Source organism: Baekduia sp. Peel2402 (assembly GCF_052567285.1).
The window spans coordinates 1,455,960-1,511,594 of the sequence record NZ_CP199582.1; the positions used below are offsets into that span (position 1 = coordinate 1,455,960).

Genomic DNA, 55,635 nt, shown 5'->3' on the forward strand with positions numbered 1-55,635 from the left:
GACGACGTTGAGCACCGACGTGCCGCCGGTCACCGCGACGTCGACGCTGAACGCGCCGTCGTCACCCGCCACCCCAGACGCCTGCGTCGTCTTGTTGTCGTCGTCGACATTCGACGCGCTGATGGCAATGGCATTGCCCGGCGCGGTCGTGCCGGTCACGGTCACGACGCCACCGCTCACCGGCGAGCGGTCGTCAGGCGAGGTCACCGTCAACGGCGTCTCGCCTTGGGTCCGCGCGACGTAGCGCGACGCCACGTAGGACGGCGTGTCGAGCTGCCGCCCGGCCGCAAGGTCGAGCGTGAGCCGCACGAACTGCCCGGCCGACCACGTCAGCGCGCTCGCGCTGCCCGCCGCCTTGCCGTTCTCAAAGCCGATCGACGCCTGCGTCGGGTCCGTCCCGAACGGCGAGGCCGCGAGGTCCGGGAGCTCCCACGCCTGCTCGGGGATGAGGCCGACGCCGCTCGCCGTCCCCATCATCGCGCCCAATCGCGAGACCGCGCCCGTGACGTCGCCGCGCGCGAGCTCCCACTGCCCGCGCTCGCCGGCCAGGACCGGCCAGAGATGGCCATTGCCTTGGTTGCTCGGCGGCCATGGCCGCCCGTTGGAGGAGCGGTCGCCGTAGCCGTCGCCGTTGTAGCGGTAGAAGCCCTCGCCGGTCGCGGTGCTCACGCGGATCGCGTCGTCGACCACCGCGAGCGACCGCACGACGTCGGCGTCGTCCGCGGGCAGGAGCCCGAGCCGCACGTACTCCAGGAAGCCGGCGTCGATCACGTCGCGCTGGTCGAGCGTCGGCCCGCCGTTGCCCACGTTGTAGGAGATCGCCGCGTTCGGGTCCCCGGTCTTCGACAGCCGGATGAAGTACGGATCGGATGACCGCGGCCCGTTGGTCGTCAGCGTCCAGGCCTTCACATTGCGTTGGAGCTCGTCGGCGTAGCCGCGGTAGATCCGCGCGCCCGTCACGTCACCGTTCTTCGCAGCGATCTCGCCCGCCGCGACCAGCCCGACGACCTCCGCCGCGATCGTCGACGGCGAGTAGCCGCCTTGCTCCTCCCAGCGCTCGTTGCCGTACGCCGGACCGTGGGCGATCACGAAGTCCGCCGCCGGCTTGATGTGGTCGCGGTAGTACGCCCCGTCGGTCAGCCCGACCGCCAGCGCCATCACGATCGGGTAGGCGCACTCGTCTAGCTGCGTGCCGAACGAGTCCGGCGCGAGCTTGCCGTTGGTCAGCGAGTTGCGCGGCATCGAGCCGTCGGGCAGCTGCTGGCGCTCGAACAAAAAGCGCGTCATGTCGCGCGCGGTCGCTCGGTCTCCCGCCAGCCACAGCGCGGTCCACGCCTGGTACAGGTCGCGCGCGAAGACCTCGCGGTAAGACCCGAAGTAGGTCTGGTTGGGATCACCCGCCGAGACCGCCTGGCCCCACGGCGACGCCATCGCCGCGCCGACCGCGCCCGGGAACGTCTTGTCCTCGGCGATCTTCACGTAGTTGGCCGAGATGTAGTACTCGTCGAGGATCGCGCCCCACTCACGGCGCGAGACGCCGCGCGGGCGGTCCGGCCGTCGCAGCCCGGCGTCGTAGCGCAGCCATCCCAGCGCGTACTTGGCGGCCATGGCATAGGGGTTGGTCCGCAGCGAGCCGCGCGTCGTCCGCGCCGCGGCGTCCGCCGAGGTCCCGAAGCCGAGCGCGAGGGTGAACGCGCCGTCGCGGCCGAGGTCGACCTGCGCGGTCTGGACGAGGTTGCCGGGCGCGCTCGTGGATGCGTGCGGATCGGTCAGCCGGTGAGCGGCATCCAGCTGCGTCAGCCCGTCCGACGCCGCGCCCGCGAACCCGTTGGAGACCGCGCGGAACGGCCGGTCGGCGTCCAGCGCGGCGTACACCGGCACCGCGTAGTCGCGGTTGGGCGCGTTGGTCTGCGTGACCGGGTCCGAGCCGATCAGCAGGTCGTGACCGTCGCGACGCAGCACGGCGCCGCCGTCCGGTCCGCCGTTGCCGTCGCCTCCGCCGCCGTTGCCGTTCAACGTCGGGTCAAAACGCACGTACAGCTTCAGGTCGCGCACCTTGACGCCCCGCTTCAGCGGCTCCAGCCGCGCCCGCGTGACGACCGCGTCACGCGACAGGTCGGTCAGGTAGTCGGTCACGATCCGGTAGCGCCCGGACTTCGCCGTCGCGGTCACCCGGCAGGACGGGACGCGCGCGTCGCGCGAGCGCACCGTGTAGGTCATGTCCCGCGTCTGTAGGTCGGTGAACGTGCGCCCGTCGGTCACCACGTACTGCATGGTCTCGACGTTGGTGGTGTCGTTGGTCGGGAAGTGGACGTCGCTCAGGACGCCGTTGGCGACCGTGAACCAGACCTTGGACTCGCGGTTGCGCGCCGTCCCGACGCAGTCCTTGCGCGCGAGCCCGAAGTGCGACAGCGCGCCCGGCCCGTCGGCGGCTGGCGGCCCGACGGCCCCCTGCGCCCCTTGCGCGCCCAGCAGCGCGCCCACGACGCCAACGACCACGACCCAACGACCGCGCATACGACACCCCGAACCCCGACGGCGTCCGTGCCGGTTGACCCTCCTGACCGGCGCGAACGTACCACCGCCCCGTCAGGCCGCCGACGGCCCCGGCGTTCTGCCTGACATCCGCCAAGTTGGCGGAACCTGCCCGGGGGTCAGTTGATCTTCAACAGGATGATCGTGTTCAGCGCGAACAGCAGCGCGAACAGGACCGTCCAGCGGTTCAGGTTGCGCTCGACCAGCGAGCCGCCGCCCAGCGAGCCCTGTCCCGTGCCGACGCCGAACGCGCCGGAAAGGCCTGCGTCCTTGCCGGAGTGCATCAGGATCAAGAAGATCAGGACGATGCAGATGGCGACCTGCACGACGGAGAGAAGCGTCTCGAGCATTGCGCGCTGAAGGCTAGTCGGTCACGCCGCCGAGCGCATCCAGGCGGCGCAGGATCTCCATTGCCTCTTGGCGTAGCTGGCGGTCGATCGCCTTGTAGTCGGCCTCCGACAGCTTGCCGGTCCGGAAGTCCATCTCGGCCTCGCGGATCTCGCGGTAGCGCGACTCCTTGGCGGCCTCCAGGTCCTCCAGCCGCGCGGCCAGCGCCGCGTCCTCGGCCTCGGCGTTGCTGCCGCGCAGCGGGCCGGCGATCACCCAGCCCGCGGCGATCGCCGCGGCCAGCACGAGAACGACTGCCACCACGTCCATCCGCTCCGCCCCGTCGCGCCTACGCGCGCCCGAGGTCCCGCGCGACCTTCGCCGCGTAGCCGGCCGTCGCCCGGCGGTGCGCCAGGTCCGCGGTCGGCCAGATGCAGATGATCCCGCCGAGGAACGCCAGCAGCGAGCCGAGCCAGATCCACGTGACCATCGGCGAGACGATCAGGCGGAACGTCGCCGGCGGCGCGCTCGCCGCGTAGCGGTCGGTGAGACCGCGGACCGCTTGGCCCACCCCGGTCGCGTACTGGGTCGGGTCCATCTTGCCCTGCGCCGCGACGAAGAGCTTGTCGCCGCGTGCGACCTCTTTCAGCGTCGGGTCGAGGTTCGGCGTCACCGCGGTCCAGATGTCGAGGCCCAGGCCGGCCTTCATCGCGATCTCGGACGTCGACTCGCCCTCGAAGTAGGTGCCGATCGGGTTGGCGGCCGCCCCGCCCGAGATCGGGTAGTAGCCGCGCTCCGGCGCGAGGCGCGCGACGACCTTCTTGTCCTTGATCACCGTCAGCTTGGCGCCGAAGACGAGCCGCTCGACGCCGTCGTCCTTGACGTCGATCCGCGACGCCGGGCCGTCGTAGCGCACGGTGTAGCCGCGACCGATGTCGGTCGCCTGGCCCTTCTTCAACTCCACCGTGTGGACGTGCTGGAACGCGCTGGACGCCGCGACGCCGATGAACAGCACCGCCATCCCGAGGTGGATGACGTAGCCGCCGTAGCGGCGCCGGTTGCGACGGATCAGCGTGACGAACGCGACCGGCACGGCCTCGCCGGTCATCGCGCGCCGGGCGCGCACGCCGCGGACGAACTCTTGGGCGATCGTGCCGATCGCGAACGCCGCGAACACGAACATCGCCAGCGCCAAAGGCCGACCGGCGACGCCGAACGGGATCAGCACCAGCCCGGTGACCACGCCGGTGACGATCGGCCACGTGAAGTTCCGGCGCGCGTTGCGCGGGGTCGCGCGGCGCCAGGCGATCACCGGGCCGATGCCGCTCAGCAGCACCAGCGCGAGCGCCAGCGGCACCACGTACTTGTCATACCAAGGCGGGCCGAGCGACTGCTTGTTACCCGTCAGCGCCTCGGAGATCAGCGGGAAGAACGTGCCCCAGAAGACGACGAACGCCAGGCCGACCAAGACCAGGTTGTTGGCCAGGAACATCGCCTCGCGCGAGAGCAGCGAGTCGAGCTTGTGCTCGGAGCGCAGGACGTCGCGTCGCGACACCACCAGCACGACCGAACCGAGGATCATCAGCCCGATCAGGATCACGAACGGGATCCCGAGCGTGGATGCGCCGAAGGCGTGGATCGAGTCGAGGATCCCGGAGCGCACCAGGAACGTGCCGAGGATCGCCAGCGTGCCGGTCGCGAGGATCAGCGACGCGTTCCACGTCTTCAACATCCCGCGCTTCTCCTGCACCATGATCGAGTGCAGGAACGCGGTGCCCGTCAGCCACGGCAGCAGCGACGCGTTCTCGACCGGGTCCCAGGCCCAGTAGCCGCCCCAGCCGAGCTCGGCGTAGGACCAGCGCGCGCCGAGCAGGATGCCGACGCCGAGGAAGAACCAGGCGCCGAGCGCGAAGCGGCGCGTCGCGCCGATCCACTCCGCGTCGACCCGCCGCACGACCAGCGCACCGACCGCGAATGCGAACGGCACCGCCCACAGCGTGTAGCCGCTGTAGAGCATCGGCGGGTGGATCATCATCGACGGGTGGCGCAGCAGCGGGTTCAGGCCCGTGCCGTCCTGCGGCGCGACCGCCAGCGTGTCGAACGGCGAGACCGCGAAGACCAGCAGGCCGCCGAAGAACGCGGCGAAGCCCATCAGCGTCGCGATTGCGTACGGCTGCACATCGCGCATGCGGTGGCGCGTGAGGAAGATGACCAGCGAGGACCAGATCGCCAGCAGCCACAGCCACAGCAGCAGCGAGCCCTCCTGCGAGGACCACGCGGCGGCCGCCTTGTAGAAGAACGGCGTGGTGATCGAGCTGTGCGACTGGACGACGGCGAAGGAGAAGTCGTTGCGCAGGAACGCGATCTCGAGGACGACGAACGCGGCGGTCGTCAGGCCGCCGAGCGCGTAGACCGAGCGGCGCGCGCTGGTGACCCACTCGCGGCGTCCGCCGATCCCGCCGTACAGCGCGGCGCCGATGCCGTAGAGCGCGACGGCGAACGCCAGGAACGTCAGACCACGACCCAGATCAGCCATGGGTCAGGCCTAGGTGCTCTGGGTCTTGGACTGCTGCTCTTGGAACTTCGACGGGCACTTCGTGATCAGCGAGTCCTTCTCGCCCACGAACTGGCCGTCGCCGCCGGGCTTGACCGTCACGATGACCTCGCGACCGGCGCGGAACGTGTCGGCGACCGAGCCGGTGTAGGTGATCGGGACCGACGCGGTGCCGTCGCGGTCGCGGATCCGGAACTTGTAGGTCGTCCCGGACTTCTCGATCGAGCCGTCGACGACCTTGCCGGTGAGCTGGTAGCTCTTGCCGGCATCGGCGCTCGCGAGCAGCTGGCTCGGCGAGCGCGCTTCTGACGAGGCGCTGAAGCTGGTGTAGACGAGCGCGACCGCGAGGATCACGGCCGCGCTGAGCGCCACGACGAGTCGAGCGCGGCGCTTGCGTGCGGGGTCCATCGCGTCGCAGTATCGCACCCTCGCAGGTAGAACGACGCGCCAAGGACGCCCCAAAGCTGGGTAGAGCGGGTGTCCAACGGCGTTCAAGCCGTGTTTAAGTGACGACGATCACCCGGGCATCCCATGCGCGTCCGACCTCTGACCGTCAACCGGCCCCGCTCCGACCGCCGCCCGTTCGCGATCGTGGAGCGGCCTGCGACCGTGCCGGCCCCGGCGCCCGCCTCGGCCGCTGAGGCTGCCGACCACCCCGCCGAGCGCCGCCACCGCGCGTGCGTCTCGCCGCAGGACTCCGCGCTCTACACGTGCGGGTGCGGCGTCGCGTTCCAGGCCGCCGTCAGCACCTCGGTCGCCTGCCCGAGCTGCGGCGCCGACCAGGCTTGGTAGTGCCGGCGGCGCGCTAACGCGCCAGCTCGCGCAGCTGGCGCAACGCCGCCTGGCGCGACGGCTTGTCGGTGCGGTCGAGCATCAGGACCCCGTCAAGGTGGTCGAGCTCGTGCTGGAGCACCGTCGCGTTCGGGCCTTCGGCGACGACCGTCACCGGATGGCCGTCGAGGTCGACGCCACGGACCTCGACCAGCGCCGGCCGCTCAACCGGCACGTGGATGCCGTCGATCGACAGGCAGCCCTCCTCGAGCGTCTGCGTCTCCTCGCCGGACCGCACGACCTCCGGGTTGGCGAGCACGCCGAGCGCCTCCTCGTCGGCGAAGCGGTAGACGAACAGCCGCTTGAGCACGCCGACCTGCGGCCCGGCCAACCCAACGCCGATGGCCTCATCCATCAGCACGCCCATCCGCCCAGCGAGATCGGCCAGCTCGCCGTCAAAGCGCGTCACCGGCGACGCGACGCTGCGCAGGACCGGATCGCCCCACTGCCGCAACTGCGAGACCGCGGCCCGCCGCCGCGCCAAGCGCTCCGGGCTGTAGCGCTCCGCGCCTTCGTCGACCTGATGATCCTCGGACATGCGGCCCGGACAGTAGCGAGCCCGTGCGGGCGGGCTCTAGCGGCGGGGCACGGTGAACGCCACGCTCTTGCCCGGCACGTAGCCGGCGCTGTTCTCGGGCGTGACCCGGACCTCGTACTTGCCCGGTCGCAGCGCGCGCGCCGGGAAGCGGAAGGCGCCGTTCGTGCTCGACCGCGAGTCGCCGACACGGCCGGCGCCGCGGCGGTAGAGCGTCACCCGGCCCTCGACGCCGGGCTGGTAGCGCCCGGAGACCGAGAAGCGGTGGTGCCGCGCGCGCTGGAGCTTGACGGTCACCACCGCGCCCACGCGCACGCGCGTGAGGTTGCGGATGGTGAGCGGCAGCGCACCGTCGGCCACGACCCCATACGCGCCCGGCCGCTCGACGCGGAGGTCGAACACGTAGGCGCCGCTCGCGTCGGTCGTCGCCGTCACCCCGTCCAGGGGCGCGATCGGCCCGGTGAACGGGAAGGCCTGCTCGGCCAGCGTCACAACCTGGTTGGGCTTGGGGATCGTGCCGGTGATCGTGACGTGGCTGCCGTACGGGACGGCCGCCGGCGTGATCCGCGGCTTGGGCGTGGTGAACAGCGCCGCCGAGCGGAACGTCCCGCCGTTGCGGCCGCTGCCCGCGACGCTCGTGGCCTCGGCGGCCCAGCCGTAGTTGGCGTTCGCCTCCAGCCCGGTCAGCGGGATCGCGACGTCGCCGTCGGCGACGGCGATCGGTCCGAACGGCGTCCCCCCTCCGCCGGGGATCGGGATCGTCACGCGCGTCAGGCCCACCAGACGTAAGCCCTTGCCGAACATGCCGCTGATCGTCGTCGCCTGGCCGTGCGTCGCGACGGTGAGGTGCAGCGTCGCCGACTTGTGGGTGACGTCCGTGATGCTGCTGGCGAGGATCTCGGGGGCCTGGAGCGTCTGGAGCTCCACCCCGCCGCCGGTGACGACCCAGTCGTCGTTCTCGGCGACCGCGACCACGTAGTACTTGGTGGCGGGCGTGAGCCTGGTCAGGGTGGCGTTGAGCGGGATCTCGCCCGGGCCGGCGCCGAGCGACACCGCAGGCGTCTTGAACGTGAGCTGGTCAGGCGACGTGCCGTAGACGAAGTACGCGGTCGTGGCGGTGTTGTTGGTGGTGACCTTGGCGTGGAGGTTCGCCGACGTCGCGGTGACATCGGTCGCCGCGAGCGTGACGACGTCCGGCGCGGGCGGGTCGTCGGCCTGCGCCACGGCGGGCAGGCCAAACGCGAAGACGGTGAGTGTCGCGAGGATCCCCAACACAGAGCAGCGCACAGCGAACATGCGCGCGACCATACATCACCGCGTTTTCTCAACGACTAACCGCAAGTTCAGGGGAACTTCCGCGTTCCCGGAACCATGGGTCGATCTTGGCGGAAGGCGGCCGCGCTGGCGGTCACGGCGATGGCGATGGTCCCGACCGGCGCGCAGGCGGCGGCGCCTGGCGGTGGCGACGGCGGCACGTGGACGCCGTACACGCGCGAGGCGCAGTACGCGACGGTGACCGAGACCGACGTGCCGATCACGGTGCGTGACGGCACCGTGCTGAAGGCCAACATCACGCGGCCTGACGCGCCCGGGCGCTTCCCGGTCCTGCTGACGCAGACGCCATACGGCAAGGACACCGCAGGCGCGGCGCTCAACGGCGGCGGCAGCGATCCGCTCGTCGAGCGCGGGTACGTGCAGATCACCGTCGACATCCGCGGCACCGGGCACTCGGCCGGGTCGTGGGACTCGTTCGGGCCCAACGAGCAACGCGATGGCTATGACGTGGTCGAGTGGGCGGCCCAGCAGAGCTGGAGCGACGGCAAGGTGGGGTTGAACGGACCGTCGTACATGGGGTTGACCCAGCTCTACACCGCTGCTCAGCGCCCGCCGCACCTGAAGGCGATCTTCCCGGTCGTCCCGCTGGCCGACGGCTACCGCGACATCGTGTTCTCGGGCGGCGACATCAACCTGTCGTTCATCCCTTTGTGGTTGGGGTTGGTCACCGGCGGCGGGTTGGTCACCGACCCCATCACCCTGCTCCAGCACGTCGGCGGCGCGCTGAACTTCACGGTCCCGACGCTCGCCGGAGCGCTCACCGGCAGCGGTTCGGTCGCCTATGACGGACCGTTCTGGAAGACGCGCTCGCCGATCGAGGTGATCGACGACATCAACGTGCCGACGTTCGTCGTCGGCGGCCTCCACGACATCTTCCAGCGCGGCGAGCCGCTGATCTACGAGCGCCTGAAGAGCCGCGTCCCCGCGCGGCTGCTGATCGGCCCGTGGACGCACGTCGGCGGCTCGAGCGGCCAAGGCCTGCCGGCCGACGGCGTGCCGTCGTTGACCGACCTGCAGCTGCGCTGGTTCGACCACTGGCTGAAGGGCATCGACACCAACATCGCCGCGATCCCCAAGGTCACCCAGTACACCTACGGCGACGAGCAGTACGAGACCCAAGCCGATTGGCCGAACCCCAAGCTCGACCCGCAGACCTGGTACCTGCGCGGCGGCCAGACGCTGACGCGCGAGGCGCCCGGCACCAGCGAGCCCGCGCAGTCGTTCGTCCAGCACCCGGTCAGCGGGTTGTGCACCATGAGCACCGGCCAATGGACGGCGGGCCTGGCCGAGCCGCTGCCGTGCTTTACCGACGACCGGCCGAACACGCTCTCGGGCGGCGCCTCGTACCTGACCGCGCCGCTGGCGCAGGACCTCCGCGTCTCCGGCCCGATGGCCGCGCGGCTCTGGGTCACGACGACGGCGTCCGACGCCGCCGTGACCGTCCGGGTCGACGACGTCGCGCCCGACGGCACCTCGACGGGCATGACGACCGGCTGGCAGACGGCGTCGTTCCGGGCGGTGGACAGCAAGCGCACGCGCGTCGTCAAGGGCCACGTGCTCCAGCCGTGGCACCCGTTCACGGCAGCTTCGGTGCTGCCGGTCAAGCGCGGCGAGCCGACCGCGTTGGACGTCGAGATCTTCCCGACCAACTGGGTCCTGAAGGCCGGGCACCGGTTGAAGGTCGTGGTCGACCCGGCGGACTTTCCCCACCAGCTCCCGCCGCTCCCCGCGCTGCTGGCGCGGCTCGGCGGCCAGGTGAGCGTGCTGACCGAGCCCGGGCACGCGTCGGCGATCGAGCTGCCTACGATCGGGACGAGCTGCGTCCGAACGGGCTGCGCGTCGCTGCCGGTGCCGGACCTCACGCGCGCCGATTAGCCAACAACTAGGCACCCCCCTGATGTACCCCAGGCCCTCCTTCGGGAGGGTCTGGGCATGCTCCCCCGTCGTCTCCTCCCCCTCTTGGCGTGCGCCGCCCTTGCCCTCGCGTTCTGCGCCGCGTCCGCCACCGCCACCTCGTGGCCGGTCAACCCCGTCGTCGTCGGTGGCAAGGTCACCTACTCCGGCGGCGTCTCGGGCACGCTGAAGTCCAACAACCCCGAGACCAACGAGTTCTACAACGAGACCGCCGGCCTGGACTTCTCGATGACGTCCTACGCGGGCGACCTCTACGGCGGCCTGTCGGTCGTCGACGACGGCGGCGCGTCGATGGAGGTCAAGGACTACACGTCGAACCCCGGTAGCGGCACGGTCAGCGCCAGCTTCCGCCATTGGGACTCCACCAAGGGCTACTACTGGGAGTCCTTGTCGTGCAAGAACGGCGGCAAGGCGATCACCGCGCCGGCGCCCGCGCGCGGCCTGAACGGCAAGTTCGGCCCGGGCGGCGGCGTCGGCTGGGTCGACTTCACGACCGGCAGCACCTGCTCCAACTCTAAGAACAACGACAAGACCGGCAACGCGATCGGCTCTACGCTGGTCGGCGTCGTCGGCGACGTGTCGATCCCGGTCAGCGGCAACCCGCCCGCCGCCGCGAGCAAGACCTTCGACGTGCCGCTGAACTCCGGCGACGCGGTGTGCCCGCCCAACGGCCTGCCGAACTGCCGCTACAGCTACAGCGGCGAGGGCCACGCGAAGGTCGAGTGCGCGGTCTGCCTGACCAACGTCGAGCTGGAGCAGGTCCATGTGCGCACCGGCGAGCTGGTCGACGTGCCCTCGACGGGGACGATCGACGGCAACCGCGTGTTCGTCACCGCGACGTTCCATAACTCCTCGCCGTACACGATCAAGTCCATCGTCAAGTGGCGCGAGCGCGTCGGCAAGCGCGAGCTGATCGACGCCGGCTTCTCCAACGAGGATCCGTTCACGACGTTCCCGGCGGGCCAGACCAAGAAGGTCACGTTCGAGTGGGACACGTCGGGCTTCGCGTGGGAGAAGGGCAAGCCGATGATCGACCGCGAGCTCGAGATCCGCAACGGCTGGGGCGGCGGTTTCGTCAAGCTGAAGGTCCGGCCCAAGCCGATCATCGCGGTCCACGGCTGGAACGCCGACCAGGCGGGCTGGGACATCGCCAAGCAGGTCATCCCGTCGGCGATCGCCCCCGACTTCGCCGACCGCGTCTACGCCGTTGGCGACAACAAGGGCAAGGGCAGCATGGACACGCACCCGGCGGTCGGGAAGTCGATCGCCTACAACGCCGGCCAGGAGGCCGAGTACATCCAGTCGGTCCGCGAGACCGAGAACGCCCAGCACGTCGACGTCGTCGCCCACTCGATGGGCGGCCTGATCTCGCGGTACTACATCCAGAAGCTGATGCCGGAGCCGTTCTCCGACTACCGGCCGATGGTCTCGCACCTGGTGATGCTGGGCACGCCGAACATGGGCTCGCCGTGCGCGGACCTGATCGGGAAGGCCTTGTGGGGCATCCCGACCGATCAGCTCAAGCCGAGCTTCGTCGAGGGCGTCTTCAACAAGGAGATCACGCAGCGGCGGATGGTCCCGTTCTCGATCATGGCCGGCGACTGGGAGGAGCGCACGTGCAGCTCGCCCGAGCACGGCGACATGGTCGTCGCGCTGAGCAGCGCGTGGTGGACGATCGAGGACGTCGCCAAGACCTACGCCCAGCACTTGGAGCTGACCGACCTCGCGTCGATCTACTCGTCGTTCGTCAAGCCGCGGATCGGGCTGGATCCCGACCAGGCCGAGAACGTCTACCAGCAGGTGACGGGCGCCAAGCCGGCGTCGGCGGTGCCCGCTTCGGCGCGCCGCGCGGCGGCCACGCGTGAAGCCCCCGCGCCCGCCGCGATCGCGACGCCTGACCTCCAGGCCGGTGTGGCCAAGACCGTCACGATCCCGGCGGGCGGCACGGTCGACGTGGCGATCCCGGTCGGCACCGCCTCCGCGCTGGAGGTCGGCACGACCGCCGGCCCGGACGTGACGACGTCGCTGATCGCGCCGGGCGGCGCGGTGGTCGACACGGTCGTCGCGGGCTCGAAGGACGGGCGGACGCCGATGCGCTTCCACCGCGCCGAGTCCCCGGCTGCGGGCACCTGGACGCTGCGGCTCTCGCAGTCGGGCGGCAGCGCGAAGAGCGTGGCCGTGGTCGGCGCCTTCGAAGGCTCGCCGCTGGTGCTGAAGGCGACGCGCGACGGCGGCGTCGTGACGGCGACGCTCCGCGATGGCGGGGCGGGCGTCGCGGGCGCGACGGTGACGGCAGAGCTGCGCGCCGACGGCCAGACGACCCGGACGCTGACGTTGAAGGACGACGGCGCGGGGTCGTACTCGGCATCGGCGGGAGACCTGCCGGCCGGCGAGTGGTTCGGCTCCGTGCACGCGACGTCGAGCAAGGGCGAGCGGTTCGCGGACGTGCCGGTGGGCGGCGCGACGGGCGGCAACCCCGGCGACGGCGATCCCGCGCCGAGCGATGGCGGCTCGACCGGCGGCGATCCTTCGAACGGCGGCGGCTCGACGCCGGGAGGCGGCTCGAACGGCGGCGGCGGCTCGAACGGCGGCGGGACCCCTCCGCGCGGAGGCACCGCCGGCGGCGCGTCCGCGCCCGTCTCCCGCCCGGCGAGCGTCACGGTGTCGCTCAAGGCCACGCAGAACCGGATGCGCCGCGCGCCCTACCGCTTCACGCTGAGCGGCAAGTTGTCGCCGAAGTGCCCGGCGGGGACGAAGGTGCTGGTCGCGTTGACGACGGGCGGCAAGACGGTGGCCAAGGCGACGGTCAAGGTGAACGCCAAGTGCGCGTTCAGCACCAAGTTGAAGGTCGCCAAGCGGGCGAAGCTGCGCGCAACGGCCACGGTCGTCGGCTCGGACGCCGTCACCGCGGCGGTCTCGCGGCCGTTGAGCCTCCGAGCCGGGTAGGTTCCGGCGCCGCCGTCGCGGGTGGCGGGCAGGCCGGCGCGCGCCGCACCGCGCGCCGGCCTACCGGCCGTCTGCGACGGCGGTCCGCAGCGCGGCAACGAGCCGCGCGTCGTGCTCGCCGCCGCGCGGGGTCAGGCGCACGTGGTGCGCGCTGAGCCCCGGGAACGTCGAGGCCGGCCGGATCGCGATGCCGTGCGCGTCGCGCAGTCCTGCCGCGGTGGTGAGCGCGTCGGGCCCGTCCGGCGGCAACGCCACCAACAAGAAGTTCGCCGCGCCTGGGTACACGCGCGCGTCAGGGAGCTGCGCGGCGAGCATCGCGCCCAGCGCCGCCCGATCACGCGCCGCGCGCTCGGCGACCGGCACGAGGCGCTCCGGATGCAGCGCGGTGGCGCGCGCCACCGCGAGCGCGAGCCCGTTGACCGGCCACGCCGACCGCGCCGACCGCAGGCGCTCCGCCAGCGCGGCGTCGGCCATGAGGTAGCCGACGCGCAGCCCCGGCACCGCCAGGATCTTCGTGAGGCTGCGCAGGACGATCACGCCCGCACCGCCTTCCCCCGCCAGCGTCTCGGGTTCGCCGGGGATGAAGTCCATGAACGCCTCGTCGACCACGACCGTCCGCCCCTCCCTCACCAGCCCGCGGATCGCCCCGCGCGGGTGCAGGACGCCCGTCGGGTTGGTGGGGTTGCCGACGACGACCAAGTCGATGTCCTTGTCAACGGCCGCACGCTCCAACGTGTAGGGGTCGCGCAGCACGAGCTGCTCCACCCCACCGCCCAGCACGCGCTCTGGCTCGGTGAACTGCGGGTGGACGACCGCCGGCCGCCGCGGTGCGAGCACCTGCGCGACGAGCGCGAACCCGTGCGCCGCGCCGTTGAGCAGCACGACCTCCTCCGGCGCCCGGCCGTGACGGAACGCGATCGCCTCCGCCGCGGCGCGCTCGTCGGGGTAGGCGGTCAGCGCCTCGTCGTCCAACTCGCGTCGCAGCAGCGCGCGCAGCCAGTCCGGCGGCCCGCCGGTCGCGACGTTGACCGCGTGGTCGTAGCGCGCGCCGCGCGCCCAGACGTCGCCGTGGACGTCGGTCACGGCAGCTCCATCGCACGTCCGGCAACCACCAGCACAACGTGATCCGCCGCAGCGCTCAGCGCCTGTGCTGAATCGCCGAGCACGTCGAGCCACAGCCGGGTCGCGCCGCTCGGCGGCACCGGTCCCCAGCCGGCCTCCTCGGCGACGATCACGGTCAGCCCGTCGCGCGTTGCCGCTGCCTCCGCCAGCGCTCGCGCCTCCTCAGCCAACGCCGCCGCCGGCGCCTTCCCAGGATCCTCCAACGCCCCCGCGCGCCACAGCCGCTCGCTGACCCACGTGCCCAGCGAGTCGAGCAGCACCGTCGCCCCCGGCTCGGCCGCCCGCACCGCGCCAACCACATCAACATCCTCGACCGTCCGCCACCCCGCCGGCCGCGCCGCCCGATGCGCCACCACCCGCGCCGCCATCTCGTCGTCGGTGACCGTCAGCGGCGCGATCGCGACAACCGCCGCGCCCGCGTCCTGCGCCAAGGTCTCCGCGAACCGACTCTTGCCCGACCGCCGCGGGCCGAGGACGAGCGTCAGCGCCATGCCGCCCCCACGCCCACCGCGGCCGCTGCGAGGACCCGCGAGGTCATCGCGCTCAGCCGGATCGCGCGCCGCAGCGCCGCGGTGTCCGGCGGCGGACCGTCGCCAAGGCGCGGGCGCTCCTCGACGGTCCCGCCGTAGTCGTTGGCCCCGCCGAGCGTGACGCCCAGCGCGCCCGCGAACGCCGCCTCGACGCGGCCTGCGTTGGGGCTCGGATGGTGGGCGCCGTCACGGCGCCAAGCGCGGACCGCGCCCCGCGCGTCTTCGCCGCACAGCGCCGCCGCGACGACCGTGGCCGCCGCGCACGCCCGCGCCGCCGGCCAGCCGAGCACGTCGTCCAGCCGCGCCGCCGCCCACCCGAACTCCGCGTAGCGCGTGTTCTTGTAGCCGACCATCGCGTCAAGCGTGTTCGCCGCCCGATGCGCCACCACGCCCGGCGCGCCCGCGACCGCACCCCAGAACAGCGTCCCGGCCTCCGCATCCGCGGTGTTCTCGGCCAGCGACTCCAGCGCGGCCCGCGTCAGCTCAGCGCCGTCGAGCGCCTCCGTCCGCCGCGCGACCAGCGACCGCGCGAGCGCTCGTGCCGCCTCGATCTCGCCCGCGTCGACCAAGTCCGCCATCCGCTCCGCGGTCCGCCGCAACGACCGCCCACCGAGCGCCGCCCATCCGAACGCCGCGACGGCAACCGCGCCGCCACCGCCCAGCCGCCGCGCGCCGACCGCCGGCACCGCGACCAAGATGATGGTGTAGACCGCGCCAGCAGTTCGCGACGGCCGGTAGACCACTCGCTCGACCGCCGTCGCCGCCGTCCCGAAGCCCGCCACCGGATGCAACCGCGCCGGATCGCCGAGCAGCGCGTCGAGCGCCACCGCACCGGCCAGCCCGACGCCGCGCGCGAGCGACAACCTAGACGCCCTCCGCTGCGCGCCGGCGCGTGACGAAGTCCACCGCGCCTTCAAGCACCGCCGCGTGGACGCATCGCGCGATCGCCACCCCCGCGGAGGACATCGGGCCCGCGAAGGGCTCGGTGGCGCCGGGAAGGGCGGCGATGCAGACGCTGTCGGTCGCAGTGCCGGTGGCGAAGCCGTCGTGGTTCTCGGCCTGGATCCGCGCGTCGGCCAACGCCTGGGCCTTCGCCTCGGTCGCGGTCTGCACGGCGTAAACCAGCGCGGCGTCGGTCAACGGCACCTCGACCAGCACGAGCAGGTTGATGGTGTTGACCTTCGGGACCGAGCGCAGCAGGCGCCCCGCGGCGGCGAGCGGCACGCCGATGCCGACCGTCGCGACCGCTCGCCCCGCGCCGGGCTCCTCGCACGTCGTCGCACGCGACACGTCGGCGGCGGTCATCGCGCCGAGCGTCGTCGTCACGTCCAGGCCCCGCGCGCGCATCTCCTCGCGCAGGTGCTCCTCGGGGTCCATCCGCGCGTAGCCGTGCTCGACCTGGAGGTTCAGCCACGCGCGCGCGTCGCGCAGGCCGCCACCCACCACGCTGCTCGACAGGCAGCGTCGCGTGCCGCCGAAGTCGATGACGATGGCGTTGGTCATGCGTACAACAAGGCGTTGACCGCCGCGACCGCCACCGCGCTGCCGCCCCGCTCGCCGCGGTTGGCGACGCACGGCAGCCCGCTGGCCACCAACGCGTCCTTGGACTCCGCCGCGCCGACGAAGCCGACCGGGAGCCCGACGATCAGCGCCGGTGCCGCAGGCGACTCCATCAACAGCTGGAACAACGCCGTCGGCGCGTTGCCGACGACCCAGACCGCGCCCGCCGGCGCCTCGCGCGCGGCCAGCCGCATCGCTGCCGCGCTGCGCGTCGTCCCCGCCTCCTCGGCCAGCGCCGGCACGCGCGGATCCGCCAGCGGCACGATCACCTCGCGCGACGTGATCCCGGCCGCGACCATGCGCGCGTCCGCGTAGATCGGCGCGCCGTCGGCCAGCGCCGCGTGCCCCGCGCGCAGCGCCTCCTCGTCGAGCACCAGCGAATTCGCGAACGACAAGTCCGCCGACGCGTGACAGACCCGCTCGGCGACCGCGCGCGACAACGGCGCGAAACGCGTGAAGTCGTACCGCGACCGCAGGATCCCCATCGACTCGACTTCGATCGGGTGCGCTACACGACCACCGGCCACGGGGCCTCCTTCTCATCCATCTCTATGAACGCGTCCGCCGGGCAGATCTCCAGGCACTCGCCGCAGCCCGTGCACTTGTCCACCAACGTGAGCAGCGGCGGCCCGTCGAACCACGCGGGCGCCGGGCGCAGCGCGCGCTCCGGACACGTCTTGAGGCACGCGCCGCAGCCCTTGCAGTCGGTGGTCGCCGCGTAGATCATGACCTTGCCACCGCGCACGTCGCGTGCGTCGATCGACGCTTGTGCACCAACAACTCGGCGCCCGCGCCGCAGGCCAGCAGCGCCGCCGCTTCGGCGACGCTCGGCGTGCCGACGTGCGCCGCGACGACCGCCGACGGCGTCGGGACCGGCACACGCGCCAGCACGTCCGCGGCGAAGAAGGCTCGCCGTGGCGCCGGCAGCGCGAGCACCGCGGGCTCGCCGGCCTTCACGTCGGCCGAGGCAATCACATCGACATCCCCCCACGTCAGTCCCGCATCGTCCAGCGCCGCGGAGGCCAAGTCCTTCAACTCGCGCTCCGGGCAGCCGCGGCTGGCGCCGACGCCGACCGCGATCATGCCCGCCGCCCCACGGCCACGACCACCGGGTTGATCGCCGCCAGGCGATGCCCACCGGCCAGCGGCGCCAGCCGGGACGCCTGCACGAGCGTCGCCTCGGCCTCCATCCCGGCGGCGCGCAGCCGCTCCAAGACCGGGCCGACGCGCTCGATCAGCGCCAGCGTGACGACGACCGCGCGGGCGGTCTCACGTGCCGCTGCCGCGTCGACGATCGTCTCCAGGTCCTCGCCCCCGCCTCCGACGAAGACCGCGTCGGGATCGGGCAGCCCGCAGAGCTCGCGCGGCGCGCGGCCCTCCACGACCCGCACCGGCACGCCGAACGCCTCGGCGTTCCCGCGCGTGCGCGCGATCGCGTCCGGGTCGTCGTCGATCGCCACCACCGCCGCCCCCAACCGCGCGCACTCGATCGCCACCGATCCGCTGCCGCACCCGACGTCCCAGATCAGCTGGCCCGTCCGCGGGCCGAGCTGTGAGAGCGCGACGGCCCGGATCTCGCGCTTGGTGATCATCCCGGCGCGGTGGTCGAAGTCCTCCTCGGGCAGCGCCCAGGCGGGACCGAGCAGCTCGGTCGACGTGCCCGGCCCGAGCGACACCACCACGTTGGGTTGCTCGAAGGCCATCGCGGCGATCTCCTCGGGCGTGCCGGCGACCACCCGCTCTTGGGGATCGCCCAGGCGTTCAGCGACGGCGAGGGTCCGCGCTTCGCCCCACCCGCGCATCCGCTCCGCGAACCACACGGGCGTCGCCTCGCCATCCGTGAGGATCGCGACCTTCGGATGGCGCAGCGCCGCGGCCAGCGCCGGACGCGGGTCGCGTGCGTGGGCGCTGACGAGCAGCGCGTCGTCCCACGGCAGGCCGAGCCGCGCGAAGGCGACCGCCGCGCTGGCCGGCGCCGGGTGCACTGCCAGGCGCTCCGGCGGCAGCGAACGCCGCAGCGCCCGCACGATCCCGAAGAACCCCGGGTCGCCCGACGCCAGCACCGCAACCGGCCCTTCAAAGGACGACACCTCGCTCAGCGCGGCGTCGACCCCGGCGCCGAGCGTCAACGTCGAGACCCCCGCAGGCGCAAGCGCACGCAGCTGCCGCGCCCCGCCGACGACCAGCTCCGCGCGTTCGAGCAGCGGCTCGGTCCCGGGCGGGACGCGGTCGCCGTGGACGCCGAGGACCGCGACCGTCACGCGCCGTTCAACCCCATCACATCAAGTCGCTCGCGCGCGTCCGGCGAGGCCCCCGCCAACCGCGCGCCCTCGAAGTCGACGATCGCGCAGTCCACCACCAACGCGCCCTTGACGTGCGCGGCGAGGTTCTCGGCGACCTTCGCGCACAAGAGATCGGAGGCGGCGACCAGGCCCGCGCCCTCCCACAGCTCCCACGCGTGGCGGCCGGTGTTGGACTCCGCGACGGCCGCTGCCAGCGCCTCGTCGCCGCCGGCCTCGCGCGTGACGTCGGCCAAGAACAAGGGGTCGACCTTCGAGCGCGTCCAGTGGGTCATCATGATCCCGGCCGCGAGCTTGGCGAGCTTGCCCGCCATGCCGACGAACACGCAGCGCTCGAACTCCAGCTTGGCGGCGCGCTTGAGCGCGTAGCCGGTGAAGTCGCCGACCTCGACGAAGCAGACCTCGTGCAGCTCGGGCAGCAGCTTGCGCGCCGCCTTCTCGGTCCGTCCGCCGGTGGTCAACACCACCGTCTTGGCGCCCTGGGCGTCCATGACGTCGATCGCCTGGCCGACCGACGCGCGCCAGGCGGCGGTCGAGAACGGCCGGACGATCCCGGTCGTTCCGAGGATCGAGATCCCGCCGAGGATGCCCAGGCGCGGGTTCGACGTCCGGCGCCCCATCTTCTCGCCGCCCGGGACGGAGATCTCAACGTCCACGCCAACGGCATCGAGATCCAGCACTTCGCCGACCGCCGCCGTGATCTGCGCGCGCGGACCCTTGTTGATGGCCGGGCCTCCGACCTCCAGGCCCAGGCCGGGGCGCGTGACCGTCCCGACGCCCTCGCCGCCACGCAGCACGATCCCCGGCGTCTCGGTCAGCGTCACGCGCGCGGTGAGGTGGGCGCCGTGCGTGACGTCGGGATCGTCGCCGGCGTCCTTGATGACGACGGCAACCGCCCCATCACCATCGCGCTCGCAGCGCTCGACGGGAAACGACGGTCGCCGCTCGCCCTTGGGCAGCGGCACGATGACCTCGCTCGGCGGATCGCCGTCACGCAGCAGCAGCGCCGCGGCCTTCGCGGCGGCGGCCGAGCAGGTGCCGGTCGTCCACCCGTAGCGGAGCTTGCCGGTCGCGACGCGGCGCGCGGAGGCGGGGAGGTTGGGCTCCCGGAGATCAGCCATCCGTGACCCTCGTCTTCTTGTAGCGGTCGGGCCGGCCGAGCGGGCGGTAGCGGTGGCCGTAGCCGGGGTCGTAGACGTGTGAGCGCCCGGCACACGAGGTGTCGCCCAGCGCCGGCCCGACCAACACCAATGCCTGCGTCGTGATCTTGTTCGTCTTGATCGACGCCGCGAGGTCGCTCAGCGCACAGCGCACGACCAGCTCGTCCGGCCAGGACGCCCGGTAGACGACCGCGCACGGCGTCTCGGGCGCATAGCCGCCTTCGAGGAGGTCGGCCTGCAGCTCGCGCGGGCGACGGACGCTCAGGAACAGCACCAACGTGGTCCCGTGCCGTGCGAATTCAACGAGCTGCTCGTTCGGGGGCATCGACGTGCGCGTCGGGCGGCGCGTGTAGATCAGCGACTGCGAGACGTCGGGGATCGTCAGCTCCTGGCCGAGCGCCGCGGCGGCGGCGCTCACCGACGACACGCCCGGCACGATCTCGGTCTCCAGGCCCAGCGCGCGGCACGCCTGGAGTTGTTCGTGAAGCGCGCCGTAGACGGTGGGGTCGCCGCTGTGGACCCGTGCCACGTGCAGCCCCTCCCGCGCCGCGCGCGCGTAGATCTCCACGACCTGCTCGTGGGTCCGGTCGTCGGACGGGACGAGCTCGGCACCGTCCTTCGTGTGCTCGAGGATCGCCGGGTCGACCAGCGACCGCGCCCAGACGACGACGTCCGCGCGCTCGAGCACCGCGACCGCGCGCAGCGTCAGAAGGTCCGGCGCGCCCGGTCCCGCGCCGACGAAGGACACCAACCCGCCGCCGCTCATGCCGTCACCACCCGCACGAGGTCTGGCCGCACGGACTTCAGCGCGCGCACGATCAGCGCGGTCAGCGCACCCTCGACGACCGCGATCACCGCGTAGGCGCCGAGCGTCGACCAGGCGATCTTCGACAGGTCGATCGGGACGTCGGCGCCGAGCGCGAACTCGCCGACGAACGTCAAGGCCGACAACTCGACCGCGATCGCCGCGCCGACGCCGCAGGCGAGCGGCAGGGCAAGGACTTTGCGAAGCACCAAGATGATGGGGTAGCCGACGAACGCCGGGACGAGCGCGAGCGTCACGATCGTCAGACCGAGCGTCGAGATCCCGCCGTCGCCGAGCGCGAGCGCCTGGATCACCGCGACGACCGCGATCGTGATCGCGCCCAGCCACGGGCCGAGCAAGCACACCGCGAGCGCACCGCCAAGGAGGTGTCCTTGCGTCCCGACCGTGATCGGGAACATCGGCGCGTCGCCGACGAGGAAGAACGCCGCCGCCAGGCCGGCGATCGGCAGGTCCCGCTCACGCTCGGACCGCTTGACCTGCCGCAGGCAGACAGCGAGGCCGATGCCGGCCGCGACCGCGCCGACCGCGCACGCCTCGCCGGAGAGAAAGCCGTCAGGGATGTGCACGGACGACCTCCTCGCGCGCGGCGGCGGCGGTCAGGTCGAGCGCGGCCACGTCGCCGACCACGAACGTGACCGGCGGCGGAAGCGGACGGGGAAGGTCGCCGAGCGTGCCCCGCTCCACGATCTGCTGCGGCCGAGATGCGGCGGAGATCGCGGCGATCGGCGTCTGCGGCGAGAGGCCGCCGGCGATCAGCTTCGCAGCGATGCGGCGGATCCGGCCGCGGCCGATCAAGATCACCAACGTGCCTCCGAGCTGGGCGAGGATCTCCCAGTTCGGCGGGTGGCCGTGCTCGGGGTCGTCGTTGCCGTCGACGATCGTCGCGGTCACCGAGAGCTGGCGGAGCATCAGCGGGATGCCGGCGGCGGCGGGCGCGCCGAGGGCGCTGGAGACGCCGGGCACGACGGCGACCGAGACGCCCGCCGCACGCAGCGCCGCCGCCTCCTCCCCACCGCGCGAGGCGACGAACGGGTCGCCGCTCTTCAACCGCACCACGTTGCTTCCGGTCTGGCCCAACTCGACGAGCAAGGCATTCACCTCGTCTTGCGACAGCGCGCGACGGCCCGGCATCAGGCCGACGCACCGTCGCTCCGCCTCTGGCCGCGCGAGCGCGACGACGGCGTCCGCCGACGGGCGGTCGTAGACCACCACGTCGGCGGCTTCCAACGCCGCGCGCGCCGCGCCCGTCAACAGCATGGGGTCGCCCGGCCCGGCGCCCACGAGCGTGACGGTCATGCGCGCACCGCCGCGTCGCCACGGAGGGCGACCAGCCACGGCCCGGCCTCGGCGGCGGTGTCGCCCGCGACCAAGACGACGGTGCGCATCGTCACGCGCTCCGGGTCGAGCGTGCCGAGCGTCGTGCGCTCGACCTGCTCGCCCGGCCGCGTGACGTCGTGCGCGAGGACGACCGGCCCGTCGTCCCCGCGCGCCTCGCGGAGGATCGCGATCGCGCGATCAAAGCCCTCGGTCCGCCGCGACGAGCGCGGGTTGTAGAGGGCCAGCGCGATCCCGCTCGGAGCCAGCGCCCGAAGGCGGTGCTCGATGCGGTCCCACGACATGTGGATGTCGCTCAGCGACACCACCGCGAAGTCATCGGTCAACGGCGCGCCCGCGACGGCCGCAGCGGCCTGGGCGGCGCTGACGCCGGGCAAGACGATGACCTTGGGTCGGTCGCCATCGTCCAGCTCGGCGGCGCGCGCCAGCGTGCGCGCGGCCATGCCGTGGACGCCCGCGTCGCCGCTGGACACCAGCGCCACCCGCGCGCCCTCGGCCGCGAGCACGAGCGCCTCGTCAGCGCGCCGCTCCTCCTCGCCCATCACGCCGCGGATCACGCGCTGCCCGTCGTTGACAAGGTCATCGACCTGGTCGACGTAGGCGCCGTAGCCGACCACGACCTCGGCGTCGCGGACGGCCCGCGTCGCCGCCAGCGTGCGGTGCTCCGCCCCGCCCGGGCCGAGGCCCACGATGTGCAACGTCCCGGTCATCTCAGGCGGCGAGCGGGTTGAAGCCGGCGGGCAGCTCGAGGCGGTGGGCGCGCATGAAGCCCTCGTCGGCGAGGATCTCGCGCGTCGGTCCGTCGGCGACCACTTGTCCTTGGTCGAGCACGACCGCGCGCGGACACAGCTCCAGCGCGTAGGGCAGGTCGTGGGTGACGAGCAGCACGGTCAGGCTGAGCGACACCAACACGTCGGCCAGCTCGCGGCGCGCGGCCGGATCGAGGTGCGACGAGGGCTCGTCCAACACGAGGACATCGGGTCGCATCGCCAGGACGCCGGCCAGCGCAGCGCGGCGGCGCTGGCCCGCGGAGAGCGCGTGCGGTGCGCGGTCGGCGAGGTCGGTCATCGCGACGCGCGCGAGCGCCTCGTCCACTCGGGCGGTCAACTCCTCGTCCTTCAACCCGAGGTTGGCCGGGCCGAACGCGACGTCAGCACGGACGGTCGGCAGGAAGAGCTGGTCGTCGGGGTCCTGGAAGACGAGGCCGACGCGGCGGCGGATGTCGCGGCGCGTCTTGGGGCCGAGCGTCGTTCCGTGGATGGCGACGTCGCCGCTCGCGCCCTCGAGCATCCCGTTGAGCTGGAGCGCAAGCGTGGTCTTGCCCGCGCCGTTGGGCCCGAGGATCGCGACGCGCTCGCCGGGGGCGACGCGCAGCGAGACGCTCTCCAGGACCGGCGTGCCGTCGGGGTAGGCGTAAGACAAGTCGCGCAGCTCGACGGCGGGCGTCGCGTCGGCCGCGCCGTCGGCGAGCGGCGGCGCCGGGTGCAACGCCCGCTCGCGCGGCGGCGGGGCCAGCACCGCGGGCGCCGCCTGGGGCGCGCGCGTCGCGCGGCGCCGGCCGCGACGGCCGCTCGCCGGCGCGTCGCCGTGCGGCGTCAGCGCGATCGGCATCCCGACCTTGTCCTCGTAGCCGGGCAACCGCACGCGGTAGGTGCAAAGGTCGCAGTTCATGCGCACGTCGCCTTGGAGCGCCTCGCGGTAGCGCTCCAGCACCAGCCGCGCGAGGCGGCGGTCCGGCCCGAGATGCGCGGCGGCGCGGACGTCCAGCTCCGGGTGCTCGTTGGCATAGGCCTCGGCCTTGGCGTACAACCGCGGGACCAACACCCCCGTGAACAGCAGAAACGGCGCGACGACGATCGTGCGCGCGCCGAGGCGCCGCAGCCGCTCCAGCGCGGCGGGGACGTCCGGCTGGGCGACGCCCGCGAACGCCGGCTCGACCATCCCGAGCCCGCGGCCGTCGGCGAGCAGGCGGGCCACCTTGTACAGGTCGCCGCACGCGTCGGGATCCGACGACCCGCGGCCGACGAGCACGACGCCGGTGGTCTGCGGATCGTGGCCGTCTGCTGGCAGCGCGGCGCGGATCCGGTCCTCGGCGACCGCCAGGACGGCCGGGTCGATCCCCAGGTCGCGCCCCATCGAGAACGCGACGCCCGGATGGCGGCCGCGAGCGCGCGCGAGCGTCGCGGGCCCGTCGTTCTTGAGGTGCCCGGCGGCGAGCAGGACGAGCGGAACCGAGACGACCGCCCGCGGCGCGGCGCGCGCGACGAGCCGGTCGACCGCCTCGTCGACCAGCGGCTCGGCCAGCTCGATGAAGCCCGTCTCGACCGGGATCTCGCCCGCGGCGTCGCGCACGAGCGACGCAAGCTGATGGAACTCCGCGAGGCCATCAGCGTCGCGGGTGCCGTGGCCGACGACGAGCAGCGCGGGTTGGGTGGCGACCGTGGTGCTCACCATCTCGCCCCGATCGTGGCGACCAGCACGGGCAGCGCGCCGAGCGCCGCGAAGGCAATGGCATTGGCACGCAGGACCGCCTCGCTGCCGACGCGCGGCATGCGGCCGTCCCAGCCGCGGGCGAGCATCGCACCGTGGACGCGCTCGCCGCGGTCCAGGCAGCGGACGGCGAGCGTGCCCGTCGACTGCGCGACCGCACGCGCCTGCCAGAACCACCGCGCGTCGTCGCCACGGGCGATCCGCGCGGTGTTGACCCGGCGCAGCTCGTCGAGGACGACTTGGAGGTAACGAACCGCGAGCGCGCCGATCGCCGTGAACGTCGCGGGCACGCGCAGCCGTTCTAGCCCGGCGACGATCTCCGCCGCGGGCGTCGTCGCGCTCAGCACGCCGGTCGCCAACACGACGAGCGTCGCCTTCGCGGCGATCGCGCCGGCCAGCGCCCAGCCTTCAGCGCCTGCGACGACCGGGAGCAGGACCACGAACAACAGGAACGGGATCTCGACGACCAACCGCACGAGCAACCCGCGCACCGGCACCCGCCCCCAAGCCGCGAAGACGGCGACGACGGCCAAGTCGACCGCAAACGGCCACCACGCACCGCGCGGCACGAACGCCACGCTCAGCGCGAAGACGATCAAGGCAAGCACCTTGACTTCGGGCGCGGCGTCATGCAGCGCCGTCCGGACTTCTGCGACAACCTGCTCGCCGTGCGCGGCGCCGCTCATCGCTCGAGCCGCCCTCCGCGCGGTGCTCCGTCGCGCGCGGGCGTGACCAGGACGGTGGAGAAGTACGACGCGGGGCCGTTCGTCGCGTGGGCGGCGGTGACGGACTCCTGGTCGAGCCCGAGGTGCGTGCCGACCGACGCCTCGTCCTCGCGACCAGCTTCGCGGACGACGTCGAGGAGGCGCGGCAACTCGCGGCCGCCCTTGTAGATGACGACGGTCTCAAACGCGCCCAGCGCCGCGCGGACGCGGTCCTCTCCTGCGGTCCAGGGGACGAGCGCGAGGCCGTCGGTGCCTTCGGCCAGCAGCGAGCCGGTGCGGGCGGCGAGGTCCTGCATCGCGGTGATGCCGGGGACGGTGCGAACGGTGACGTCCGGCACGAGCGCGCGGACGGTGTGCACGACGTAGGCGAAGGTGGAGTACAACGCCGGGTCGCCGAGGGTGGCGAAAGCGGCGGTGCCGCCGTCACGGACGACGTCGGTGATCGCCGCGCCCGCGGCGTCCCACTTGGCGTCGCGACCGCCCGCGTCGGTCATCGCGAAGCCGAGGCGGACCAGGCGCTCGGGCGCGACGTGCTCGGCGACCACGGTCTCCGCCCGACCCGCGCTGCCCGACGACGCCGCGGTCGCGGGGACGAACACGCGGTCGGCGTCACGCAGCTCGCGCACGGCCTTCAAGGTGAGGTGCTCGGGGTCGCCAGGACCGACGCCGACGCCGACCAGCGCACCGGCGGTCATGCGGCCACCCCCGCCGCCGCGGACACCAGGCGCGTCGCGACCTCCGGCGTCGCCGCCCAGTGCGTGTGCAGGTAGGACGCGTGCACGCCGCCGAGCACGAAGCCCTCGGAGCGCTCGCGTCCGCGCGCCCGCAGCGTCCAGGCGGGCGCGAGCTCATCCGCCGCCGGATCGACCGAGCTGTAGTGGAACTCGTGCCCGCGCGCCACGGTGCCGCGCGGCCAGGCCGGGTGGTCGGCGGCGGACTCGGCCTCGCGGTAGCCGAGCGTCAGCTTCTCCCCCATCCACGCACGCGCCGGGACGACGTCGCACATCGGGCGGCCGTCCAGCTCGGTCGACAGGTACAACAACCCGCCGCACTCGGCGACGATCGGACGGCCCCGGCGCGCGAACGCGGCGACCTCGGCGCGCAGCGCCCAGTTCTCCGACAGCTCAGCGCCGAAGACCTCCGGGAAGCCGCCCGCGAGCAGGAGCGCCCCGCAGCGCGGCGGCAGCTCCTCGTCGGCCAACGGATCGAAGGACACCAGCTCGGCACCGGCCGCGGCCAGCAGCTCGTGGTTCTCGGCGTAGTGGAAGGAGAACGCCGGGCCGCCCGCGACCGCGATGCGGGCCTCGGCAAGCGCCGCGCCATCCTCGGTCGACGGCTCCGGCGACCACGCCTCCACGCTGTCCAGCGCGGGCGCGCTGCGCGCCAGCGCGACCAAGGCCTCCAGGTCGACCCCAGCGCGCATGGTCTCCGCCAGCCCGTCGAGCATCCGGCGCGCGTGCGGCTCGCGCTCGACCGCCGGCACCAGGCCGAGATGGCGCTCGGGCACGCTGAGCGCGGCGTCTCGGCGGAGGACACCAAGAACCGGGACGCCGGTCGGCGCGATCGCCTCGCGCAAGAGCTCCTCGTGCCAGTCGCTCGCCACGCGGTTCAGCACGACGCCGCCGAGCTTCAGCTCCGGGTCGAACGTCGCGAAGCCGTGGACGATCGCGGCCACCGACCGCGCCATCGCGCTCGCGTCGACCACCAGCACGACGGGGGCCTGGAGCAGCTTGGCGACCTGCGCCGTCGACGCCAGCTCGCCGCCGCCCGACGCGCCGTCGAAGAGCCCCATGACGCCCTCGACGATCGCGAGGTCCGCGCCGGCCGAGCCGTGGACGGCCAGCGGCGCGATCAGCTCGGGCCCCGACATGTAGGCGTCGAGGTTGCGTCCCGGACGGCCGGTCGCCAGGCGATGGTACGAGGGGTCGATGAAGTCAGGGCCGACCTTGAACGGTGCGACCGCGTGGCCGGCGCGGGTCAGCGCGGCCATCAAGCCGGAGGCGACGGTCGTCTTGCCTGCACCCGAGTGGGTCCCGGCGATGACGAGCCGGCCAGCGGTCATCGCCACGCCTCCGACGAGGACGACGACGGCGAGACGAGCGCGAACGGCCCGTCCCACACCGGCGCGCGGACGACCAGGCGCTCGTGCAACCGCACCGCGCCCGACGGCGCGACGCCCGGCCCGGCGACGACCGCAGGGACGGGGTCGCCGTGGTGCTGACCGGTCTCGACGCAGGTCGCGTGGTCGGAGGTGACGGCGATCGCCGCGCCATAGGCCGCCGCTGCGCGGGCGAGCGGGCCGATGACGTCGGTGTCGGCCGCCTCGAGCATCGCGCGCTTGCCGAGGCGATCGCGATGATGAGCGGCCTCGTCGGCGCCACCGACGTGAACGACAACGGTGTGCGCACCCTCGCGCAGGGCATGCAGCGCGGCGCCGGCCTTGGCGGCGAGGTCGCTGCCGACGTCGCCGGTCGCGCCCTTCGGGTTGATGACCGTCGCCCCGAGCAAGCGGCCACAGCCCGACGCCGCGCCCGGGGCGGCGATGAGGACCGCGCCCGGCTCCAGCGCGCCGTCCAGACCGGCGCCGTCCTCCCAGATGTAGGTGTCGAGCGCGGCGACCGACGCGATCTGCGGCCGCTCGATCCCGACGGCCAGAAAGCGATGGCCCTTGAGATGCTGGACCGCGTGGTCGGGCAGCGCGCTAGACAGCTCCGGCGCGAGCAGCAGCGCCTCGGCGGTGACCGCGCGGCGGCCGTCGGCGTGGTGCAGGTCGATTCGGTAGGCGTTCGCGCCGGCCGGGACGTCGATCCCCGCGGCCGCCGCCTCGATCAGCCCGCGGTCGACCGGCGCGCTCGGCGGTGCGCCGAGCAGCGTCGGGATCCCGACCTCCGAACCAGGTTGTAGGCCTTCAGGCGTGGTCGCGACGCGCGCGACGGCGCCGCGGTCGCAGAGGACGTCGAGCGCGGGCATGCGCGCCTCCTCCAGCGTCGACGGCCACGGCCAGACGGGCTCGGCGGCGCCGTCCAAGATGATGAGGATGCGCGGGGTCACCACTCGATCCCCTGCTGCGCGCGGATGCCCGCGTCCATCGGGTGCTTGACCTTGACGACCTCGGAGACGAGGTCGGCGGCCTCGATCAGCGCGGCGGGCGCGTCGCGACCGGTGACCACGACGTGCTGGAAGCCGGGACGATCGCGCAGCGTGGCAACCACATCGTCTTCCTCGATCCAGCCGTACTTGATGGGGTAGGTCAGCTCGTCGAGGAGCAAGAACTCGTAGCGCTCGGTGGCGATGCACTCCTTGACGTGCTCCCAGCCGAAGCGAGCCTTGTCGGCCGACTCCTCCAGGTCGCGCGAGATCCACGACCAGCCGTCGCCCATCTTCTCCCAGTCGATCCCGCCGAGCGCGGCGGCGGCCTTCGCCTCGCCGACCTTCCACTTGCCGGACTTCACGAACTGAAAGACGCCGCAGCGGTAGCCGCGCGCCCAGGAGCGCAGCAGCATGCCGAAGGCGGCGCTGGACTTGCCCTTGCCGTGGCCGGTGTTGACGATCAACAACGGCTTGTCGCGCGGCTTGCGGCGGATCGGGTCGGCGGAGCCCTGGTCGTCGGGCGTGTGCGTGGTGTCGGTCGGCATGTTGGTGCTCTCGGTCATGCGGCGAGGGCGCGCAGGCGGGTCGCGAGGGCAGAGCCGTCCGCGCGCGGGTCGAGGTCGATCGTGGTGCCGTCGGCGGCCGCTGCGATGCGCCGGGCGCCCCCGAGGCGGACGGGGCCCTGCTCGCCGTCGACCACCACAAGTTGGATGTCCTGCTTGCGCAGCCGGGCGGCGACGTCGATGGGGTCGCCGCCCGCGTTGGCGCGGCCGTCGGAGACGAGCACGACGACGGCGGCGCGGTCGGGCTCACGCAGACGCTCGCGGCGGACGACCTCCGCGGCGAGGGTTAGCCCGGAGGCAAGCGGCGTCCGGCCGCCCGTGGGCAGCGTGCGCAGCGCGGCGGCCGCGTGGTCGACGGCGCCGGTCGGCGGCAGCGGCAACTGGGCGCTTGCGCCGCGGAAGGTGACGAGCGCGACACGATCGCGGCGCTGGTAGGCGTCGCCGAGCAGCGCCAAGATGGTGCCCTTGACCAAGGCCATGCGCTTGCGCGCGCCCATCGATCCAGAGGCGTCGACGCAGAGGACGAGCAGGACGCCCTGCCGACCCTCGCGCTGGTGCGAGCGAAGGTGATGGGGTTGAACGGGCTCGCGCCGCGCGGCCAGGAGCGTCGGCAGGATCGCGACGTCGTCGGTGCCGTGACGCGCGCCGACGGCGACACCCACGCCCTTCGCGCGCGCCCGGCGGCCAGCGGCACCGCCGCCCTTCCGCCGCCGCAACTCGACGACGGGCGCGAGGGCGGAGGGATCGGGCTCGGCGTCGGAGGGACCGTCGGCGGCCGAGGGGCGTGAAGCCGAGTCGCTCGGCGCGGTGCTGGCGGGGGCGGGGGCGGAGTCTTCGCGCGAGGCGTCCTCGCTCGGCTCATCGGCCTCGGTGGAGGGGCCGTCGCTTGGCGGGTCGGGGTCGGGTTCGTCGTCGTCCTGGTCGGCGAGCGCGTCCTTGACGGTCTGCGGCGAGGGCGGTGGGGCGAGTGGGTCGCGGCGCAGGCGGTGGGTGAGCGCAAGGGTTGCGGCGTGCTCGACGTGCGCGTCCTCGACCTCTTCCGCTCCGTCGAGCGCGGCGAGGGCGAGGGCGGCGCGGGTGGTCGCGAGGTCGGCGCGGAGGCCGTCGACGCCGAGGCGCGCGCAGAGCGTGGTGATGCGGATGAGCTGGCGGTCGGGGAGGCGGACGCTCGGCAGGCGGTCGCAGGCGGCGAGCAGGCGGCCGGCGAGGTCGTGTTCCCCGGAGGCGAACTCCCCGACGAACGCGGCCGGGTCAGCGTCGAAGCGCAACCGCCTCCGCACGACCTCGGTGCGCAGCGCGGCGTCGCCGGGCGCGTGGACCTCGACGCCGAGGCCGAAGCGGTCCAGCAGCTGCGGACGCAGCTCGCCCTCCTCGGGGTTCATCGTGCCGACCAGCAGGAACCGCGCCGCGTGGCGAACGCCGTGGCCGTCGCGCTCGACCACGTTGACGCCGCTCGCGGCGACGTCGAGCAGGACGTCGACGGCGGCGTCCGGCAGCAGGTTGACCTCGTCGGCGTACAACACACCACGATGCGCGGCGGCGAGCAGACCTGGCTCGAAGACGGCCTGTCCCTCCTGGAGCGCGCGACGGACATCAAGAGCACCAACAACGCGCTCGATCGTCGCGCCCAGCGGCAACTCGACCATCGGCGCGTCGCGACGTTCCACCCCAACATGCTCGTCCTCGCACGGGCACGCCTCGCCTGGCGCAGCGCCATACGGGCACCCGCGCGCGACGTCCTGCGCGGGCAGCAGCGCCGCCAGCGCCCGCACCGCGGTCGTCTTCGCCGTCCCACGCTCCCCGCGCACCAGCACTCCGCCAAGCCCCGGATCGACGGCGCACAGCAGCAGCGCGGTCACCAGGTCGTCCTGGCCCACGATCGCGGTCAGGGGGAAACGCGGAGCGGCGGCGGTCACGCCGGCAGCACCTCCAGCGCGGGAACGAGCCGCCAGGCGAGTTCCCGCCGGTCGTGCGAGCGCTCAGCGCAAGTCACGACCCCGCGACCCCGGCTTCGGCGAACGTCGCCATCCCGTCGTGCAGGCGGCAGGCGGCGTTGACCAACAACAAGGCGGTCGCGGCGCCGGAGCCTTCGCCGAGGCGGAGGTCGAGCTCGACCAGCGGGCGCAGACCGAGCCGAGACAACAGGTGCTCGTGCGCGGGCTCGACGCTGCGGTGCCCCGCGAGCAGGCGCGGCTTCAGCTCGGGTGCGAGCTCGGCGGCGACCGCGATCGCCGCGGTCGCGATGACGCCGTCGCAGATCAGGCCGAGGCCGTGCTCGCCGGCGCCGAGGGCGAGGCCGGTCAGGACGGCGAGCTCGCCGCCGCCGAGGCGGCGCAGCGCTTCGAGGGGATCACCGGCGATCGCGGAGCGGTGAAGGTCGAGCGCGCGGGCGATGACCTCGCGCTTGCGCTGAAGACCAGAGTCGTCGACGCCCGTCCCGCGCCCGACGACCGCATCGGCCTCCAACCCGCACAGCGCGGCCGTGAGGCACGCGGCGGGCGTCGTGTTCCCGATGCCCATCTCCCCCGCGATCAGCAGGTCGACGCCATCGCTCGCCGCGGCCGCCGCCAGCTGGCGCCCCGCGCGGAGCGCGCTGCGGACCTCGTCGTCGGCCAGCGCCGGCTCGAGGGCGAGGTTGCGCGACGGCGCCGGAAGTCCTACGTCAACCGAAGCGACGCCCTCCGGCGGCGCGATCACGCCCGCGTCGACCAGCACGACGTCGGCGCCCGCGTGCTCGGCCAGCACCGTGATCGCCGCCCAGCCCGCGCCGAACGCGCCGAGCATCTGGCCGGTGACCTCCTGCGGGAACGCGCTGACGCCCTCGTCGACCACCCCGTGATCGGCGGCGGCGATCACGACGCGCGTCCGCGGGATGCCCGGCCGCGCACGGCCCGTGACACCCGCGACCCAGGCCGCGACCTCCTCCAACCGCCCGAGCGAGCCCGGCGGCTTGAGCAGCTGGCCCTGGCGCTCCTGCGCGGCGTCGCGCGCGGCGACGTCGAGCGACCGCATCGCCGGGATCGAGATGGTGGTGTTGCTCATGCCGGGTCTCCCGCTTCCTCGAGTTGTGCTTCAACGTCCAGCAGCTCGTCGCGCAACGCGTCGAGCGTTCCGGACTCCGGCGCCGCCCACAGCCCGCGCTCGGCGGCCTCCAGCAGTCGCTCGGCCATCGCGTGCAGCGCCCACGGGTTCGACTTCTTCAAGAACGCGTTGATATCCGCGTCGCGGATGTACTTGTCGCTGATCGCCTCGTACATCCAGTCGTCGACGACGCCCGTGGTCGCGTCGTAGCCGAAGAGGTAGTCGACGGTCGCCGCCAGCTCGAACGCGCCCTTGTAGCCGTGGCGCGCCATCGCGCCGATCCAGCGCGGGTTGGTCACGCGGGCGCGGAAGACGCGCCGCGCCTCCTCGGCCAGCGACAGCGCGCGCACGCGTGCCGGGTCGGCGCTGTCGCCGATCCACGCCTTCGGGTCGCGGCCGCTCAGCGCGCGCACGGCGGCGACCATGCCGCCGTGGTACTGGAAGTAGCCGTCGGAGTCGAAGAGGTCGTGCTCGCGGTTGTCCACGTTCTTGACCGCGACCTCGATCCGCGCGAACGAGTCCCGAACCGCGCCGCGTGCCTCGACGCCATCCAGGCCGGCCCCGTACGCGTAGCCGCCCCACGCCTCGTAGACGGCCGCCAGGTCGGCGTCGTCGCGCCAGTTGCGCGCGTCGATCAACTCCAACAAGCCCGCGCCATACGCGCCCGGCGCGCTGCCGAACACGCGAGCGGACGACCGCCGCCACGCGCCGCGCTCGCCGAGCTCGTCCGCGAGCCGCTCCGCATCGGCGCGTACGTGCTTGCGGACGTAGTTGTCGTCGTCGCTCTCGTCCAGCGCCGCGACGGTCGTCACGGCGTCGTCGATCAAGGACACCAAGTGCGGGAAGGCGTCGCGGAAGAAGCCAGAGATGCGGACCACCACGTCGATGCGCGGGCGGCCGAGATCCTCCAAGGCCACCACCTCGATGCCCGTCACCCGCCGCGTATCCGGGTTCCACACCGGCCGCACGCCGAGCAAGTGCAGGATCTCGGCGACGTCGTCGCCGTGCGTGCGCATCGCGGCCGTGCCCCAGACGACGATCCCGACCGTCTCGGGGTGGCGGTCGTCTTCTGCGACATGTCGCTCCAGCAGCGCGTCGCCGAGCCGGACGCCGACGTCCCACGACAGCTGCGACGGCAAGGCCTTCGGGTCGACCCCGTAGAAGTTGCGCCCGGTCGGCAGGACGTCGACGCGCCCGCGCGTCGGCGAGCCGGAGGGGCCGGCGTCGACGTAGCGACCGTCGAGCGCGCGGAGCACCGCGTCCATCTCGCCGGCCGACGCGAGCAGGCGCGGCACCAGGTCGGCGGCGGCGAAGCGGAGGGCAGTGAGGACGTCCGGCGCGTCGGTGTCGAGGACGTTCGCAGCGACCTCGGGGATCGCCTCGACGTCCCACGCGCGAGCCGAGAGGGCGTCCAACACCATGTCCTGCGCGGCGTCCAGCGCGTCGAGCGCCACGCGATCGCCGGCCTCGATCAACGCCAGTTCATCAACATCGCGAGCGCGGCCGATCGCGCGCCGCAGCGCCGGCACGTCCGCGTTGGGCAGGCGCATGATCGCCGCGACGAGGTTCCGGAGGGCTTCACCGGACGGAGCAAGGCCCAGCACATGCAGCCCGTCGCGCACCTGTAGGTCCTTGACCTCGCACAAGTAGGTGTCGAGGTGCTCGATGACCGTGTCGATCTCGCCCGCGTGGTCCTCGGTCAGCGACAGGTCGTGGTGGAGGTTGGCGGCGTTGATGGCCTCCCAGATCCGCGCGCCCAGCGCCGGCAGCTTGGACGGGTCCAGCGCCTCCATCCGCGCGTACTCGTCGAGCAGGTCCTCCAGGTCGGCCAGCTCGTCGTGCGTGCCCGCGCGCGCCATCGGCGGGATCAGGTGGTCGACGATCGTCGCGTGCATGCGGCGCTTGGCCTGCACGCCCTCGCCGGGGTCGTTGACCACGAACGGGTAGACGGTCGGCAGCGAGCCGATGGCCGCCTCCGGCGCGCAGGCCGCGCTCAACCCCACCGCCTTGCCCGGCAGCCACTCCAGCGTGCCGTGCTTGCCGAGGTGCACGAGCGCGTGGGCGCCCCACACGCGCTCCAGCCACCAGTACGAAGCAAGGTAATGGTGTGAGGGCGCCAGCTCGGGGTCGTGGTAGATCGCGCTCGGATCCTCGCCGTAGCCCCGCGGCGGCTGGATCGCGATGAAGACGCCGCCGAGGTCGAGGCCGGCGAGGACGAGCTCGTCACCGTCGCGCCACTGCGTGCCGGGCGGCGGGCCCCAGGTGTCGATGATGGAGGCCTTGAGCGACTCCGGCAGCTCGTTGAACCACGCCTCGTACTGCGCGACCGGGAGCCGCGCGTGGGCGGCGGCGAGCTGCGCGTCGGTCAGGTGGTCGGGGTCGTAGCCGCCGGCCGCGATCAACCCGTGGATCAACGCGTCGCCGTCCTCGGCAATGGCATCGACCTGGTAGCCCGCGTCGCGCATGGCCTCCAACAACGCGACGCCTGAGGCCGGCGTGTCGAGCCCGACCGCGTTGCCGATCCGGCCGTGCTTGGTCGGGAACGCGGAGAGCATCACCACCACCTTGCGTTGCGCGGGCGGCGTGGTCTGGAGCTTCGCGGTCCGGACGGTGAGCGACGCGACGTGCGCGCAGCGCTCGGGATCTGCGGCGTAGAGGCTGACGCCCTCGAACTCCGCGTGTGGCTCCTTGAAGGACACCACGCCGCCGAGCAGGCGCCCGTCGAACTCCGGGATCGCGACCTGCATCGCCACGTCCATCGGGCTGAGGCCGGCGGGCGACTCCTCCCAGGCGGCGCGCGAGCGCGTGACGCAGACGGCCTGGACCACCGGGACGCCGAGCGCGGCGAGCGCGTCGGCGCGCCACGCGCCTTCATCGGCGGCGGTCGAGCCGCCGCTGGCCAGGACGGTGACGATCAAGGCGTCGACGTCGAGGCCTTCAAGAACTTCGACGCGTCCGTCGGCGTCGGGGCGCAGCGTGTGGGTCCAGACGCATTCCGGGCGACCGCCGGCCTCGGCCACGGCGCGAGCCAGCTCGTCGACGAAGGCGGTGTTCCCGGCGGCGAGGTGGGAGCGGTAGAAGACGATGCCGACCCGTGGGCCGTCCTCTGGAGCCTGGACGTCGAGCGGTGCGTAGCCACCGTGCTCCTCCAGCGCTTCTGGGTCCTCGAAGCCGTAGCCCTCCAACAAGAACGTGTCGGCGAGGAAGCGGAGCAGGTTGGTGGCGTTGCTCACGCCACCGTGGCGGAGGTACTCGAACGCCTGCGCGAGCGCGCCCGCTGGCGCCTCGCTGAGCTCCGCCAATTCGGCGTCGGGCTGAGGCTCGCCGCCCAACAGGATGAGCGCGAAGCCGTCCTCCTTCGCGCGCCGTCGAAGGGTGTCGACGCCGTCCTCCCACGCACGACGGCCGCCGAGCAGGCGCACGACGACGATGCGCGCGCCGTCGAGGATCGGGTCCAGGTCGTCCAGCGCGGCCGGGTTCGCGACCCGAACCTCCGGGAAGCCGTCGGGCAGGTCGGCGAGCGCGCGCGTGACGGCAAGCAGGTCGGTATCGGCGTGGCTCAGGACGCGGAGCACGCGGTCCTCCGGAGATCGAGGGTGGGAAGGCCTTCAGGAACGCCCGCGGCCAGAAGCGCGTCGAGGACGTCGCGGTCGACGTGCTCGTCGATGAGGTCCCCGAGGACGTCGAGGCGGCGCTCGCGGACGTCGGCGAACGGGACATCGCCGGGGCGCCAGTCGCGTCCGCGCTCGCCCGCGACCCACGCCAGCAGCGCCCGGCGGAAGCCGTCGCCTTCGAGCAGGCCGTGCCAGGACGTCCCAATGACGTTGCCTTGCACGCAGCCCTCGCCGTCGAGCAGCGACTGAGCGCCCGCATCGGGTCGTGGGTCGCCATGGCGGATCTCATAGCCGGTCGCGGCGGCGCCGCCTGCCCACACGGAGCGGCCGGCCACGCGGCGCAACAGCTTCTCGGGCGCGAAGACCGTCTCGACCGGGAGCAATCCAAGGCCATCGACAACGCCGGCGCGCGACTCGACCTCGTCCTCGATCCGGCGCCCGAGCAGCTGGTAACCGCCGCAGATGCCGAGGATCGGGCCGCCCGCGGCTGCCCGGCGAGCCAGGGCCTCATCCAGGCCATCGCGACGCAGGCGCTCCAGGTCGGCGACCGTCGCCTTGGTGCCGGGGATGACCACCAGGTCGGCGCGTTCGACGTCGACCGGCGAGCGCGTGAAGCGCACGCCGACGCCGGGCTCGGCGGCCAGCGCGTCGACGTCGGTGAAGTTGGACATCCAGCGCAGGCGGACGACGGCGACGTCGAGCGTGTCGCGCCCGACCGGCGGTGCCGGAGCAAGTGCGGGTGCTTCGAGCGCGAGCGAGTCCTCCGCATCGAGCCACAGGCCCTCGCGCCACGGCAGCACGCCGATCGCGCGGCGGCCCGTGAGGTCGTGGAGCATGTCGAGACCGGGCGCGAGCACGCTGCTGTCGCCGCGGAACTTGTTGATGAGGAACGCCGCGATGTGGCGCTGGTCCTCGGCGTCGAGCACCGCGAGCGTGCCGACCAGCGAGGCGAAGACGCCGCCGCGGTCGATGTCGCCGACCAGCAGGACGGGCAGGTCCGCGGCGCGTGCCAGCCCCATGTTCGCCAGGTCGCGAGCGCGGAGGTTGATCTCGGCCGGCGAGCCGGCGCCCTCACAGATCACCGCGTCGAAGCGCTCCCGCAGCGTGTCGAGCGCGGCGAGCGTCGGCGCTTCGAGCTTGGCCTTCAGCGCCTGGTAAGAGCGCGCGGTCGCGTCGGCGAACGGCTTGCCCATCAACAAGACCTGCGAGGACGTGTCCCCCGCGGGCTTGATCAACACGGGGTTCATCGCCGCCTCGGGCTCGATCCCGCACGCGGCGGCCTGCATCGCCTGCGCGCGGCCGATCTCCGCGCCGGACGCGGTGACCGCCGAGTTGTTGGCCATGTTCTGGGCCTTGAACGGGGCGACGGAGATGTCGCGCCGCGCGAGCGAGCGGCAGATGCCGGCGGTGACCAGCGACTTGCCGGCATCCGACGCGGTGCCGCAGACCAGGAGCGCGCCGGTCATGACCACGCTCCCGAGAGCGCGACCAGGGCGGAGATCTCCACCAGCTTGCCCGTCGCGCCGAGCGTGTCGCCGGTGCGGCCGCCGAAGGCGCGGTGCTGGATGGCGAGGGCGGCGAGGAGCGCGACGGGGGCAGCAGCCAGCGCGACCGCGCCGCCGAGCGCGACCGTCGCGGCAGCCGCGACGACGACGGCGGCGAGCGCGACGAGCGGCGCGACATCAAGCGAGCGGCCGAGCCCCTCGGAAGCGCGCGCGTTCGGCAGCGCCGCCGCGGCGACGACCATCGCGGCACGCGAGAGCACGTGCGCGGCGACCAGCGCGCGCGCCGCGTGCTCGGCGTCGAGCGTGGCGAGCGACAACGCGGCCAGCAGCAGCGCGCACGCCATCGCCAGCGCGCCGTGCGCGCCGACGGCCGAGTCCTTCATCGCCGCCAGCCGCCGCTCCAGCGTGCCGTGGACACCGAGGCCGTCGGCCGTGTCCGCCAGGCCGTCCTCGTGCAGGCCGCGCGTGACGACGATCGCGAAGACGATCGCCAGCGCGCCGCCGACCGCGGACGACAGCCCGGCGACGTCGGCGAGCAGGACGACGCCCGCCGCGCCCGCGCCGACCAAGGCCCCCACGAACGGGAACCACACCGCAGCACGAGACAGCCACGTCTCCCCGGAGGCGCTGCCGCCCGCTGGGATCACGGTGAGAAACGAGATCGCGACGCGCGCGCTCATCCCGGCACCGCCGCTTTGGGCGCCGGCCGCGGACGCGGGTCGCGGTAGAGCGCCGGCTCCCAGTTGATCCGGGCGACGCGCCAGCGGGTGCCGCGGCGGCGCAGCTCGGTGACGGAGATCGGCGCGATGTCGATCGTCCAGAAGGCCTCTTCGGGGACCTCGAGGCCGCAGACCACAGCAGCGCGGATGACCGACGGGTGCGTGACCGCGATGCGAACGCCGTCGCCGTCGAGGGCGTCGAGCCACGCACGGGTGCGGGCGAGCAGCGCGACGAGCGACTCGCCCCCGTGCGGCGCGGACGCGGGATCCGAGCGCCAGGTCAGCAGCGCGTCGGGCGAGGACGCCTCGACGTCGGCCAGCGCGCGCCCGCCCCAGGAGCCGAAGTCCCAGTCGGCGACGCCCGCGTCGAAGGCGGCCGTCTCCCCCAGTCCGAGCGCGTCGGCGGTCTCCCGCGTGCAGCGGGCGTCGCTGCGCAGGACCGCGCGCGCCTTGGGCAGGTGCGCGGCCAGGTCGCCGACGCGGCGCGCGGCACCTTCCAGCAGCGGGCCGTCGCCGCCGAACGCCGCGCGACGGGTGTCGGCCGTCGCCGCGTGGCAGATGAAGAGGACCCGGAGGCTCACGCCAGCCGGCGCGAAAGGGGTGCTGCGGGGTCGACCAACGGAGGAACCTCCCCGGGATTTCGCGTCCCGTCATCGTGGGGTGAAGTGCGATGGCCGGGTTAAGTTCCTGGCTTGCCGGAGTGCGTACATCAACATGTACGCCTCCGGTCACAGTGGCGCGACCGCGTCGGACTCTCACCGACTTCCCGCTCCATCGCAAAGACGGCGCGGACAGTACCACGCCCCGTCCGTCTGGCAAGGTGCAGAGCAGATGAGCGAGCCGAAGCGATACCCCCAGCGGGCATGGTCCCTCCCCGAGAACGCGACCGAGGTCCTCCTCGTCCGCCACGGCGCGTCGCAGGACGCGGTCCCCGGCGAGTCCTTCGAGATGATCGAGGGCCACGGCAACCCACCGCTGTCGGAGATCGGCCAGGAGCAGGCGCGGCTGGTCGGCGCGCGGCTGGCGCAGTCGCCGCCCGACACGCTGTTCACCACCATCTTGCAACGCACCGCGCAGACCGCGGCGCCGCTGATCGAGGCGACGGGCCTCCAGCCGACCGTGATCCCCGAGCTGGCGGAGGTCCGCCTCGGCGAGTGGGAAGGCGGCGAGATGCGCGTGCGGGCCGCCAACGGCGACCCGATCTTCGCCAAGGTCTTCGAGGAGCAGCGCTGGGACGTGATCCCCGGCGCCGAGGACATGGACGCGTTCGCCGACCGCGTCCGCGCCGGCCTGCTGCGCGTCGTGGCCGAGACCGGCCCGGGCCGCGTCGCCGCCGCGGTCGTCCACGGCGGCGTCATCGGCGAGCTGGCCCGGCAGGCCACGGGCGCGCCACGCCTGGCTTTCGTCCACGCCGAGAACACGTCGATCTCCCGGCTGGTGGTCTTCGGCGACGGCCGTTGGCTGCTGCGCAGCTTCAACGACAGCTCGCATTTGCAGCCCTAGATGGTTGATGCGAAATAGACCGTGGTCGTGATCGTGCGCACGGTGGATGCTGGGCGTCGCGCGATTCCGCAGCCGATCCTGGTTGGATCGGCAAGGGATCGCGTGGCGCCCAGCGCCGCCGGGCGTGCGAGCACGACCACGGGAATTCGCATCAACCATCGCGCAGCCGCCGCCGTCTCCCCTACTTCTTGGCGGCGGTGAGCTTCACCACCGTCTTGCTCTCCCGCGGGAGGCCGTTCTGGGTCACCTCGACGACGATCTTCGTCGCGCCGGCGGTGGGCTTGTAGTTCAGCGTGCCCTTGGCCTTGTTGGTGGTCTTGAGGACGCGGCGCGTCTTGCCGTCGGCGTTGGTCTCGACCAGCTTGATCGACTGGCCCTTGATCGCGCGCAGCGCCCAGGTCAGGCGCTTGCGCTTCTTGTCGTGCTTGACCTGGACCGACGGCTCGGGCAGCGCGTTGGCCGACCCCACCGACTTGATCGCGCGGCCGTCGAGCGACCGGATCTTCCAGGTGCCCGCGGCTGGGGCGATCACCAGCACGCTCGTCGTGCCGTCCTGCTTGTTGGGCACGACCATGAAGCGACCGCTCTTGGTGGCCTGGCTGTTGGCCTTGGAGGTGATCTTCTGGCCCTTGGGCCCGGTCACCGCGATGCGCGGCGCGCGGCCGGGCTTGCCCTTGGCGACGAGAACCACGGCGCGCTGGCCGCCGGAGACCGACACCTTCTTGGTGGCGTTGGCCGCCGCACTCGCGCTCGACGCCCGCGCCACGCGCAGCCCGCCGAAGTCGCAGGAGTCCAGGAAGACCGTCGGCCAGTCGTCGCCGTAGCGGTAGGAGAACCCGGGCTCGACCGAGCCGACGCCGTAGCTGAACTTGCCGCAGGCCGCGATGCCCTTGGAGGAGATCAGCAGCGAGCCGCCGAGCGACCCAATGCCCTTGATGCCGATCTCAGCGTGGCCGAGCAGCTCGAGGGCCAGCGGCGACCACCCCAAGTAGCCTGAGATCTCCGCCTTGGCGTAGGCCGGGCCGAGCGTCAACTCTGCCTCGATGCCGGCGTCGACCGACGTGTTGGTGATGTCCAGCCAGCCCCAGCCGAGGTCCTGGCCCATGATCTTGACCAGGCCTTCGAGGTGCAGGCCGTCGGTGCCGTTGAGGCGGATCGAGCCCTTGGCGTAGGCCAACGTCTGCTTGAACAGCGCCGGGTAGGACGTGATCTCGGCCTGGCCGCTCAGCTCCTCCTGGCCCTTGTCGAGACGCAGGGTCAGGTTGGAGGCCTTCAGGCGCAGGCCCGGCGTCAACGGGACGTCGTTGAAGTCCAGCCGTACGGCGCTGATGCGACCGGCGCGGACCGTCGCCTTGGCCTGCGCGCTCGGCAGCGCCTGCAACGTGCCGAACTTGACGTCGGCGATGCCGTCCCACTGGTCGTCGCCGGTGCGCTCCAGGCGGATCTGCGGCATCGTCACGACGCGGCCGAAGAACGACTGGACCGTCACGGACAACTTGCGCTGGGCACAGTCGGTGTTGGTGGTGTAGGCGCCGTTGGCCTCGGCCGTCCAGTTCAGCAGCAGCCGTGGGAACAGGCCCGAGACGTCGAAGTGGCCGGTGCCGTTGTCGTCCAACTTGAGCTTGCTCGCGCTGCGGGGCGACAGGCCGGCGAACGTCTTGTCGGACGCCAGCGTGAAGTCCAGCTCGGGGTTGTTGGTGAACGACGCGAGGTCTGGGCGCGACGTGCCGAGCGCCTCACCGCATGAGGCGACGGTGACTTGCGGGACGGTCCCCTCCTCCGGTGCGTTCAGACGGCCGTCCAGGAAGTCCTGCACCTGCGAGCTGTCGATCGTGAACAGGCGGCCGCCGGCGACATCGACCGCGACCTGCGCACCGGCGGGGGTGCCGCCGAGCGTGAAGCCGTTGACCGTGACACCGTTGGGCGCGACGCGGCGCTGGCCCTTGACGGTCAGGCAGCCATCGAGCGTGAGGCGCCCGACCTTCTCGATCCCGCAGCGAACCTCGTCGCGGACGTCGAAGTTCACCTTCAGCTCGGCGTGGTCGCCGTCAGCGTCGGTCACGCGCAGCTTGGCCGTGTAGGACCCGATCTTGGTGAAGATGTGCTGGATCGTGCGCGCCTCGCCGCTGTCGGCGTCGAACGTGCCGTCGTTGTCGAAGTCCCACTCGTGGTGGATGACATGGGCATTGGGATCGGTGTTCGCGGCCGCGGTAAACGTCGCGGGCTGGTTGAGGACCGGCGTGGCCGGGTCGATTGCAAACGCCGCTCCGGGCTTGCCGGCGGCGAGGACCGTGATCGTCTGCTCGCTGGTGGCGGTGGCGCCGCTGTTGTCCTTGACCTTGTGTCGGACCGTGTGCGCGCCAGCCGTCGTGAACGTCGTGTGCGCGACGCTGCCGGTGGCGTCGTCGTAGGCGCCGTCGCCGTCGAGGTCCCACTGCTCGGAGGCGATCGTGCCGTCCGGGTCGGTGGCGGTCGAGGTCAGCGTCGTGTCGCCGCCGGTGAACGGCTGAGCGGGGTTGTAGGTGAACGACGCGACCGGCGTCTTGTTGCCGGTGCCGCGCGCGATCATCCACGACAACTGCGTGACGGGCGGGTTGCCGACCGGCTTGCGGCCGGTGCCGTCGGGCTTGATCGTCTCTACGGTGGCGGAGCCGCCTGCGGTGGTGAACGCGATGCGGGTGCCGTCCGGCGACCACTGCGGCCAGTCGAGGTGGTCCTCGGTCAGCAGCGTGTGTCGGTCGCCGCCGTCCAGGTTCATGATGTCGATGCGGTCGTGGGCGTGGGTGCCGTCCTGGGCGGTGAAGGCGATCTTCGCCCCGTCCGGCGAGAGCGACGGCGCGTCCTCGTCGAGACCGGCGGTGGCGGTCAGCGGAGCGCCCGCGCCGGTCGTCGGGTTGACCGCGTAGAGGTCGCGCTGCGCGCCGGCGCCCGCGGCGGAGACGATGATCGCCGAGTTGTCGTGGGCCCACTCGATCCCGGCGGCGCCATTGAACGTGCCGCCGAGCTGGGCGCTGGACGCCGAGCCGTCGACCGGGACCGTGTAGAGGTGGTCTTCCTCGGTGTAGGCGATGGTCTTGCCGTCGGGCGAGAAGGCGATGTCGCGCACGGCGATCGACGCGGCGAGCTTGCGGATCCGGGTGCCGTCGACGTCGCCATAGGCGATGCCATTATCAGCGTCGGACCAGTAGGCAACGTGGATGCCATCCGGGCTGGAGCGCGCGACGCCGCGCTGCTCGCCGTTGGCCCAGAAGGACGGCTGCTGGTCGTTGGGCGCGACGAGCGGGTCGTAGAGCTCGTAGGAGCCGGACTCGCGGAGGTTGGCGAGCAGGTCGCCGTTGCCGCCGGGCGGCGTGGCGTGCGCCGCGGCGGGCGCAAGCAGGGCGGTCGCGGCGATGGCCGCCGCGAAGGCGGCGCGCCATGGGGCGAGGCGATGGGGAGAGCGAGTCAGCATGGCGCGGCAGCATGCGGCGCGCCGCGCGTTCGGGCATCAGGCGAACCCCCGGGAATGCTTCGGGGTGGGGTTGCCCGTACCTAGGTTTTGCGTCAGTCCTGCGTCAGCGCGCCGTCGACCCGGCGCCAGATGTTCATCGGGTTGCCGTCGCGGAGCTCGGGCGGCAGCAGCGCCTGCGGCGCGTCCTGGTAGGTGACCGGGCGCAGGAACCGGCGCAGCGCGGTCAGGCCGACGGAGGTCGACATCCCCGCGTCGGAGGCGGCCGGGTAGGGGCCGCCGTGGGTCATGCCCCAGGTGACGGCGACGCCGGTCGGGACGCCGTCGAAGACGATGCGGCCGGCGACGCGGGCGGCGGCGTCGAGGAGCGGCTGGAGATCTGGGTGGTCTTCCGGTTGTGCGTGGACCGTGGCGGAGAGCTGGCCGCCGGCGTGCAGCAGCGCGGTGGTCGCCTCGTCGAGCGAGGTGTAGGTCAAGACGATCGTGGCCGGGCCGAAGTGCTCCTCGCCGATCGGCGCGATCGTGCCGAGGTCGGCGGCGCGGGCGCGGTGGACGACCGGGCGGGCGTGGAAGCCGTTGTTGTCGTCGTCGCTCTCGGCCGGCGTGAGGCGCGTGACGCCGGCCTCGTCCAGCGACGCGAGGCCGGTGCGCAGGCCGTCGCGGATCGACTCGGCGAGCAGGACCTCGGGGTCGCGGGCCCCGAGCGCGTCGGCCAAGGCGGTGGTGAACGCCTCCCCCGCCGCGGTGTCGGGCACGAGCACGAGGCCCGGCTTGGTGCAGAGCTGGCCGCCGAAGGTCGCGACCGCGCCCGCCAGCGCGTCGACGATGGCGTCGGCGCGCGCGGCCAGCGCGGCCTCGGTGACGACCAGCGGGTTCAAGGACCCCATCTCGGCGTAGACGGGGATCGGCGTGGGCCGAGCGGCGGCGCGATCCATCAGCGCGCGGCCGCCGCGGTGCGAGCCGGTGAAGGCGACGGCGGCGATGTTGGGGTGGTCGACTAGCGCGCCGCCGACCTCGTGCGACGCGGCGAGGACGTGCTGGAAGGTGCCGGCCGGAAGGCCCGCGTCGGCGACGGCGGCGACGACCTCCTCAGCGACAAGGGACGACGTGCCCGGATGCGCTGGGTGGCCCTTGACGACGACCGGGCAGCCGGCGGCCAGCGCGGACGCGGTGTCGCCGCCCGCGGTGCTGAACGCCAGCGGGAAGTTGGAGGCGCCGAAGACCGCGACCGGGCCGAGCGGGCGGACCGTGCGGCGGACGTCGGGGCGCGGCGGCGTCGCGGACGGATCGGGCGAGTCGAGGATCGCGTCGAGGTGATCGCCGTTCTCGACCACGGTCGCGAACGCCTCGAGCTGGCCGGTGGTCCGCCCCAGCTCGCCGTTGAGCCGCACCGGCGGCAGGCCGGTCTCACGGCCGGCCAGCTCCACGATCTCCTCGCCGCGGGCGCGTAGGCGGGCGGCGGCGCCGCGGAGGAACGCGGCGCGCTTGGTCGGGTCCGCGAGCGCCGGATCCGCGGCGGCCTGCACGGCCAAGGCGACCGCGGCGTCGACGTCGGTCAGCGTCGCCTCGTCATAGGAGGCGAGCGCCTCACCGGTTCGTGGATCGACCGCCTTGAACGCCGTTGACATGAGAGCTACCCTACCACTGGTTTGACGATCGAACCTCTTCTCCGAACCAATTCTGCGGTCCGTCAGCGCTACGAGCAGATCGCCGAGCTGCTGCTGGCCGACCTGCGCCGCGGCGTGCTCCAGCCTGGCGAGCGCCTCCCCGGCGAGCGCCAGCTGGCCGAGCACTACGGCGTCGGCCGCGCGTCGGTGCGTGAGGCGCTCGCCGCCTTGGTCGTCCGCGGGCTCGTCCAGACGCGCCAGGGCGCGGGCTCGTACTTCGTCGCCGACGCGCTGGAGCGCGTGACGCTCGCGGCCGACGCGGCCGCGGGCGCCGGGCTCAGTCTCCCGGCCGACGCCGGGCCAGGCGCCGTCCTGGAGGCGCGGCGGATCCTGGAGCCGGAGATCGTCGCGCTCGCCGCGCGACGGGCGTCGTCGGATCCGGAGATCGACATGTTGTTGGAGATCATGGAGGACAACCAGGATCCCTCCGACCCCGAGCAGCGGCGCCGCTGGAGCGACGCCGACCGCCGCTTCCACCGCCAGTTCGCCGTCGCGACCGCCAACCCCGTGCTGTTGGCGATCGCAGACCATCTGGCCGACCTGATGGACCAGCCGCTGTGGCAGCAGCTGCGCGACGAGTCCATCGCCGTGCCGGGCCGCACCACGCTGCAGCTCGCCGAGCACCGGCTCATCGCCGCCACGGTCGCCGAGGGCGACGCCGACGCGGCCCGCCAGCACGCCATCCAGCACATCGACCGCGCGCGCCGCTACATGGCGCTCGACTGAGAGGACCGCCGAGTCATGGCCATTGAGTTCCCCGGGATCATCCCCGCCGCGATCACCCCCTTCACCGCCGACGACCAGGTTAATGTGGAGGCGTTGAAGACCAACCTGGAGGCCTTGTTCGAGGCCGGCGTCGGCGGCCTGGTCGCGACCGGCACGATGGGCGAGGCCGGGCAGCTGAGCGACGACGAGCGCCGGCTGGTGACCGCGACGCTGGTCGAGGCCGCGGACGGCCGCGTGCCGGTGATCGCGGGCGTGTCGGCGGGCTCGACGGCCGCGGTGCGCAAGAACGTGGCGATCGCCCGCGAGGCGGGCGCGTCGGCCGTCATGTGCCTGCCGCCCTACAACTACCCGGGCACGCTGCCGGAGTTGATCGCCTTCTACGCCGACGTCGCGCGCGACGGGCTGCCGATCATGCTCTACAACAACCCGGGCGCGTCGGGCGTGGACCTGGCGCCGAACGTGATCGGCGCGATCGCGGCGGCCGTCCCGGATGTGGTGGCGGTCAAGGAGTGCTCGGGCGACGCGCGGCGGATCGCGCAGCTCGTGATCGAGACCGACCTGGAGATCCTGGTCGGCGGCGACGACTGGGCGCTGGAGGGCTTCGCGACGGGCGCGACCGGCTGGGTGTCGGGGGTCGCCAACGTGGCGCCGACCGAGTGCGTGGCCTTGCAGCGTCACGTGGAAGCGGGCGACTTGGCCGAGGCGCGCAAGGTGTACGCGAAGCTGCTGCCGCTGGCGCGGCTGGACATGACCCCGCACTTGGTCCAGTACTTCAAGGGGTCGATGGACGCCGTCGGGCTGCGTGGCGGCGCGGTGCGCGGACCGCGACAGCCGCTGGACGCCGACCAGCAGGCGCTCCTGGACGCGGCGATGGCGGCGCTGCGCACCGACGCGCCGGTCGCCGCCTAGCGCGATGCGCGCCTCTCGCTACTTCGCGGCGGTCGACTCGCACACGGAGGGCATGCCGACGCGGGTGATCACCGGCGGCGTGCCGGCGCTGCCGGGGTCTTCCATGCTGGAACGCAAGCTGTGGTTCGAGGCGCACATGGACGACGTGCGGCTGTTGTTGATGCGCGAGCCGCGCGGGCACTCCGCGATGAGCGGAGCGATCTTGCAGCCGCCGACGCGGCCGGACGCCGACTGGGGCGTGTTGTTCATCGAGGTCTCAGGGTGTTTGCCGATGTGCGGGCACGGGACGATCGGCGTCGCGACGGTGCTCGTGGAGACCGGGATGGTGCCGGTAACCGAGCCGGAGACCGTGGTGCGGCTCGACACGCCCGCGGGGCTGGTTGTTGTCCGTGTTGCGGTAGAGGATGGGCGCGCGCGGTCGGTGACGCTGCGCAACGTGCCGGCGTTCGCGGAGTCGCTCGATCAGGTGGTCGAGGTGAATGGGTTGGGCACCATCCCCTACGACATGGCCTTCGGCGGCAACTTCTACGCGATCGTCGACGCGGCGGCCGCGGGCGTGGTCGTGGATCCGCGCGAGAACGACGCGTTGATCGCGGTCGGCGCGAGCATCATGGACGCGATCGACGCGGTCGCCCGGCCGGTGCACCCGGAGGACGCGCGGATCAGCGGCTGCCACCACGTGGTGCTGCACACGCCGGGACTTGATGGTGCTGATGCGCGGGCCGCGACGTCGATCCACCCCGGATGGCTGGATCGCTCGCCGTGCGGGACCGGGACGAGCGCGCGCTTGGCGCAGCTCCACGCGCGGGGCGAGCTGGGCGTCGGCGAGGACTTCGTCAACGAGTCGGTGCTCGGGACGCGCTTCACGGGGCGGATCGTGGAGGAGACGACGATCGCTGGCCGGCCCGCGATCGTGCCGGAGATCACCGGCCGGGCGTGGATCACCGGCATGGGCCAGTACCTGCTGGCCGATGACGATCCGTTCCCGGCGGGCTTCCGGCTCGGATGAGCGACAGCGGCGGGCCGCCGGACGTCGTCGTGGTCGGCGCCGGCATCGTCGGCTGTGCGACCGCCTGGGAGCTGGCGCGCCGCGGTGCGTCGGTGACGCTCGTCGATCGCGGCGAGGTGAGCGGCGGGACGACCGGCCTCGGCGAAGGCAATGTCCTCGTGTCGGACAAGGACAGCGGGCCGGAGCTCGACCTGGCGGTGCTGGGGCGCGCGATGTACGACGAGCTGGAGTCGCTCGGCGACGGCGCGGCCCGCGTGCGGCGCAAGGGCGCGCTGATCGTCCACCCCGACGCGGAGACCTGGGCGCTGGAGCCTGCGCGGGCGGAGCGTTTGCGCGCGGCCGGCGTCGAGTGCGAGCTGGTCGACGGCGCGGACGTGCGCGCGTTGGAACCCAACTTGACCGGCCCGCTGCACGGCGCGCTGCTCGTCGGAGGCGACCTGCAGTGCGACCCGCGCGGGCTCGCCCGGGCGCTGGCGCGCGAGGCGCAGGCGCTCGGCGCGCGCGTGCGGACGCAGACGGACGTGGCGCGCGTGCAAGGCAATGGCATCGTCTTGGCCGGCGGCGAGCGGATCGACGCGGACGCCGTCGTCCTCGCGGCCGGGCCGTGGTCGCGGTCGCTGGCCGAGGGCGCGGGCGTGGCGCTGCCTCTGGAGCCGCGCAAGGGGCAGCTGACGCGGTTGCGTCTCCCCCAGCCCGACGAGACCTGGCTGCGACACAAGGTCGTGGACGGCTCGTACCTCCTCTCGGTCACGAGCGCTGCGACCGGCGTCGAGGTCTCGACGGTCGTGGAGACGACGGCCGACGGCCACCTGATCGTCGGCTCCTCGCGGGAGCGCGTGGGCTTCGACGCGTCCGTGGACGAGGCGCTGGTGGAGCGGATGGTGGCTCGGGCGGCGCGGATCGCGCCCGGCGTCGCGGCGCTGAAGCGCGACGCGACCTGGGTCGGCTTCCGGCCGTGGCTGCCAGACCACCTGCCCGCGATCGGCGAAGCGTCGGCGGTGCCGGGCCTCTGGCTGGCGACCGGCCACGAGGGCGCCGGCGTCGTCCTGGGCCCGATCACCGGCCGTCTGATCGCCGACGCGCTCACGGGCACGCCGCCCGCGCTCGACCTCGCGCCGTTCTCGCCCGACCGCTTCGCCGACGGCGCCTAAGTCGCGCGGGCGCGGGTCCGTCTCGACTTCGCGCCCTCCTGGGGCCGGAAGTCGAGACGCCGAGACGTCCTGGCGTTTAGTCGGCGATCTGCTTGCGCAGCACGACGTCGCCGACGATCGACCCCAGCGGCCCGCCGGTCACGAGCACGATCGCCGGGAACCACCAGCCCCACAGCTTGCGCAGCGCGCCGTCGGCGGTCATGAACAGCAGCGCGAGGAAGCCGAGGCCGTGGATCGGGCCGAGCACGTGGACGGCGTTGTCGGAGCGATCGATCCACGCGAAGTAGATGAGGACGACCAGCAGGAGCGCGTCGGCGATGCCGACGATCAGCACGCGGTTGAGGAGCTGCTTGGGGGAGGTGGAGGTCACGTCCGGCATTATCCCGGTGAACGCCCATGACCATGATCATCGACGCCTGGATCCAGCACCCCACCCCGAGCTTCCTCGCGCACGACATGTTCGACTCGCTGCGCCGCTGGACCGGCGACGCGATCCCCGAGGGCGAGGTGCCGCTCTCGCTGACCCTCGACGCGCTCGACGCCGGTCACGTCGACAAGGCGCTCATCGCCGCCTGGCACGGGCCCGCCGGCCCGCTGATCTCCAACGACGAGGTCGCGCAGTTCGTCGCGGCCGCACCGGACCGACTCATAGCCCTTGCCTCGGTCGACCTGCGCCGCCCGATGCGCGCGATCCAGGAGCTGCGCCACCGCGTGACCGACGAGGGCTTCCGCGGCCTGCGGCTGCTGCCCTGGCTCTGGGAGGTCCCGCCGACCGATGCGCGCTTCTACCCGCTCTACGCCGCGTGCGTGGAGTTGAACGTGCCCTTCTGCACGCAGGTCGGCCACACCGGTCCGCTGCGCCCCTCCGAGGTCGGCCGCCCGATCCCCTACATCGACCAGGTCGCGATCGACTTCCCCGAGCTGACGATCGTCTGCGGCCACGTCGGCTACCCGTGGACCGAGGAGATGGTCGCGGTCGCGCGCAAGCACCCCAACGTGGTCATCGACACCTCCGCCTACACCACCAAGCGCCTGCCACCCGAGCTGATCACCTACATGAAGACCAACTCCGGACGCCACAAGGTCCTATTCGGGTCCAACCACCCCATGATCGCCCCGGCCCACGCGCTGGAAGGCCTGGAAGACCTCCAACTCGATGACGAGACGACCGCGCTCTACCTGTCCGGCAACGCCGAGCGCGTCTTCGGGCTCGCGTCGTAGACCAGCGCAGTCAGCTCGTCGGCCGGGATCGGGCGGCTGAACAGGAAGCCTTGGCCGTGGACCGCGCCGAGGTCGGCGAGCGCGGTCCGCTGCGCGTGGGTCTCGATGCCTTCAACGACGACGTCGAGCTCCAGCGTGTGCGCCATGTCGAGCACCGCGCGCACGATCGACCAGCGCTGCGACTCCGGCCGGTGGTCGGCCAGGAAGGCGCGGTCGAGCTTCAGCGTGGACAACGGGAAGTCGGAGACCGACGACAGCGACGAGTAGCCGGTGCCGAAGTCGTCCAAGGCAATGCGTACGCCAAGGTCGCGCAGCGCCTGAAGCGTCGACTCCGCCGCGGCCGGGTCCTCCATCAGCGCGGTCTCGGTGACCTCGATCGTGAAGCGCCCGGGCGCGATCCCGTGCTCGGCCAGCACGCGCGCGACGTCGTCCACGAAGCCTGGCGAGCTGAGCTGCAGCCGCGACGCGTTGACGCCGACGATCAGCTCCGGCCAGCGCGTGGCCTCGCGCGCCGCTTCGCGCAGGACCCAACGGCCCAACTCGACGATCCGACCCGTGCGCTCGGCCAGCCCGATGAACTCGTCGGGCATGATCGTCCCGCGCTCGGGGTGATGCCAGCGCACCAGCGCCTCGGCGGCGTGCAGGCTGCCGTCGTCCAACCGCACGATCGGTTGGAAGACCAACGACAGCTCGCCTTCGGCGATCGCCCGGTCCAAGTCGTTCAACATCGCGACGCGATCCAGCGCCAGCTCGCGCATTGCGTGCGCGAAGACCTCGTAGCGACCCTTGCCCGCGAGCTTGGCGCGGTGCATCGCCAGGTCGGCGTCGCGCAGCAGCGCGTCGGCGTCGGCGTCCGCGTCGCCGTGCGAGAGCGCGATCCCGATCGATGCGGTCCGGCGGACGGTGTGGCCACCGGACAACAAACAGGGCTCGGACGCGGCTTCGAGCAGGCGATCGGCGACGGCGAGCGCCTCCTCCGGATCGTCGAGGTCCTCGCAGACGACCACGAACTCGTCGGCGCCGAAGCGCGCGAGCGTGTCGTTGGCGCGCAGCGCGGACTGTAGGCGCGGGCCCAGCGCGCGCAGCAGCTCGTCGCCGCCCTCGTGGCCGTGGCGGTCGTTGACGTCCTTGAAGTCGTCGACGTCGATGAACAGCGCCGCGACTGACCGGCGCTCGCGGCGTGCCCGGGTCAGCGCATGGCGCAGGCGGTCGACCAGCAGCGCGCGGTTGGGCAGGCGCGTGACCGGATCGTGCAGCGCGCGGTGGCGCAGCTCGCGCTCGGCGGCGTCGCGGCGCACGGCGGCGGTGATGACGTTGCCGGCCGAGGCCAGGAACGCCAGCTCGCCGTAATCGAAGCGGTGCGCGCCGATCGCGGTGTGGACGGTCAGGATCGCGAACGGCGCGTCGTGCTCGCCCGCGACGGTGACCGCGACGCCCGCGACCGCGCCGGCTTCCCGCAACCCGCGCGTCGGGAACCGCAGCTCGGTCTCGGGCTCGTGCAGCTCCAGCGGGCCGACGCCGTCCAGCGCGGCGCGCGCGTGCTCGATCGCCGCTGCGCCGCTCCAACCGTGGGCGGCGAGGACCTCGCCGGAGTCGGCGTCGACGATCGTCGCGAACGGCTGGCCGAGCGTCTCGGCGACCACGCGAACCGCGGCGCGCAGCAGGTCGGCCGGCTTGGTGGTCAGCGCGAGGCGACCCAGCTCGGCCAGCGCGGACTCGCGGCGCTGAGCGGCGTCGCGGTCGGTGACGTCGGCCATCTGGAGGATCGCGTGCTCGACGTTGCCGTCGCGGTCGCGCACGACGGCGCCGGTCAGCGCGACGTGGATCTCGCGTCCGTCCTGGCGGAGCATGCGGCCGTCGCGGTGGTAGACGTCATGGCCGTCGACCATCAGCGACCGGATCGCGGCGTCGCTGGCCTCGGTCTCGTCCGGGTGGCGCCAGTCGCGCATGTCGCCGCCGACCAGCGCTTCGACGGTCGTGCCGAGGATCTCGGCGGCGGCGCGGTTGGCCTGGGCGATCTCTCCCCCGGCAGCGATCATCACCATGCCCACGCCGGCGTCGCGGAAGATCCGCTCGAAGCGCCGGTCGCTGGCCTGGAGCGCCTCTTCGGCGTCACGCTGGGCGGTGATGTCGGTGTACTCGGCGAAGAGCCCGGTCGGGGTTCCGTCGTCGTCGTGCAGCACGGCGGCGTGGACCTTCACCCACGTCGTCGACCCGTCGGGCTTCATGTAGCGCTTGTCGAAGACGACCGTGCCCTGCTCGGCGGCGGCGGTCAGCTGCTCGAAGGAGATCGCGCGGTCGTCGGGGTGCGTGAGCGCGGAGGCGTGCATCCCGGCCAACTCCTCCGGCGTCCGGCCGAGCATCGCCGCGAACGCGCGGTTGACCTGGACCCAGTGGCCGGTGAGGTCGAAGAACGCCTGGCCGAGGACGCCCTGCTCAAAGGCGGCGTCGAGCTGGCGCTGGGTGCGCTCCAGCGAGTCGTAGATGACGCGGGTGACGGCACCGACGATCGCGATCGTGATGACGGCGGTCAACCACGCGGAGAAGTAGCGCTCGAAGGACAGCGGGTCGGCGAGGCGGTCGGCCTGGATCAGGAACGCGAGCGCGAGGGTCGCGGCGCTGATCAGCGTGTGGGCGATCCCGATGCGGCGGCTGGCGGCGTAGGCGAACGGGGCGCCCCAGGCGAGCGCGTAGCCCCCGCCGTAGGGGACGTCGCGGGTGGTGATGACCGCGCCGACGATCGGGACGCAGGCCACGGAGATCCAGCCGAGCTGGGTGTAGCTGAGACGGTCCCGGTAGAAGCAGGTCCAGACGCCGAGGACGACGGCGAGCATCGCGCCGATGACGAACCCGGCCGTGTCGTGGGCGATCGTGGCCCGCGCGAGCATGGCCAGACCGCCCGCGACGAGCATCACGCCGAAGGCCGCCGTCAGGCGTGGGGGTGCGACCCGGTGCACCATCAGAAGGAGGCTCGGCCCCGAACGACCGGAACTTGAAGAACCTGGCGCATCGATGTCTTTCCGTGGCTGACGTCGGACACCACCCGACCGGGTGTTTCAGGTCGCGCCCGGTCTCCCGTGAGAGGGGGCGGGCCCGTCATCGTGGATGACGGTGCCCGCTCACAAGGGATCTGGTCAGGACTCCCGCCGGCCTCGGGACGCCGGCAGCCGTGAGCGCGTTCCTTCTCCTCTGGTGGGCCGGGCGATGGCGCCCGGCCCATCGACCCTGTCATCTTGAGGGGCATGAGCGCTTCGCCTGGCTCCTCCGCGTCGTCGTCGCAGCAGTTCTCGCCGATCTCGGCGCTGCACGTGTTCGTCTCGCTGCTCGGCGAGGTCGAGCAGGCGACGCCGGACGCGCCGGGCGCGTTCTACAACCGGCTGGCGGAGGCGGTCTGCCGGTTGGGATCGATGCCGCGCGCGGTGGTCTTCGTCTACGACGACGTCGCACGGCGGGTGCGGGTCGTGGGCTCGCACGAGGTCGACATCGAGCTGTTCGACGGGCACATCCTGGCAATCGAGAGCGCGCCCATCGCGGGGCGGGCTCTGGACTTGGATGCGGTGGTCGAGGGGCGCGCGGACGAGCTGGCGGCGCCGTACGACACGCTCTTGGGGATCAAGCACCTGGTCGTGGTGCCTTTGGCCGCGGGCGGGCGCGGGTTCGGCGTGATCGTGGCCGAGGGCGGCGAGCGGCGGCGGCTGAGCGACCGCGAGCGCGAGGTGCTGCGGTCGTTGGGCAAGGTGTGTGCTTTGGCTCTTTCTGCCCGGCTGGCGACGCGGCAGCAGGTCGATGGGCGGCACCTGGCCGACCGGATTGACCTGGCTCGAGATATTCATGAACGCGTGGTGCAGCGCGTGTTCGGCGTGGTGATGGCGCTGCAGTCGGGCGCGCTGCTGGACGAGGCCGATCAGGGGCGGGCGGCGGCGGAGCTGGGCGCGGCGTTGGACGACCTGCGCGAGGCGATGGCACGGCCGTTGGCGGCGACGCCGAAGGTGGTGACGTTCACGCTGCGCGAGGAGTTGGCGCGGCTGGAGGCGTCCTCTTCCGAGGTCGATGTCGTCTGGCAGGAGGGCGTCTCGATCCCGGACGTCTTCGAGCCGGTGACGCAGTCGGTCTTGGGTGAGGCGATCCGCAACGCGCGACGCCACGCGGCGCCCGGGCGGATCGAGGTCGCGGTGCGTGGCGACGCCGATACCGTGGAGCTCGAGATCACCAACGACGGCGTCGGCGCCGCGCAGCGCGGTGGCGCGGGCATGGGCCTGCGGATCGCCGCTTTCGAAGCCCTACAACATGGGGCGTCCTTGACCTTCGGGCCCGACGGTGCCGAGCATTGGCACGTCGCGCTCGTCCTCCCTCGACCTGAGCACGAGCACTGATTCGCATGACTGACCGCAACCTCCGAGTTCTTGTTGTTGATGACCACCAGGTGGTCCACTGGGGGCTGCGGCTGATGTTGGGGCGGTTGGACTGGGTGGAGCGCGTCGTGCCGGCGGCTTCTGGCGATCAGGCGGCGGAGTTCGCTCGTAGGTATGAGCCGCACGTGGCGTTGGTCGATCTGTTCGTCGGCGAGGAGTCGGGGACCGAGATCGTCGGGATGATCAGGTCCGCTTCTCCGTCGACGCGAGCGTTGCTGTACTCGGGCGCGGGACGGTTGTCGGCCAAGGCCGCGAGGGCTGCGGGGGCGCACGGGTTCATCACCAAGGAGCGCGATGCTTCCGAGTTGGCTGACGCGATCCGCCGGGTCGGCCGGGGGTTGACGTTCTTCGACGAGGCGACGCCGAGCGGGATGGTGTTGACCGACCGCGAGCGTCAGGTGCTGGAGCGTGTGGCGGGTGGGATGACGAATGCGGAGATCGCCACGGAGCTGCATCTGTCGCCGAACACGGTCAAGCAGCACGCGTCGGGGATGTTCCGCAAGATCGGCGCAAGGAACCGGACCGAGGCCGTGCAGCGGGCGCAGCGGCTTGGGTTGATCTCGTAGGGGCGGCTTCGACTCGAAGCGCTCGTGGAGGTGCGCGAGGCGTTGGGGTTTGGCGGCGAAGGGCGTGAGGCCGTTGAGGCGTGGCCACCGTCCTCGGTGTGGATCGTCGCTGTGGGCGCTGCCGGCGGCGGGGATTTACAGCCGCATCAAGACATCAGACTCGGCCTCCACGATGGTCCCTCGACCGCCGGGGTTCGAGGGACCAGGGTTTCGGAGATCCGGGTCGCTGCAACCGGAATATGTCCGGCTCAAGCGACCCGCACCTCGAAATCCGAGATCCGGGTCGCTGAGAGCTGCACATGCCAGCTCGGAGCGACCCGCACCTCGAAATCGAGATCCGGGTCGTTTTATGGTCGATATACGACGCTAAAACGACCCGGACCCTCAATCGAGCGTCCTTCGGGCCCGCACCCTCAAACCCCGGGGCCGACGGACGCCCCATGAGGCCCAGATTCATGTCTTGATGCGCTGTAAATCCCGCCGCCGGAATCGCCCCCACCGACGATCCACACCCAAGGCGGTGGCCACGCCTCAACGGCCTCACGCCCTTCGCCGCCAAACCCCCAACGCCCGCGCCACCCCAACCTCCGGGCCAAACCAGGCGCCGGCGCCCTCCCCCCACCCGGGTGCAGTCACGCTGCAAGGCCTTTCACCGCGAAGCGCACGGCGCGAGGCTCTTCGGGGATGCGCTACTCCGCCGTCTTCGCCCTGGACGATCCCGACGCGCTCGTCGGCGCGGGTCTCTCGTGCCCGTCGTGCCTCAGCGACGCTACGCAGCTCTCGGTCGGCGCGGACCTGATCGGACGTTGCGGCTGCAACACGTGTGGCGGCGCGTGGTCGCTCGACCTTGAGCCCCAACAACTGCTCCGGCTCTCACTCGATCCGCCGGCTGCGGCGGACGTGCGGTTCAGCCGCGCGTCGCAGCTGCCGCCGGGCGAGTTGTTCTAGGCGTCGTTCGCCGCCGCGCGGAGCATCGCGGCGAGGACGCGGGCGATCTGGCGCTGCGTTGCGTCGAGGTGCTCGCGGAAGCGCGCGGCGGTCTTGGCGTCGAGGTCGCGGATCTGCCAGAGACCGCAGGCGCCGCAGCGCAGGCGGACGTGGGTGGCGCCGGTCGACGGGTCTGTCGTGGTTGAGAGGATCGCGAAAGCGTCGGCGTCGCAGGCCTCGCACGTCACCGGGGCGGCGGGCAGGAAGCGGGCGCGCATGCCGTGGGGTTCGACGGTCGGGCGCCGCGGCCTGCCGCCGTCTGCGACGCTGCAATCGCCATGCCGCCCATGCCGAGCCGCACGACCATCATCGCCATCGCCGGTGTCCTCGCGATCCCGCTGATCTTCGCCGCGCTCGGCGCCACGCAGGCCGCGGGCCTGGCGATCGGCGTGATCCTCGTGGCTATCGGCGTTGGTTGGTCGGTGCTGGGCTCCCGCCC

At 72.7% G+C, this 55,635-nt stretch carries 51 protein-coding genes, 1 pseudogene and 1 riboswitch (3 of these 53 only partly in view); of the genes and pseudogenes, 13 read left to right on the forward strand and 39 right to left on the reverse strand.

What is annotated here, in order from left to right; translation table 11 throughout:
• The 5 genes from ACT01A_RS07195 to ACT01A_RS07215 form a co-directional block, all read right to left on the reverse strand.
• Positions 1-2,517 carry the 5' portion of a glucodextranase DOMON-like domain-containing protein gene (locus ACT01A_RS07195; protein ID WP_445151563.1) on the reverse strand. 768 nt of this gene lie to the left of the window's left edge, so 2,517 of the gene's 3,285 nt are visible here — the first part of the coding sequence; it begins with the start codon at positions 2,515-2,517; its stop codon lies beyond the left edge, outside the window.
• A 137-nt stretch (positions 2,518-2,654) separates the two neighbouring features.
• Positions 2,655-2,885 (reverse strand): preprotein translocase subunit SecG, encoded by a 231-nt coding sequence (gene secG / locus ACT01A_RS07200; protein ID WP_445151564.1) that lies wholly within the window; start codon positions 2,883-2,885, stop codon positions 2,655-2,657.
• A 13-nt stretch (positions 2,886-2,898) separates the two neighbouring features.
• Entirely contained in the window at positions 2,899-3,183 is a 285-nt protein-coding gene (locus ACT01A_RS07205; protein ID WP_445151565.1) for a hypothetical protein, read from the reverse strand.
• Between the two features lie 28 nt (positions 3,184-3,211).
• The gene (locus ACT01A_RS07210) at positions 3,212-5,398 is read right to left on the reverse strand and encodes a heme lyase CcmF/NrfE family subunit (protein WP_445151566.1); all 2,187 of its coding nucleotides are present in this window, start codon (positions 5,396-5,398) and stop codon (positions 3,212-3,214) included.
• A gap of 9 nt (positions 5,399-5,407) precedes the next feature.
• Positions 5,408-5,824 carry a cytochrome c maturation protein CcmE gene (locus ACT01A_RS07215; protein WP_445151567.1) on the reverse strand — a complete coding sequence of 139 codons (417 nt, stop codon included), beginning with the start codon at positions 5,822-5,824 and terminating at the stop codon, positions 5,408-5,410.
• Between the two features lie 123 nt (positions 5,825-5,947).
• Here ACT01A_RS07215 and ACT01A_RS07220 point away from each other — a divergent pair, with 123 nt between their 5' ends.
• Positions 5,948-6,208, forward strand: a complete 261-nt coding sequence (locus tag ACT01A_RS07220; protein ID WP_445151568.1) for a hypothetical protein — start codon at positions 5,948-5,950, stop codon at positions 6,206-6,208.
• Between the two features lie 13 nt (positions 6,209-6,221).
• Here the strand turns inward: ACT01A_RS07220 and def are convergent, their stop codons facing one another.
• Both def and ACT01A_RS07230 read right to left on the reverse strand, forming a co-directional pair.
• Positions 6,222-6,785: a peptide deformylase gene (gene def, locus ACT01A_RS07225; RefSeq protein WP_445151569.1), complete on the reverse strand. Its 564-nt coding sequence runs from the start codon at positions 6,783-6,785 to the stop codon at positions 6,222-6,224.
• A gap of 36 nt (positions 6,786-6,821) precedes the next feature.
• Positions 6,822-8,078 (reverse strand): hypothetical protein, encoded by a 1,257-nt coding sequence (locus ACT01A_RS07230; protein ID WP_445151570.1) that lies wholly within the window; start codon positions 8,076-8,078, stop codon positions 6,822-6,824.
• 75 nt (positions 8,079-8,153) lie between these two features.
• Between ACT01A_RS07230 and ACT01A_RS07235 the strand changes: the two genes are divergently transcribed.
• A complete protein-coding gene (locus tag ACT01A_RS07235) occupies positions 8,154-9,992 on the forward strand; it encodes a CocE/NonD family hydrolase (RefSeq protein WP_445151571.1) in 1,839 nt (612 codons plus the stop codon).
• A 57-nt stretch (positions 9,993-10,049) separates the two neighbouring features.
• Positions 10,050-12,977, forward strand: coding sequence for a DUF7379 domain-containing protein (locus ACT01A_RS07240; protein ID WP_445151572.1), 2,928 nt, complete (start codon positions 10,050-10,052; stop codon positions 12,975-12,977).
• Between the two features lie 60 nt (positions 12,978-13,037).
• On the opposite strand, the gene ACT01A_RS07245 is transcribed toward ACT01A_RS07240, so the two are convergent.
• From ACT01A_RS07245 to ACT01A_RS07370, 26 genes and pseudogenes are all read right to left on the reverse strand, one after another.
• Positions 13,038-14,060: an aminotransferase class I/II-fold pyridoxal phosphate-dependent enzyme gene (locus tag ACT01A_RS07245; RefSeq protein ID WP_445151573.1), complete on the reverse strand. Its 1,023-nt coding sequence runs from the start codon at positions 14,058-14,060 to the stop codon at positions 13,038-13,040.
• Complete coding sequence (locus ACT01A_RS07250; protein WP_445151574.1) at positions 14,057-14,590, reverse strand: bifunctional adenosylcobinamide kinase/adenosylcobinamide-phosphate guanylyltransferase; 534 nt, start codon at positions 14,588-14,590, stop codon at positions 14,057-14,059. The genes ACT01A_RS07245 and ACT01A_RS07250 overlap by 4 nt, the downstream gene beginning before the upstream one ends.
• A complete protein-coding gene (cbiB, locus tag ACT01A_RS07255; protein ID WP_445151575.1) occupies positions 14,581-15,492 on the reverse strand; it encodes an adenosylcobinamide-phosphate synthase CbiB in 912 nt (303 codons plus the stop codon). Before cbiB ends, ACT01A_RS07250 begins: the two co-directional genes overlap by 10 nt.
• 1 nt (position 15,493) lies before the next feature.
• The gene (locus ACT01A_RS07260) at positions 15,494-16,132 is read right to left on the reverse strand and encodes an adenosylcobinamide amidohydrolase (protein ID WP_445151576.1); all 639 of its coding nucleotides are present in this window, start codon (positions 16,130-16,132) and stop codon (positions 15,494-15,496) included.
• Positions 16,129-16,674, reverse strand: a complete 546-nt coding sequence (locus ACT01A_RS07265) for a precorrin-8X methylmutase (protein ID WP_445152804.1) — start codon at positions 16,672-16,674, stop codon at positions 16,129-16,131. The genes ACT01A_RS07260 and ACT01A_RS07265 overlap by 4 nt, the downstream gene beginning before the upstream one ends.
• A gap of 23 nt (positions 16,675-16,697) precedes the next feature.
• Positions 16,698-16,916, reverse strand: a complete 219-nt coding sequence (locus ACT01A_RS07270; protein ID WP_445151577.1) for an ATP-binding protein — start codon at positions 16,914-16,916, stop codon at positions 16,698-16,700.
• Positions 16,913-17,272 (reverse strand): cobalamin biosynthesis protein, encoded by a 360-nt coding sequence (locus ACT01A_RS07275; RefSeq protein ID WP_445151578.1) that lies wholly within the window; start codon positions 17,270-17,272, stop codon positions 16,913-16,915. The genes ACT01A_RS07270 and ACT01A_RS07275 overlap by 4 nt, the downstream gene beginning before the upstream one ends.
• Complete coding sequence (gene cbiE, locus ACT01A_RS07280) at positions 17,269-18,450, reverse strand: precorrin-6y C5,15-methyltransferase (decarboxylating) subunit CbiE (protein WP_445151579.1); 1,182 nt, start codon at positions 18,448-18,450, stop codon at positions 17,269-17,271. Before cbiE ends, ACT01A_RS07275 begins: the two co-directional genes overlap by 4 nt.
• A complete protein-coding gene (locus tag ACT01A_RS07285) occupies positions 18,447-19,610 on the reverse strand; it encodes a cobalt-precorrin-5B (C(1))-methyltransferase (RefSeq protein WP_445151580.1) in 1,164 nt (387 codons plus the stop codon). Before ACT01A_RS07285 ends, cbiE begins: the two co-directional genes overlap by 4 nt.
• The gene (gene cobM, locus ACT01A_RS07290) at positions 19,603-20,415 is read right to left on the reverse strand and encodes a precorrin-4 C(11)-methyltransferase (RefSeq protein ID WP_445151581.1); all 813 of its coding nucleotides are present in this window, start codon (positions 20,413-20,415) and stop codon (positions 19,603-19,605) included. Before cobM ends, ACT01A_RS07285 begins: the two co-directional genes overlap by 8 nt.
• Positions 20,412-21,041 (reverse strand): energy-coupling factor ABC transporter permease, encoded by a 630-nt coding sequence (locus tag ACT01A_RS07295; protein ID WP_445151582.1) that lies wholly within the window; start codon positions 21,039-21,041, stop codon positions 20,412-20,414. Before ACT01A_RS07295 ends, cobM begins: the two co-directional genes overlap by 4 nt.
• Positions 21,028-21,771 (reverse strand): uroporphyrinogen-III C-methyltransferase, encoded by a 744-nt coding sequence (gene cobA, locus ACT01A_RS07300; protein ID WP_445151583.1) that lies wholly within the window; start codon positions 21,769-21,771, stop codon positions 21,028-21,030. Before cobA ends, ACT01A_RS07295 begins: the two co-directional genes overlap by 14 nt.
• A complete protein-coding gene (locus ACT01A_RS07305) occupies positions 21,768-22,520 on the reverse strand; it encodes an SAM-dependent methyltransferase (protein ID WP_445151584.1) in 753 nt (250 codons plus the stop codon). Before ACT01A_RS07305 ends, cobA begins: the two co-directional genes overlap by 4 nt.
• Before the next feature lies 1 nt (position 22,521).
• On the reverse strand, positions 22,522-23,325 hold the full coding sequence (locus tag ACT01A_RS07310; protein WP_445152805.1) for an energy-coupling factor ABC transporter ATP-binding protein: 804 nt from the start codon (positions 23,323-23,325) through the stop codon (positions 22,522-22,524).
• Positions 23,326-23,577: 252 nt separating this feature from the next.
• A pseudogene (locus ACT01A_RS07315) lies at positions 23,578-24,264 on the reverse strand (sirohydrochlorin chelatase); the annotation flags it as partial.
• Positions 24,258-24,986 (reverse strand): energy-coupling factor transporter transmembrane component T family protein, encoded by a 729-nt coding sequence (locus ACT01A_RS07320; protein WP_445151585.1) that lies wholly within the window; start codon positions 24,984-24,986, stop codon positions 24,258-24,260. The pseudogene ACT01A_RS07315 and the gene ACT01A_RS07320, both read right to left, overlap by 7 nt.
• Positions 24,983-25,720 carry a precorrin-2 C(20)-methyltransferase gene (cobI, locus tag ACT01A_RS07325; protein WP_445151586.1) on the reverse strand — a complete coding sequence of 246 codons (738 nt, stop codon included), beginning with the start codon at positions 25,718-25,720 and terminating at the stop codon, positions 24,983-24,985. The genes ACT01A_RS07320 and cobI overlap by 4 nt, the downstream gene beginning before the upstream one ends.
• Complete coding sequence (locus ACT01A_RS07330; protein ID WP_445151587.1) at positions 25,717-27,087, reverse strand: cobyrinate a,c-diamide synthase; 1,371 nt, start codon at positions 27,085-27,087, stop codon at positions 25,717-25,719. Before ACT01A_RS07330 ends, cobI begins: the two co-directional genes overlap by 4 nt.
• Positions 27,084-28,076, reverse strand: a complete 993-nt coding sequence (locus ACT01A_RS07335; RefSeq protein ID WP_445151588.1) for a hypothetical protein — start codon at positions 28,074-28,076, stop codon at positions 27,084-27,086. Before ACT01A_RS07335 ends, ACT01A_RS07330 begins: the two co-directional genes overlap by 4 nt.
• Positions 28,073-28,660 carry a cob(I)yrinic acid a,c-diamide adenosyltransferase gene (cobO, locus tag ACT01A_RS07340; RefSeq protein ID WP_445152806.1) on the reverse strand — a complete coding sequence of 196 codons (588 nt, stop codon included), beginning with the start codon at positions 28,658-28,660 and terminating at the stop codon, positions 28,073-28,075. Before cobO ends, ACT01A_RS07335 begins: the two co-directional genes overlap by 4 nt.
• A 14-nt stretch (positions 28,661-28,674) precedes the next feature.
• On the reverse strand, positions 28,675-30,594 hold the full coding sequence (locus tag ACT01A_RS07345; protein WP_445151589.1) for a VWA domain-containing protein: 1,920 nt from the start codon (positions 30,592-30,594) through the stop codon (positions 28,675-28,677).
• Positions 30,595-30,667: 73 nt separating this feature from the next.
• Positions 30,668-31,720 (reverse strand): nicotinate-nucleotide--dimethylbenzimidazole phosphoribosyltransferase, encoded by a 1,053-nt coding sequence (cobT, locus tag ACT01A_RS07350; protein ID WP_445151590.1) that lies wholly within the window; start codon positions 31,718-31,720, stop codon positions 30,668-30,670.
• Positions 31,717-35,334: a cobaltochelatase subunit CobN gene (gene cobN / locus ACT01A_RS07355; protein WP_445151591.1), complete on the reverse strand. Its 3,618-nt coding sequence runs from the start codon at positions 35,332-35,334 to the stop codon at positions 31,717-31,719. The genes cobT and cobN overlap by 4 nt, the downstream gene beginning before the upstream one ends.
• Entirely contained in the window at positions 35,319-36,839 is a 1,521-nt protein-coding gene (locus ACT01A_RS07360) for a cobyric acid synthase (protein WP_445151592.1), read from the reverse strand. Before ACT01A_RS07360 ends, cobN begins: the two co-directional genes overlap by 16 nt.
• Positions 36,836-37,558 carry an adenosylcobinamide-GDP ribazoletransferase gene (locus tag ACT01A_RS07365; protein ID WP_445151593.1) on the reverse strand — a complete coding sequence of 241 codons (723 nt, stop codon included), beginning with the start codon at positions 37,556-37,558 and terminating at the stop codon, positions 36,836-36,838. The genes ACT01A_RS07360 and ACT01A_RS07365 overlap by 4 nt, the downstream gene beginning before the upstream one ends.
• A complete protein-coding gene (locus ACT01A_RS07370) occupies positions 37,555-38,178 on the reverse strand; it encodes a histidine phosphatase family protein (RefSeq protein WP_445151594.1) in 624 nt (207 codons plus the stop codon). Before ACT01A_RS07370 ends, ACT01A_RS07365 begins: the two co-directional genes overlap by 4 nt.
• A gap of 74 nt (positions 38,179-38,252) precedes the next feature.
• Positions 38,253-38,414: riboswitch (cobalamin riboswitch) on the reverse strand.
• 14 nt (positions 38,415-38,428) lie between these two features.
• Between ACT01A_RS07370 and ACT01A_RS07375 the strand changes: the two genes are divergently transcribed.
• A complete protein-coding gene (locus ACT01A_RS07375) occupies positions 38,429-39,100 on the forward strand; it encodes a histidine phosphatase family protein (protein WP_445151595.1) in 672 nt (223 codons plus the stop codon).
• 181 nt (positions 39,101-39,281) lie between these two features.
• Here the strand turns inward: ACT01A_RS07375 and ACT01A_RS07380 are convergent, their stop codons facing one another.
• Together ACT01A_RS07380 and ACT01A_RS07385 are read right to left on the reverse strand one after the other, a co-directional pair.
• On the reverse strand, positions 39,282-42,551 hold the full coding sequence (locus ACT01A_RS07380; RefSeq protein ID WP_445151596.1) for a PKD domain-containing protein: 3,270 nt from the start codon (positions 42,549-42,551) through the stop codon (positions 39,282-39,284).
• Positions 42,552-42,643: 92 nt separating this feature from the next.
• Positions 42,644-44,176 carry an aldehyde dehydrogenase family protein gene (locus ACT01A_RS07385; RefSeq protein ID WP_445151597.1) on the reverse strand — a complete coding sequence of 511 codons (1,533 nt, stop codon included), beginning with the start codon at positions 44,174-44,176 and terminating at the stop codon, positions 42,644-42,646.
• A gap of 21 nt (positions 44,177-44,197) precedes the next feature.
• On the opposite strand from ACT01A_RS07385, the gene ACT01A_RS07390 reads away from it, so the two are divergent.
• From ACT01A_RS07390 to ACT01A_RS07405, 4 genes are read left to right on the forward strand one after another with little or no spacing between them, the layout of a single operon-like run.
• The gene (locus ACT01A_RS07390) at positions 44,198-44,941 is read left to right on the forward strand and encodes a FadR/GntR family transcriptional regulator (RefSeq protein ID WP_445151598.1); all 744 of its coding nucleotides are present in this window, start codon (positions 44,198-44,200) and stop codon (positions 44,939-44,941) included.
• 15 nt (positions 44,942-44,956) lie between these two features.
• Positions 44,957-45,850: a dihydrodipicolinate synthase family protein gene (locus tag ACT01A_RS07395; RefSeq protein ID WP_445151599.1), complete on the forward strand. Its 894-nt coding sequence runs from the start codon at positions 44,957-44,959 to the stop codon at positions 45,848-45,850.
• A gap of 4 nt (positions 45,851-45,854) precedes the next feature.
• Complete coding sequence (locus ACT01A_RS07400; protein WP_445151600.1) at positions 45,855-46,859, forward strand: proline racemase family protein; 1,005 nt, start codon at positions 45,855-45,857, stop codon at positions 46,857-46,859.
• Entirely contained in the window at positions 46,856-48,010 is a 1,155-nt protein-coding gene (locus tag ACT01A_RS07405; RefSeq protein ID WP_445151601.1) for an NAD(P)/FAD-dependent oxidoreductase, read from the forward strand. The genes ACT01A_RS07400 and ACT01A_RS07405 overlap by 4 nt, the downstream gene beginning before the upstream one ends.
• Positions 48,011-48,086: 76 nt before the next feature.
• Here the strand turns inward: ACT01A_RS07405 and ACT01A_RS07410 are convergent, their stop codons facing one another.
• A complete protein-coding gene (locus tag ACT01A_RS07410) occupies positions 48,087-48,389 on the reverse strand; it encodes a DUF3817 domain-containing protein (RefSeq protein ID WP_445151602.1) in 303 nt (100 codons plus the stop codon).
• 23 nt (positions 48,390-48,412) lie between these two features.
• Here ACT01A_RS07410 and ACT01A_RS07415 point away from each other — a divergent pair, with 23 nt between their 5' ends.
• Positions 48,413-49,231 carry an amidohydrolase family protein gene (locus ACT01A_RS07415; RefSeq protein ID WP_445152807.1) on the forward strand — a complete coding sequence of 273 codons (819 nt, stop codon included), beginning with the start codon at positions 48,413-48,415 and terminating at the stop codon, positions 49,229-49,231.
• Here ACT01A_RS07415 and ACT01A_RS07420 read toward each other — a convergent pair.
• On the reverse strand, positions 49,186-52,191 hold the full coding sequence (locus ACT01A_RS07420) for an EAL domain-containing protein (protein WP_445151603.1): 3,006 nt from the start codon (positions 52,189-52,191) through the stop codon (positions 49,186-49,188). The two genes, ACT01A_RS07415 and ACT01A_RS07420, sit on opposite strands and share 46 nt — an antisense overlap.
• 282 nt (positions 52,192-52,473) lie before the next feature.
• Between ACT01A_RS07420 and ACT01A_RS07425 the strand changes: the two genes are divergently transcribed.
• The 3 genes from ACT01A_RS07425 (at position 52,474) to ACT01A_RS07435 (ending at position 55,157) form a co-directional block, all read left to right on the forward strand.
• Complete coding sequence (locus ACT01A_RS07425) at positions 52,474-53,604, forward strand: sensor histidine kinase (protein ID WP_445151604.1); 1,131 nt, start codon at positions 52,474-52,476, stop codon at positions 53,602-53,604.
• A gap of 5 nt (positions 53,605-53,609) precedes the next feature.
• Positions 53,610-54,209 (forward strand): response regulator transcription factor, encoded by a 600-nt coding sequence (locus tag ACT01A_RS07430; RefSeq protein WP_445151605.1) that lies wholly within the window; start codon positions 53,610-53,612, stop codon positions 54,207-54,209.
• A 684-nt stretch (positions 54,210-54,893) separates the two neighbouring features.
• On the forward strand, positions 54,894-55,157 hold the full coding sequence (locus tag ACT01A_RS07435; protein ID WP_445151606.1) for a hypothetical protein: 264 nt from the start codon (positions 54,894-54,896) through the stop codon (positions 55,155-55,157).
• Here the strand turns inward: ACT01A_RS07435 and ACT01A_RS07440 are convergent.
• A complete protein-coding gene (locus ACT01A_RS07440; RefSeq protein WP_445151607.1) occupies positions 55,154-55,414 on the reverse strand; it encodes a hypothetical protein in 261 nt (86 codons plus the stop codon). The two genes, ACT01A_RS07435 and ACT01A_RS07440, sit on opposite strands and share 4 nt — an antisense overlap.
• A 69-nt stretch (positions 55,415-55,483) precedes the next feature.
• On the opposite strand from ACT01A_RS07440, the gene ACT01A_RS07445 reads away from it, so the two are divergent.
• Positions 55,484-55,635, forward strand: the 5' portion of a protein-coding gene (locus tag ACT01A_RS07445; RefSeq protein WP_445151608.1) for a hypothetical protein. Its footprint extends 22 nt past the window's final position; the window shows 152 of its 174 coding nt (coding positions 1-152); it begins with the start codon at positions 55,484-55,486; the stop codon falls past the right edge of the window.
• A protein-coding gene (locus tag ACT01A_RS07450) for a hypothetical protein (RefSeq protein WP_445151609.1) crosses the window boundary here: on the reverse strand, positions 55,599-55,635 show its 3' end. The gene runs 227 nt beyond the window's last position; the window shows 37 of its 264 coding nt (coding positions 228-264); its start codon lies beyond the right edge, outside the window; the stop codon is at positions 55,599-55,601. The two genes, ACT01A_RS07445 and ACT01A_RS07450, sit on opposite strands and share 59 nt — an antisense overlap.

Excerpts from the sequence above, each read along its gene's own strand:
- ACT01A_RS07435 (WP_445151606.1), top strand. The coding sequence starts at position 54,894 with ATGCGCTACTCCGCCGTCTTCGCCCTGGACGATCCCGACGCGCTCGTC.
- ACT01A_RS07265 (WP_445152804.1), bottom strand. The coding sequence starts at position 16,674 with ATGGGGATCCTGCGGTCGCGGTACGACTTCACGCGTTTCGCGCCGTTG.
- ACT01A_RS07210 (WP_445151566.1), bottom strand. The coding sequence starts at position 5,398 with ATGGCTGATCTGGGTCGTGGTCTGACGTTCCTGGCGTTCGCCGTCGCG.
- ACT01A_RS07400 (WP_445151600.1), top strand. The coding sequence starts at position 45,855 with ATGCGCGCCTCTCGCTACTTCGCGGCGGTCGACTCGCACACGGAGGGC.
- ACT01A_RS07365 (WP_445151593.1), bottom strand. The coding sequence starts at position 37,558 with ATGAGCGCGCGCGTCGCGATCTCGTTTCTCACCGTGATCCCAGCGGGC.
- ACT01A_RS07360 (WP_445151592.1), bottom strand. The coding sequence starts at position 36,839 with ATGACCGGCGCGCTCCTGGTCTGCGGCACCGCGTCGGATGCCGGCAAG.
- cobA (WP_445151583.1), bottom strand. The coding sequence starts at position 21,771 with ATGACCGTCACGCTCGTGGGCGCCGGGCCGGGCGACCCCATGCTGTTG.
- ACT01A_RS07320 (WP_445151585.1), bottom strand. The coding sequence starts at position 24,986 with ATGAGCGGCGCCGCGCACGGCGAGCAGGTTGTCGCAGAAGTCCGGACG.
- ACT01A_RS07285 (WP_445151580.1), bottom strand. The coding sequence starts at position 19,610 with ATGGCTGATCTCCGGGAGCCCAACCTCCCCGCCTCCGCGCGCCGCGTC.
- ACT01A_RS07275 (WP_445151578.1), bottom strand. The coding sequence starts at position 17,272 with ATGATCGCGGTCGGCGTCGGCGCCAGCCGCGGCTGCCCGGAGCGCGAG.
- ACT01A_RS07270 (WP_445151577.1), bottom strand. The coding sequence starts at position 16,916 with ATGATCTACGCGGCGACCACCGACTGCAAGGGCTGCGGCGCGTGCCTC.
- ACT01A_RS07230 (WP_445151570.1), bottom strand. The coding sequence starts at position 8,078 with ATGTTCGCTGTGCGCTGCTCTGTGTTGGGGATCCTCGCGACACTCACC.
- ACT01A_RS07405 (WP_445151601.1), top strand. The coding sequence starts at position 46,856 with ATGAGCGACAGCGGCGGGCCGCCGGACGTCGTCGTGGTCGGCGCCGGC.
- cobO (WP_445152806.1), bottom strand. The coding sequence starts at position 28,660 with ATGCCGACCGACACCACGCACACGCCCGACGACCAGGGCTCCGCCGAC.
- def (WP_445151569.1), bottom strand. The coding sequence starts at position 6,785 with ATGTCCGAGGATCATCAGGTCGACGAAGGCGCGGAGCGCTACAGCCCG.
- ACT01A_RS07385 (WP_445151597.1), bottom strand. The coding sequence starts at position 44,176 with ATGTCAACGGCGTTCAAGGCGGTCGATCCACGAACCGGTGAGGCGCTC.
- ACT01A_RS07430 (WP_445151605.1), top strand. The coding sequence starts at position 53,610 with ATGACTGACCGCAACCTCCGAGTTCTTGTTGTTGATGACCACCAGGTG.
- cobT (WP_445151590.1), bottom strand. The coding sequence starts at position 31,720 with ATGAGCAACACCACCATCTCGATCCCGGCGATGCGGTCGCTCGACGTC.
- ACT01A_RS07260 (WP_445151576.1), bottom strand. The coding sequence starts at position 16,132 with ATGACCAACGCCATCGTCATCGACTTCGGCGGCACGCGACGCTGCCTG.
- ACT01A_RS07395 (WP_445151599.1), top strand. The coding sequence starts at position 44,957 with ATGGCCATTGAGTTCCCCGGGATCATCCCCGCCGCGATCACCCCCTTC.
- ACT01A_RS07440 (WP_445151607.1), bottom strand. The coding sequence starts at position 55,414 with ATGCGCGCCCGCTTCCTGCCCGCCGCCCCGGTGACGTGCGAGGCCTGC.
- ACT01A_RS07305 (WP_445151584.1), bottom strand. The coding sequence starts at position 22,520 with ATGACCGGGACGTTGCACATCGTGGGCCTCGGCCCGGGCGGGGCGGAG.
- ACT01A_RS07425 (WP_445151604.1), top strand. The coding sequence starts at position 52,474 with ATGAGCGCTTCGCCTGGCTCCTCCGCGTCGTCGTCGCAGCAGTTCTCG.
- ACT01A_RS07330 (WP_445151587.1), bottom strand. The coding sequence starts at position 27,087 with ATGACCGCTGGCCGGCTCGTCATCGCCGGGACCCACTCGGGTGCAGGC.
- ACT01A_RS07220 (WP_445151568.1), top strand. The coding sequence starts at position 5,948 with ATGCGCGTCCGACCTCTGACCGTCAACCGGCCCCGCTCCGACCGCCGC.
- ACT01A_RS07375 (WP_445151595.1), top strand. The coding sequence starts at position 38,429 with ATGAGCGAGCCGAAGCGATACCCCCAGCGGGCATGGTCCCTCCCCGAG.
- ACT01A_RS07250 (WP_445151574.1), bottom strand. The coding sequence starts at position 14,590 with ATGGCGCTGACGCTCGTCCTCGGCCCGCGGCGGTCGGGCAAGAGTCGG.
- ACT01A_RS07380 (WP_445151596.1), bottom strand. The coding sequence starts at position 42,551 with ATGCTGACTCGCTCTCCCCATCGCCTCGCCCCATGGCGCGCCGCCTTC.
- ACT01A_RS07415 (WP_445152807.1), top strand. The coding sequence starts at position 48,413 with ATGATCATCGACGCCTGGATCCAGCACCCCACCCCGAGCTTCCTCGCG.
- cobI (WP_445151586.1), bottom strand. The coding sequence starts at position 25,720 with ATGACCGCCGGTGCGCTGGTCGGCGTCGGCGTCGGTCCTGGCGACCCC.
- ACT01A_RS07215 (WP_445151567.1), bottom strand. The coding sequence starts at position 5,824 with ATGGACCCCGCACGCAAGCGCCGCGCTCGACTCGTCGTGGCGCTCAGC.
- ACT01A_RS07410 (WP_445151602.1), bottom strand. The coding sequence starts at position 48,389 with ATGCCGGACGTGACCTCCACCTCCCCCAAGCAGCTCCTCAACCGCGTG.
- cobM (WP_445151581.1), bottom strand. The coding sequence starts at position 20,415 with ATGAGCGGCGGCGGGTTGGTGTCCTTCGTCGGCGCGGGACCGGGCGCG.
- ACT01A_RS07235 (WP_445151571.1), top strand. The coding sequence starts at position 8,154 with ATGGGTCGATCTTGGCGGAAGGCGGCCGCGCTGGCGGTCACGGCGATG.
- ACT01A_RS07420 (WP_445151603.1), bottom strand. The coding sequence starts at position 52,191 with ATGGTGCACCGGGTCGCACCCCCACGCCTGACGGCGGCCTTCGGCGTG.
- ACT01A_RS07240 (WP_445151572.1), top strand. The coding sequence starts at position 10,050 with ATGCTCCCCCGTCGTCTCCTCCCCCTCTTGGCGTGCGCCGCCCTTGCC.
- secG (WP_445151564.1), bottom strand. The coding sequence starts at position 2,885 with ATGCTCGAGACGCTTCTCTCCGTCGTGCAGGTCGCCATCTGCATCGTC.